Raw genomic sequence first — 57,671 nt, forward strand, 5'->3', positions numbered from 1 at the left:
AAGAACATCGTCGCCATCCTGATCTTCTTCGCGGTCGGCGTCTCGGTGGCCTCGGTCGTCGACCTGGCCGCCCGCCGCACCCACCAGGCGGCGCGGCTGCGTGCCGAGTCGGAGATCCTCTCCTTCCTGGCGGGCAGCGTGCTGCGCGGCGAGACGACGCTGGACGCGCTGCTGGAACGGGTACGGGAGACGTTCGGCATGGAATCGGTCGCGCTGCTGGAGCGGGCCGGCGACGTCGAGCCGTGGACCTGCGCGGGCCGCGTCGGCGGCGCGGCGGAGGGCGACCCGCAGGCCAGGCCGTTGATGCGGCCCGAGGACGCGGACGTGGACATGCCGGTCGGCGACCACATGGCGCTGGCCCTGACCGGCCGGGTGCTGCCCGCCGAGGACCGCCGGGTGCTCGCCGCCTTCGCCGCGCAGGCCGCCGTCGTACTGGACCGCCAGCGGCTGGTCGGCGAGGCGGAGCGGGCCCGCGAGCTGGCCGAGGGCAACCGCATCCGGACGGCGCTGCTGGCCGCCGTCAGCCACGACCTGCGGACGCCGCTGGCGAGCATCAAGGCGTCGGTGACCTCGCTGCGCTCCGACGACGTCGCCTGGTCCGAGGAGGACGAGGCGGAGCTGCTGGAGGGCATCGAGGCGGGCGCCGACCGGCTGGACCACCTGGTCGGCAACCTGCTGGACATGTCCCGCCTGCAGACCGGCACGGTCACCCCGCTGATCCGCGAGATCGATCTGGACGAGGTGGTGCCGATGGCGCTGGGCGGCGTCCCCGAAGGCAGCGTCACCCTGGACATTCCCGAGGAACTGCCGATCGTCGCCGTGGACCCGGGACTGCTGGAGCGGTCCGTCGCCAACCTGGTCGAGAACGGCGTCAAGTACAGCCCGGAGGGCGAGCGCGTCCTGGTCTCCGCGAGCGCCCTCGGCGACCGTGTCGAGCTGCGGATCGCCGACCGCGGCCCGGGCGTGCCGGACAGCGCCAAGAACCGTATCTTCGAACCCTTCCAGCGGTACGGTGACGCCCCGCGCGGCGCGGGCGTGGGCCTGGGCCTCGCCGTCGCCCGCGGCTTCGCCGAGGCGATGGGCGGCACCCTCGCCGCCGAGGACACCCCCGGCGGCGGCATGACCATGGTCCTCACGCTGCGTGCCGCCCCCGGCGGACCGCCGGTACAGCCCGACCTCCCGGCCCAGGCGACGACGTGAACGGGCGTCCCGCCGCCACCGGGGCGGCACCGCGCGTGCCGCCCCCCGGCCCACTGGAGCCGCCATCCAGCCGACACCCCGCGGGCACGGCCCGGCGGGTTTCCCCACCACGAGGAGAACGACAGTGAACCGGGTGCTTGTGGTCGATGACGAGCCGCAGATCGTACGGGCCCTCGTGATCAACCTGAAGGCGCGCAAGTACGAGGTCGACGCCGCCCCCGACGGGGCCACCGCCCTCAAGCTGGCCGCCGCCCGCCACCCCGACGTGATCGTCCTGGACCTCGGGCTGCCCGACATGGACGGCGTGGAGGTGATCAAGGGGCTGCGCGGCTGGACCCGGGTGCCGATCCTGGTGCTCTCCGCCCGGCAGACCTCCGACGAGAAGGTCGAGGCGCTGGACGCCGGGGCGGACGACTACGTCACCAAGCCGTTCGGGATGGACGAGCTGCTGGCCAGACTGCGGGCCGCGGTGCGCCGGGCCGAGCCGACCGGGCCCGCCGAGGACGAGGTGGTCGTGGAGACCGAGGGCTTCACCGTCGACCTGGCCGCGAAGAAGGTCAACCGGGACGGCCGGGACGTGCGCCTTACGCCGACCGAGTGGCATCTGCTGGAAGTCCTGGTCCGCAATACGGGCCGTCTCGTCAGCCAGAAGCAGCTCCTCCAGGAGGTCTGGGGGCCCTCGTACGGCACCGAGACCAACTACCTGCGGGTCTACATGGCACAGCTGCGCCGCAAACTGGAGAGCGACCCCTCGCACCCCCGGCACTTCGTCACCGAGCCCGGCATGGGCTACCGCTTCGAGCAGTGACCGCGAGCCCGGGAGGCCGGGCGGTGCGGCGTCGTCCGGGGCCGTGATCCAGGGCCCCGCGCACCGGTACGCTGGCCTCATGAGCGCTGGGACCCGATCCGAGAAGCCGGCAGGCCGTTTCCGCCGGATGCTCGACAGGCTGTCCTCCTCCGAGGAGGAGCTGGAGTCCGCCGAGCTGCAGCAGGACGCGCAGAACACCGGCTGTACCCGCATCTGCGACTGCGACGACCGGCAGATAGTCAAGGTCACCGGCACCCTGCGGCATGTGACGCTGCGGCCGCGCGCCGGTGTGCCCGCCCTGGAGGCGGAGCTGTTCGACGGCTCCGCCGCACTGGACGTGGTGTGGCTCGGCCGGCGTGCCATCACCGGCATAGAGCCGGGCCGCAAGCTCATCGCCTCCGGCCGGATCTCCATGAGCCACGGCCGCCGGGTGCTGTTCAATCCGAAATACGAACTCCGACCACTCGGACAGGAGTAGCCGGTGACGTCTGACGACCGACCGAACCGAACCACCGGACCGGCCGGCGAGCCGGCCCAGGAGCAGGACACCGCCGCGGACGGGAGAGCCGTCACCGAGGCCGCCCTGTTCGAGGCTTTCGGCGGCGTGCGCGGCATGGTCGAGACCGTGCTGCCCGGCCTGCTGTTCGTCACGATCTACACGGTCAACAAGGACCTGCACATCTCGGCGATCGCCGCACTGGCGGTCTCGCTGGTGCTGGCCGTCGCCCGCCTGGTGCGCAAGGACACCGTCAAGCACGCCTTCAGCGGCGTCTTCGGGGTGGCCTTCGGCGTGGTCTTCGCGATGATGACCGGCAACGCCAAGGACTTCTACCTGCCCGGCATGCTCTACACGCTGGGCCTGGGCGTCGCCTACATCGTCACCACGCTGGCCGGAGCGCCGCTGATCGGCCTGATCCTGGGGCCGGTCTTCAAGGAGAACCTCTCCTGGCGCACCCGCAACCCGGGCCGCAAGAAGGCGTACGCCAAGGCCAGCTACGCCTGGGGCGCGATCCTGCTGGCCAAGTGCGCGGTCCTCTTCCCGCTGTACTGGTGGGCGGACACCACGCACCTGGGCTGGGTGCTCATCGGGCTGAAGATCCCGCCGTTCCTGCTGGCGGTCTGGCTGACCTGGCTGTTCCTCGCGAAGGCACCGGCGCCCATCGACGTCTTCGTGGAGATGGAGGCCAAGGAGAAGGCCGAGGAGGAGGCGAAGGCGCGGCGCGGGCGCGAGGCGCGGGAGAGCGACGTCCTGGACGGGGTGGCCACGGACCTCGCCGCGGACATCACGCCGCAGGCGCTGGCCGCCGAGCAGCAGGGCCGGGCGCCGCAGCACCGCGGCTGAGGCCCGCGGTACCGACTGCCGCTGACTCAAGGCCGTACGAAGGCGCAGGGCCGTACGAAGACGCAGGGCCGGGAACCCCAGAGGTTCCCGGCCCTGCGCCGTACCGTCCTGCGGACCGCCCGCCGTCACGCCTCGCGGCGTACCGACAGCAGGTCCTCCAGCTGCTCCTCGCGCGACTGGGCCGCGACGAACAGCAGCTCGTCACCCGCCTCCAGCGCGTCCTCCTTGTTGGGGGTGAGCACCCGGTTGCCGCGGATGATCGTGACCAGCGAGGTGTCCTCCGGCCACTCGACGTCCCCGACCCGGGTGCCGGCCAGCGCCGCCTCCGGGGGCAGCGTCAGCTCGACGAGGTTGGCGTCGCCGTGGCTGAAGCGCAGCAGCCGTACGAGATCGCCGACGCTCACCGCCTCCTCGACCAGCGCCGACATCAGGCGCGGGGTGGAGACGGCGACGTCCACGCCCCAGGCCTCGTTGAACAGCCACTCGTTCTTGGGGTTGTTGACGCGGGCCACCACCCGCGGCACGCCGTACTCGGTCTTGGCGAGCAGCGAGACGACGAGGTTGACCTTGTCGTCGCCGGTCGCCGCGATGACGACGTTGCAGCGCTGCAGCGCGGCCTCGTCCAGCGAAGTGATCTCGCAGGCGTCGGCCAGCAGCCACTCCGCCAGCGGCACCCGCTCGACCGAGATCGCCGTCGGCGCCTTGTCGATGAGCAGGATCTCGTGCCCGTTCTCCAGCAGCTCGCCCGCGATGGACCGGCCCACCGCGCCCGCGCCCGCGATAGCGACCCTCATGCGTGCGCCTCCTCGGGCCCTTCGGCGAACACCGCTTCCACCTTCTCGACCTCGTCGGTGCGCATCATCACGTGCACCAGGTCGCCTTCCTGCAGCACGGTCTGCGACGTCGGCAGCATGGCCTCACCCAGCCGGGTGAGGAAGGCGACGCGGACGCCGGTCTCCTCCTGGAGCTGACTGATCTTGTGGCCCACCCAGGCCGCCGAGGTGTGCACCTCGGCGAGCTGGACGCCACCGCTCGGGTCGCGCCACAGCGGCTCTGCCCCGGAGGGCAGCAGCCGGCGCAGCATCTGGTCGGCGGTCCAGCGCACGGTGGCGACCGTCGGGATGCCCAGGCGCTGGTAGACCTCGGCGCGGCGCGGGTCGTAGATCCGGGCCGCGACGTTCTCCACGCCGAACATCTCGCGGGCCACCCGGGCCGCGATGATGTTGGAGTTGTCGCCGCTGCTGACGGCGGCGAAGGCGCCCGCCTCCTCGATCCCGGCTTCGCGCAGGGTGTCCTGGTCGAAGCCGACCCCGGTGACCCGGCGGCCGCCGAAGCCGGAGCCCAGACGGCGGAAGGCGGTCGGGTCCTGGTCGACCACCGCGATCGTATGACCCTGGCTCTCCAGGGTCTGTGCGAGCGCGGAACCCACCCGCCCGCACCCCATGATGACGATGTGCATCGGCCCCTACCTCGCACCTTTCCCTGTGCTGTGACGCCGGCTGCTTCGACCTGGCGTGTTCGGCGACCACGCTACCTGGCGTGGGGACCGCTGCATCCACGCAGTTCGCCCGCACGGCCCTCTCGGGCGTTAAGAACGCGACAAGAGAACATAAGGGGCGGGTAAGTTTCCTTGCGGTGCGGCTGGGAATCTGGTCCTCGATCAAGGGGCGGGGCGTTCGTGCCGGGCGCGCCCGGCCTGTCCTGGACCGGCCCTCTTCGCCCCGGTCCGGGCCCCGCGGCCGGTCGCGGTCACGTGCGCCGGGCCCACTCCGTGAGGCACGCTGAGCGGCGTGTCCACCGTGCCTCAGCAGCCCCAACAGGGCGCACCCGCCCCGCATATGGTCGTCTGCGGCGACGACGCCCTCGCGCGCCGCCTCGCCGCCGAACTCAAGGACGTCTACCGGGAGCGGGTGACGCTCGTCGTCCCCTCCGCCAGGGAACCGCACCGGCCCCGCATCCCGCCGCCCGCCGGAGCCCTGGGGCGGGCCCAGGCCCTGCTGGGGCGGGTCTCGGCGGCCATGGCGCGTACGCAGACCGGCTCGCCCGACGCTCCTGGAGGCGAGGCCGGGGGCGAGGGGGGTCTCGGGGGCGTCGAGGAACCGCCCGACGAGCCCGTACGGGTCCTGGAAGCGGCGGAGGCCGACGACGACACCCTGGCCGAGGCCGGGATCGGCGCGGCCGGAGCGCTCGCGCTGGTGTACGACGATGACGAGACCAACATCCATGCCGCGCTGCGCGCCCGGCGGCTCAACCCGCGACTGCGGCTGGTGATCCGCCTCTACAACCGCAAACTCGGCCAGTACCTGGAACAGTTGCTGGACCAGGCGGCGGCCGTCGGCGCCCTGGACACCGAGGGGGCCGACGCGTCCACCACGGTCCTGTCCGACGCCGACACCGTGGCCCCCGCGCTGGCGGCCACCGCCGTCGCGGGCACCAGCAAGGTCATCGAGGCCGACGGTCTGCTGCTGCGCGCCGTGGAACGCAGCCCCGCCCGGCAGAGCCCGGCCGCGGCCTCCGGACTGTGCCCGCTCGCCGTCCTGACGGCGACGGCGGACGTGGCCACCGACCCGTCGGACCCCTCGGTTCCTTCGGGCGCGCCGGGCGGGAACGATCCGTCCGCCGACGACGGCCCCGAGCTGCTGCCCGACGACCTCACCGCGGCGGCCGCCGCCGGGCGCGGCACCGTCGTCCTGGAAACCGTCACCTACCAGGGCCGCCAGTCGCGTCCTGGCAGCCGGAGCGGCCGGGGACGCCCACAGCGGCGTGACGGCGCGGCCACGCGGTGGGGACCGGGCAGCCTGCGTGGCCGGGGCGTACCGCTGGGCTCCTTCTTCTCCCGCAGGCTGCGCTGGTCGCTGGCCGGCGTCGTCGGCGCCGTCCTCGCACTGGCCGTCGCCTCCTCCTTGACCACCGGTGACTCTCCGCTGCACGCCACCTACCTCTCGCTCCTCGACCTCTTCGCCATCAACGAACCTGCCATCGGCGAGCCGGTCTCCCGCAAGGTCCTGCAACTCCTGTCCGGTCTCACCGGTTTGCTGCTGCTGCCCGTCCTGGTGGCCGCCGCGCTGGAAGGCCTCGGCACCTTCCGCAACGCCACCGCGCTGCGCCGCCCGCCGCGCGGGCTGTCCGGGCACGTGGTGCTGCTGGGTCTCGGAAAGGTCGGTACGCGGGTACTGACCCAGCTGCATGAGCTGGGCACCCCCGTGGTGTGTGTGGAGGCGGACCCCGAAGCGCGCGGCATCGCGCTGGCGCGCCGGCTGCGGGTGCCGACGGTGGTGGGGGACGTCACGCACGAAGGTGTACTGGAAGCCGCGAAGATCCAGCGCGCGCACGCTCTGCTTGCGCTGACCAGCGACGACACCACCAATCTGGAAGCAGCCCTCTACGCCCGCTCCGTCAAGCCGCAGCTGCGCGTGACGCTGCGCCTGTTCGACGACCACTTCGCCACCGCCGTCTACCGCACGCTGCGCGCCGCCCACCCCCGGGCGCGCACCCGCAGCCGCAGCGTCAGCTTCCTGGCCGCGCCCGCCTTCGCCGGCGCGATGATGGGCCGCCAGATCATCGGCGCCATCCCCGTCGAGCGGCGGGTCCTGCTCGTCGCCCGGGTCGAGGTGCGCGGCCACGCCGCCCTGGAGGGCCGCACGATCGCCGACGTGTTCCGGCCAGGACTGCTGCGCGTCCTGGCCGTGGACACCTCCGCCCCGGACGACCCGTCGGGCCTGGAGACCGGCACCGCCCAGGAGACGCCGGAGCGCGGCCGCGCCCGGCTCGTACGGGAGCTGGGGGAGGGATACGCGCTGCGGCCGCAGGACCGCGTCCTGCTCGTCGCCACCCGCCAGGGGCTGGGCGAGCTGCTCTCCCGGAATCCGCGCGTGGCGGAGGCGGTACGGCAGGAGGCGTAAGGGGCTGCCTCCGGGCCCCTGCGGCTCACCAGGCCGGACGCCCGCGCTCCGTCCGGCAGGATGGAGGGTGCTCCGAAGGCGGGGCGGTGCACGGCGCGACGGCAGGGAGTGCGGACGGTGAAGGACGGCGGAATGTCCCCGGAATACCTGGAGGGCTACACCACCCTCCTCGCCGAGGTGTCCGACACCGGGCGACTGCCCCGGCGCGCGGAGCTGGACGCGCTGCGGGAACTGGGGGAGCGGGCCGCCGAGTCGGGGCAGGGCCTGCGCGAACTGGTCGGGCTCTTCCTGGGGGAGACACGGCGGGTCTGGGGCACGCTGCCCGGGGTGGCGCGGGCGGCCGGCGCGGCGGAGCGGGCCCACACCGGCGACGCCGTGCTGGGCGCGGTGGACGCCGCCATCGCCGCGTTCGGGGAAGGCCACGAGCGTGCGCAGCGGCTGGCCGTACGCCAGGAGGAGGCCGCGCGGCGCGAGTTCGTCGACGACCTGCTGTACGGGCGCAGCGACCTGGGCCGGCTGGCCGAGCGCGCCGAACGGTTCGGGCTGCGGCTGGCCCACGAGCACGCCGTCGCCGTGGCCGAGGGCGACGAGCCCTTCGACGACATCCACCCGGTCGCCCGCCGGGTCGAACGCGAACTGCTCGGGCGGTTCGGTGACCGCGACGTCCTGATCACCACCAAGGAGGGCCGGCTGATCTGCGTCGGCGCGAGCCGCGAGCGTACGGTGCTGGACGCCTTCGCCACGTACGCGCGCTGGCCCGACGTGGGCCGGCCCGGCGCGCGGCGGGTCGCCATCGGCCGGGTGCACTCCGGCGCGGGCGGGGTGGTGCACTCGTACGAGGAGGCGCTGGGCGCGCTGGAACTGGCCGAGCAGCTGGAGCTGGACGAACCGGTGCTGCGCGCCGCCGACCTGCTGGTCTTCCCCGTCCTGCTGCGCGACCGCGCCGCCATGGCCGACCTCGTCCACACGGTCCTCGGGCCGCTGACGCAGTCGCGCGGCGGGGCCGGCCCGCTGCTGGAGACGATCGGGGCGCTCGCGGCGTCCGGGTACGTCAACGCCGAGGCCGCCCGCCGGCTGAAGGTGAGCGTGCGCACCCTGTCGTACCGCCTGGCGCGGATCAAGTTCCTGACCGGCTACGACCCGGCCGACGGCCTCCAGCGCTTCACCCTGGAGACGGCGGCGATGGGCGCGCGGCTGCTGGGCTGGCCGGACAAGCCGCTGTAGGGCGCGAACAGGGGGACAACCGGCCGGTGCCTCTACCGGCCGGCCACCCCCGGCGGCAAGACCGTGCCCCGTTAACAGGTCATCAGGAACGCATAAAGATTGCCGGGATCCGGCAATGTGCGGACCCCCGCGGCCCTGCCACGATCTAGGAACCGGCAGGAACACACGCGAACGGGGGACGGACGGCCATGGGTGACTTCGCAGCGTTCACACGAGCCGCGCTCGCCTTCCCGGCCGTGTTCTTCTCCTTCGCGCTGCTGGTCGTGGCCGCCTACTGGCTGCTGGTGCTGCTCGGCGGGGCAGGTGTCGACATCCTCGACGGGGGTGAGGGTGTCGACGGCGGCTCCGCCGGCTCCGCCGGGCTGCCCGTGACGGTCACCCTCTCGCTCGGCGTGCTGATCGCCTGGGCCGTGTCCCTGGCCGGTGCCGCGCTGACCGAGAGCCTGCCGCTGCGCGCCGCCGCACTGGTGCTCGCGCTGCTCGCGGCCTGGGCCGGCACCCGCGTCGCGGTGCGCCTGGCCCGCCGCCTGCTGCCTCCAGAACGGGTGGCCTCGCGTGAGGACTTCGTGGGCCGGGTGTGCGTCGTCCGCACCGGCCGGGTCTCGTCCGACTTCGGCCAGGCCGAGGTGCGCGCCGACGACGGATCGACGGCCGTGGTCCAGGTCCGTACGGAGGAGGCCGGCCTCACCGCCGGCAGCAGCGCGCTGATCTTCGACTACGACGCCGACGGCGAGTTCTTCCGGGTCGCGCCCTTCGACGCCGCCCTGGACCCGTACGGACCGGCCGTCTGACGACGGACCGGCCACCGGCGGAACCGATCCACCACCGACCGGCCACCGACGGGGCCGACCGACCACCGACCGGGCCTGACCGGCCGCCGACTGGTTCTGACCGACCACCGGCCGGGCCCGACCGACCACCGACCGGAGCGCACCGCGGCCCCGAAGCCGCCCTCCGCGCCCGTCGACTGCCCGACACACCGCAGGGACTGATGTACCGATGGATGCCATCACCGTAGGAATCGGCGTGACCGTCGCCGTGGCCGTACTGATCGTGCTCGTCACGGTCCTCGCCCTGACCCGCCTCTACCGCAAGGTCCACCAGGGCCAGGCCCTGATCGTCTCCAAGTACCGCAAGGTCGACGTGACCTTCACCGGCTCGGTGGTGCTGCCGGTGCTGCACAAGGCCGAGGTGATGGACATCTCGGTGAAGACCATCGAGATCGGGCGCACCGGCCACGAGGGCCTGATCTGCAAGGACAACATCCGCGCCGACATCCGCATCGCCTTCTTCGTACGGGTCAACAAGACCCGTGAGGACGTGGTCAAGGTCGCCCAGGCCATCGGCACCGAGCGCGCCAGCGACGTCGGCACGCTCCAGGAGCTGTTCAACGCCAAGTTCTCCGAGGCCCTCAAGACCGTCGGCAAGCAGCTCGACTTCCAGGACCTCTACACCATGCGCGACGAGTTCCGGGACCGCATCATCGCCGTCATCGGCACCGACCTCAACGGCTACAGCCTGGAGGACGCGGCGATCGACTACCTGGAGCAGACCCCGCTGGACCAGCTCGACTCCGCCAACATCCTCGACGCGCAGGGCATCCGCAAGATCACCGAGCTGACCGCGATCGAGCACGTCCGCACCAACGAGTACCGGCGCCACGAGGAGAAGGAGATCACCCGGCAGAACGTCGACGCCCGGGAGGCCGTCCTGGAGCTGGAGCGCCGGCAGGCCGACGCCGAGATCCGCCAGCAGCGCGAGATCGCGACCGTACGCGCCAAGGAGGAGGCCGAGACGGCCCGCGTGCAGGCCGAGGAGCGGCTGCGCTCGCACTCCGCGCACCTGAAGACCGAGGAGGCGCTCGGCATCCAGAACGAGAACCGCGAGCGCGAGGTCGCGGTGGCGCAGAAGAACCGCGAACGCGTCATCGCCATCGAGAACGAGCGCATCGAGAAGGACCGCCTCCTGGAGGTCATCGCCCGCGAGCGGGAGACCCAGCTGACCCGGATCGCCGCCGACAAGGAGGTCGAGGCCGAGAAGCGGGAGATCGCGGACGTCGTACGGGAGCGGATCGCGGTCGAGAAGACCGTCGCCGCCCAGGAGGAGGAGATCAAGAAGCTGCGTACGGTCGAGGAGGCCGAGCGCGAGCGCCAGGCGCTGGTCATCCGCGCCGAGGCCGAGGCCCAGCAGCGGCTGGTCAAGGACATCAAGGCGGCCGAGGCCGCCGAGCAGTCCGCCGCCCACCGCGCCGCCGAGGCGCTGACGCTGGCCGAGGGCCGGCGCAAGGCCGCCGACCTGGACGCCCAGGCCAAGATCCGGCTCGCCGAGGGCACCCAGGCCGAGGCGGCGGCCGCCGGACTGGCCGAGGTCAAGGTACGGGAGATGAACGCGGCCGCCGTCGAGAAGGCCGGCCGGGCCGAGGCGGAGGCGGCCGAGGCGCTGCTCAAGGCCGAGGCGGCCGGGCTCACCGAGAAGGCCGCGGCGATGGCGGCGCTGGACGCGGCGAGCCGGGAGCACGAGGAGTACCGGCTGCGGGTCGCGGCCGACAAGGAGGTCCGCCTCGCGGGCCTGGACGCCCAGCGGCAGATCGCCGAAGTGCAGGCGAAGGTGCTGGCCACCGGCCTGGAGAACGCGAAGATCGACATCGTCGGCGGGGACAGCGTCTTCTTCGACCGGCTGGCCGGCTCGATCGGCGCCGCCAAGGGCCTGGACGCGCTGGTCGAGCGCTCCGAGACGGTCCGCACGGCCGCCGGCCCCTGGCTGGACAAGAACGAGTCCACCTTCACCAAGGACCTGACCACCATGCTCGGCGGACTCGGCGCGGCCGGGCTGCGCGACCTGACCCTGGCGGGAGCCCTGACCAAGCTCATCGACCGGGGCGGCCCGCAGTCCGGACAGCTCCGGAGCCTGCTGGACGCCGCACACGCCAACGGCCTGGCGGACACCCGGATCGCCGAGGCGGTCGCGGCTCCGGCGCCGGCCAACGGTGCGGCGGTGGCGGCGAAGTAGCCGCCGCCCGGGCGGGACGGGCCGTGGGGGAGTGCTTCCGGGGGGATGCACTGCCTCGCGGTCCGGCCCGCTAAGGGCAAAACGGCTGCGTACGGGACGTACTCATCCCGTACGCAGCCACGACTCAGAAGTGACAACTGGTGGACGGCGAGCGCGCGCAGGCGGGCGCGGGGCCGGGCGGGCCGGGACTCGGTCCGCGCGCAGTGACAGGAGAGGCATCTCGTGCAGGACGACCTCGTGAAGGAAACCGGTGCCCGCCACGGCCACGGCCCCGAAGGCCCCGACGGCCCCCCACAGCAGGACACCGCGCACGGCACCGACCTCGCCGACGGCACGTACGAGCTGCTGCGCGACCGCCTCGCGGCCGCCGCCGCCGACCTCGCCGACCGGGCCCGTACCCTCAACGCCCGCCGCGTCGAGACCTTCGGCGGCACCGAACTCGCCCTCCTCGGCACCGACGGCCTGCGCACCGCCGACGCCTGTGTGATCCGGGACGTCGCGCAGGTCGGCGGCCTGCTGCTGACCGGCCGCAACGGCCGTCCCGAACCCGGCGCGCCCGCGACCACCGTCGCGGACGTCTTCGCCCTGCACCGCCTGCACACCACCGGCGACGCCGTACGCCTCGAACCGGCGGAGCCCGGCGCCGTGCCCGGTCTCCTCGACGACCCGCGCTTCCAGCGGGACTTCGAGGAGCTGTACCGCTACTACCGCCAGGCCCGGCTGCTGCGGCTGTACCGCACCGGCGCCCTGCTGCTCGCCGTCTTCCGTACCGGCGAGCGGCTCGACGACATCCGCGTGCTCCGCTGGAAGATCACCGCGTCCGGCGATGCGGCGGAGCACGGCGCGCCCGTCTATCTGGACGCCAAGGGCGAACGCGACCACATCGCCCCGCCCTCCCACGACTTCACGTGGACCCCCGCCACCCGCGAGGACCACGTGACCGGCCGCTACCCGCAACTGTCCGTCCAGGGCGAGGTCTTCCTCTCGACCGCCGGCGGCTCGCTCACCCTCAAGACCGAGCCGGACACGGAGACGGACGACGGTCTGTAATCCGAGCCGGTGGACGAGCCCCTGCAGTCCCTCGCCGACGCCGAGGTCGCGCACGCCCGGGTCGGGCCGCTGGTCCTGCTGCGCGTCCGCCCGTACAAGGAGACCGCCGACCGGTACCTGGTCTTCAACACCCGCACCCACGACGTGCGCCGGATCGACGCGATCGGGCAGGCCTGCCGCGCGCTGCCCGAGGACCAGGGCATCGTCTTCCCCGGCGGCCACTACCTCACCACCGGCACCACCAGAACCTTCGACACCGACACCACCGGCCTCGCCTTCGACCGCGAACACCGTTCCCCGAACGGCGAGGACGTCCTCTACGCGTTCCACGACCGCGCCGAAGGCCGCGCCCTGCTCCTCCCGTACAACATCGTCCGCGAGGAGGCCGCCGCCCCGCTGACCGCGTACGGCCACGCGCTCCTCGACGACGGCACCCTGGCCGTACTGCGCGGCTCCCGCGAGCCCGGCAGCGTCCACCCCGTCCAGATCTGGCGCACCCCCTTCACCTCCGACGCGCACGCCGCGGCACAGCCGCCCGGCGACGGCGGCCCGCTGGCCCGGATCGGCAACGCCGAACTGGTACGCGGCGTGTCCGACGCGCTCTCGGTCGCCCGGATGGCCACCGACATGGCCCCGGCGGGCCCGGTGTTCGAGGCCGTCGCCACCGCGGCCGCCCGGGTCGCGGACCGCCACCACTGGCTGGACGAGAACGGGCTCGGCGCGCTCGGCGAGCCCCTGGCAGCCGTACGGGCCGCCGCCCTCCAGGTCGTCGAGGAGTTCGCGCGCGTCACCGAACTGCGCCGCCAGGCCGCCGCCGCACTGGAGGACGCCGTGGAGCGCACCACCGCCCTGGTGCGGCGGATCCGCGGCGAGCAGCCCGCGACCGCCGAAGCCTGGGTCCGCAACCTCACCGCGCTCCGCCACGCCCAGGGCCGCCTGGAGACCCTGCGCGAGACCCGCCACATCGACCTCGACCGCCTCGCGGAACTCTCCGCGGGCGTCACCGACGGCCTGGCCGCCGCCGGACGCCGGGCCATCGCCTTCCTCAGCGGCGCGGACGCCTTCACCGCCACCCACCGCGCCGTCGAGGCCCTGACCGAGGAAGCCGCCGCGGTGGCCACCGCGGCCGACGCCGACCCGCTCGCCGCGCGCATCGACGAACAGGCCGAAGGGCTGCGCGTCGTCACCGAGGTCGTCGGCACCCTCGACCTCGCGGACACGACCGTACGGACCGCCGTCCTGACCCGCGCGGGCGAGGTGCTCGGCGCCGTCAACCGCGCCCGCGCCACCCTGGAGGCCCGGCGTCGCGACCTGCTCGAAGCCGAGGGACGCGAGGAGTTCGCGGCCCGGTTCGCGCTGCTCGGACAGGCCGTCTCGGGCGCACTGGCCGCGGCCGGCACCCCCGAGGAGTGCGACGACGAACTCGGCCGCCTCCTCCTGCAACTGGAGAACCTCGAAGCGCGCTTCGGCATGTCCGACGCCCACCTGGAGCGGATCGCCGCCCAGCGCGAGGAGATCCACGAAGCCTTCTCCGCACGCAAACAGGCCCAGCTCGACGCACGCGCCCGGCACACCGACCGGCTCGCCGGCTCCGCCGGACGCGTCCTCGCCACCGTCGTCCGCCGGGCCGCCGCCCTCACCACCCCCGACGAGATCAACGCCTTCTTCGCCGCCGACCCGCTCGTCACGAAGATCCACACCACCACCGGCGAACTGCGCGACCTCGGCGACGGCGTCCGCGCCGACGAACTCGACGGACGCCTGCGCGCCGCCCGCCAGGAGGTGGCCCGCGCCCTGCGCGACCGCACCGATCTCTACGACACCACCGGCACCATCCGGCTCGGCCGCCACCGCTTCGCCGTCAACACCCAGCCCGTCGACCTCACCCTGGTCCCGCACGGCGACCACCTCGCGTACGCCGTCACCGGCACCGACTACCGCGCGCCCGTCCACGACGCGGGGCTGCCGGCCCACCGCGCCTTCTGGGACCAGCCGCTGGTCTCCGAATCGCCGGAGGTCTACCGGGCGGAGCACTTGGCGGCGCTGATCCTGGCGGGGGCGGAGGAAGGCGCGGGCACACGGGATGCCGACGCGCCGCTTCCGGACCTCGCCGCGCTCCGGGAGGCGGCCGCCACCGACACTCTCCTCCCGCTCGTCCGCCAGGTGGCCGAGACCCGCTACGACGAGGGGTACGACCGGGGTGTCCACGACCACGACGCCGCCGCGATCCTCGCCGTACTCCTGCGCCTGCACACCGCCGCCGGCCCGCTCCGCTACCCGCCGCACCTGCGCGCGGCCGCCCAGCTCTTCTGGGCGTACGGCACCGACGACCGCGCCCGCGCGCTGTGGACCACCCGCGCCTGCTCCCTCGCGCGCGCCCGGTCGGTGTTCGGCACACCGCCGGGGTGGAGCGCGCTCTCCGCCGAACTGGGCGGGGCGGCGTACGGATTCCTGCGGGAGGCGGGCGTGGAACTCGTCGGAGAGAAGGCCGACCCGTCGTCGCCCCTCGGCGACTACCTGATGGCCGAGCTGGCCGAACCGTCCGGGCTGCCCGGACCAGCCGCCGCCGATGGCCCCCGCTTCACCACCAGCACCGCCGCCCGCGACCTGCTGGCCGGATTCCAGGACGCCCTCGGCGGCCCCGACGCGCCCGCCGTCAAGGAACTCGCCGAGGACCTGCGCGCCCTCGACGGTGACCTGGCCGCCCGCCACCAGCTCGTCACCGGCTGGCTCGGCGCGTACGCCGAGGCGCGCGGTACCGCCGCGGACGCGCTGCCCGAAGCCGTCGCGATCGAGGTCTGCGGCCCGGCCCTGGGCCGCCGGGAGCTGACCGCTCCCACCGGCGACGAGGTACGCGGCCTGCTCGGCAGCCACCCGCGGATCGCCGCCGGCGGCACCCTCCCCGTACGGCTGGACGAGATGCTCGCCCGGACCGAAACGTTCCGCCGCACCCGCGTACCGGCGCACCGCGCCTACACCCGGCGCCGCACCGAACTCCTCGCCGCCGAACGCGACCGGCTGCGCCTGGACGCGTACCGCCCCCAGGTCATGTCCGGTTTCGTCCGCAACCGCCTCATCGACGAGGTCTACCTGCCGCTGATCGGCGACAACTTCGCCAAGCAGCTGGGGACGAGCACCGGACCGGGCGCCGCGGGGGAGCAGCGCCGCACCGACAGCCAGGGACTGCTCCTGCTGCTGTCGCCGCCGGGGTACGGCAAGACGACGCTCATGGAGTACGTGGCGGCCCGCCTCGGCCTCCTCCTGGTGAAGGTGGACGGCCCGGCCCTCGGGCACCGCACCACCTCGCTCGACCCCGCCGCGGCCCCCGACGCCGCCGCCCGCCGCGAGGTCGAGAAGATCTCCTTCGCGCTGGAGGCGGGCAGCAATGTCCTCCTCTACCTCGACGACATCCAGCACACCTCGCCGGAACTGCTCCAGAAGTTCATCCCGCTGTGCGATGCCCAGCGCCGGATGGACGGGGTACGGGACGGCGAGGCCCGTACGTACGACCTGCGCGGCAAGCGCTTCGCGGTGTGCATGGCGGGCAACCCGTACACCGAGTCGGGACAGCGCTTCCGGCTGCCGGACATGCTCGCCAACCGTGCCGATGTCTGGAACCTCGGCGACGTCCTGAGCGGCAAGGAAGCGCTCTTCGCCCACTCGCACATCGAGAACGCGCTGCCGGCCAACCCGGTCCTCGCCCCGCTCGCCGCCCGCGACCGCGCCGACCTCGGACTGCTGGTCCGGATGGCGGAGGGGGACGACTCCGTACGCGCCGACCGGCTTGCCCACCCCTACGGCACGGCCGAACTGCGGGAGATCGTCTCCGTACTGCGCGGCCTGCTCCGGGTCCGCGAGGTGGCGCTGACCGTCAACCGCGCCTACATCGCCTCCGCCGCACAGGCGGACGCCACCCGTACCGAGCCGCCGTTCCTCCTCCAGGGGTCGTACCGCAACACCGGCAAGATAGCGGCGCGCCTCGTTCCCGTCATGAACGACGCGGAGCTGGTGTCGCTCATCGACGATCACTACCGGGGCGAGGCGCAGACCCTCACCACCGGTGCCGAGGCCAACCTCCTGAAGCTGGCCGAGCTGCGCGGCCGTCTCACCCCCGAGCAGGCGCGGCGATGGGCCGAGGTGAAAGAGATGTGGAGGTCGCGGGAGGGCCGCGAACGGTCAGGGGCCAAGTCATAGGCCCGGCCCCTGCCACTGCCCCCGCCCGTTAAGAAAGCGTAGAAATCCGAGGCGCCGGACAGCGGCCTTTACGAAGTCATGGAAAAGCCGTGGCGTTAAGAAGTCGTAGAGAAGAAGAAGGGGGCGGGGAGCGCCGGTCCGGGTTGTGCAGGCACGATGAAAGGGCTGGTGGCCGCCGCGGCCGCGGAATACGGTCCCGGCATACGGACCCATCGCGGCCGTCCGCACGGGTGGCGGGTGGGCGACCACCTTGACGAAGGCTTAGCATCCTCTGCGTGTCCAAACTGACCGACGTGCCCAAACGGATCCTTATCGGGCGCGCACTGCGCAGCGACAAGCTCGGAGAAACCCTTCTCCCCAAGCGCATCGCGCTCCCCGTGTTCGCCTCCGACCCGCTCTCGTCCGTGGCCTACGCCCCGGGCGAGGTGCTGCTCGTCCTGTCCGTCGCGGGTGTGTCGGCGTACCACTTCAGCCCCTGGATCGCGGTCGCGGTCGTGGTGCTGATGTTCACGGTCGTGGCGTCCTACCGGCAGAATGTGCACGCCTACCCGAGCGGTGGCGGCGATTACGAGGTCGCCAACACCAACCTCGGGCCCAAGGCCGGGCTCACCGTCGCCAGTGCCCTGCTGGTCGATTACGTGCTGACCGTCGCCGTCTCCATCTCCTCCGGAGTGGAAAACCTCGGCTCGGCGATCCCCTTCGTCACCGAGCACAAAACGCTCTGCGCCATCGTCATGATCGCGCTGCTGACGGTGATGAACCTGCGCGGCGTCAAGGAGTCCGGCAAACTCTTCGCGATTCCGACGTACATCTTCGTGGCCGGCGTCTTCATCATGATCATTTGGGGCGTGGTGCGCGGCGCGATCATGGGCGACACCATGAAGGCGCCCACCGCCGACTTCACCATCCACGCCGAACAGGGCGGCCTGGCCGGCTTCGCCCTCGTCTTCCTCCTGCTGCGCGCCTTCTCCTCCGGCTGCGCCGCGCTCACCGGCGTCGAGGCGATCTCCAACGGTGTCCCCGCCTTCCGCAAGCCCAAGTCGAAGAACGCCGCCACCACCCTGGCGCTCATGGGCGGCCTGGCCGTCACCATGTTCTGCGGCATCATCGGCCTGGCCATGGCCACCGACGTGAAGATGGCCGAGACCCCGGCCAAGGACCTGCTGCACAACGGCGTCCCGGTCGGCTCCGGCTACGTCCAGAACCCGGTCATCTCGCAGGTCGCCGCCGCGGTCTTCGGCGACGGCACGTTCTTCTTCGTCGTGCTCGCCGCCGCCACCGCCCTGGTCCTCTTCCTCGCCGCGAACACCGCGTACAACGGCTTCCCGCTGCTCGGCTCGATCCTCGCCCAGGACCGCTACCTGCCGCGCCAGCTGCACACCCGCGGCGACCGGCTGGCCTTCTCCAACGGCATCGTGCTGCTCGCCGGCGCGGCCATCGTCCTCGTCTACATCTACGGCGCGGACTCCACCCGCCTGATCCAGCTCTACATCGTCGGCGTCTTCGTCTCCTTCACGCTCAGCCAGGTCGGCATGGTCCGCCACTGGAACCGCCACCTGCGGACCGAGAAGGACCCGGCCAAGCGCCGCCGGATGCACCGCTCCCGGGCGATCAACGCCTTCGGCGCCACCCTCACCGGCCTGGTGCTCGTCGTCGTGCTGCTGACAAAGTTCAGCCACGGCGCCTGGGTCGCGGTCCTCGGCATGGTCATCTTCTACGTCACCATGACCGCCATCCGCCGCCACTACGACCGGGTCGCCGAGGAGATCGCCGCCGAGGACGCCCCCGGCGACGAGGCCGTACGGCCCTCCCGCGTGCACTCCGTCGTCCTCGTCTCCAAGGTCCACAAGCCCACCTTGCGCGCCCTGAGCTACGCCAAGCTGATGCGCTCGGGCACCCTGGAGGCGGTCAGCGTCGACGTCGACCCCGCCGAGACCAAGGCCCTGAAGACGGAGTGGGAACGCCGCAACATCGACGTCCCCCTGAAGGTCCTCGCCTCCCCCTACCGCGAGATCACCCGCCCGATCATCGACTACGTCAAGTCCCTGCGCCGGGAGAGCCCGCGCGACGCCGTCTCCGTCTACATCCCGGAGTACGTCGTCGGCCACTGGTACGAACACCTTCTCCACAACCAGAGCGCCCTGCGCCTCAAGGGCCGCCTGCTCTTCACGCCCGGCGTCATGGTCACCTCCGTCCCCTGGCAGCTCGACTCCTCCGAAGCCGCCAAGCGCCGCGCCCGCAAGCGCGCCGAGTGGAACGCGCCGGGGGCGGTACGGCGGGGCCCGGTCGCCCAGCCGAAGAAGGAGAAGGCGGCTACGCGCAAGTAACACCTGCCTGCCGCCCGGGCCCGGACCTGCCACCTGGCGGATCCGGGCCCTCGTGCCACCGCACCCGCCTCCTCCCTCTCCTCCTTCCCTCCCTCCCCCCTCCCTCCCCCCTCCCTCTCCCTCCCGGTTCGGACTCCGCCCGCCCGACCCGTAGACTTGCAGGTCGGCATCAGCCCCTCCGCCCTCTTCTTCCGTCCCACCTCAGGAGCCCTCCCACCATGCAGACAGAACCCAAGAAGTCGCTGGTAGGCGAGGAGTACGAGGTCGAGGTCGGCCCCGTCGCGCACGGCGGCCACTGCATCGCCCGAACGGACGAGGGCCAGGTCCTCTTCGTCCGGCACGCCCTCCCCGGCGAACGCGTCATCGCCCGCGTCACCGACGGCGAAGAAGGCGCCCGCTTCCTGCGCACCGACGCCGTGGAGATCCTCACCCCGTCCAAGGACCGCGTCGAGGCCCCCTGCCCCTTCTCCGGCCCCGGCAAGTGCGGCGGCTGCGACTGGCAGCACGCCGCCCCCGGCGCCCAGCGCCGCCTGAAGGCCGAGGTCATCACCGAGCAGCTGTCCCGCCTGGCCGGCCTCACCCCCGAGGAGGCCCGCTGGGACGGCACCGTCGAACCGGCCCCCGGCGACAAGGTCCCCAAGGGCGAGGTCCCGGCCTGGCGCACCCGCGTCCAGTACGCCATCGACCCCGAAGGCCGGGTGGGCCTCCGCAAGCACCGCTCGCACGACATCCAGCCCGTCGACCACTGCCTCATCGCGGCCCCTGGCGTCTCCGAACTCGGCATCGAAAAGCGCGACTGGCCCCAGATCGCCACCGTCGAGGCCATCGCCGCCACCGGCTCGAACGACCGCCAGGTCGTCCTGACCCCCCGCCCCGGTGGCCGCCTCCCCATCGTCGAACTCGACAAGCCCGTCTCGGTCCTCCGCGTCCACGAGAAGGACGGCGGCATCCACCGCGTCCACGGCCGCCCCTTCGTCCGCGAACGCGCCGCCGACCGCACCTGGCGCGTCGGCAACAGCGGCTTCTGGCAGGTCCACCCCAAGGCCGCCGACCTCCTGGTCGAAGCCGTCATGCAGGGCCTGATGCCGAAGAAGGGCGACATGGCCCTCGACCTCTACTGCGGCGTCGGCCTCTTCGCCGGCGCCCTCGCCGACCGCGTAGGCGACAAGGGCGCCGTCCTCGGCATCGAGTCCAGCAAGCGCGCGGTCGAAGACGCCCGCCACAACCTCCAGGACCTCGACCGCGTCCGCATCGAACACGGCAAGGTCGAAACAATCCTCCCGCGCACGGGAATCTCGGACGTGGACCTGATCGTCCTGGACCCGCCGCGCGCGGGAGCCGGACGCCAGACGGTCGCTCATCTCGCTTCGCTGGGCGCGCGACGCATCGCTTACGTGGCCTGCGACCCGGCGGCGCTGGCCCGCGATGTGAAGTACTTCGCGGGGGAGGGGTACGTGCCGCGGAGGATGCGGGCGTTCGATCTGTTTCCGGTTACGCATCATGTGGAGTGTGTTGTCATCCTTGAGAGAGCGGCAAAAGGCTTCTGACCTGCGGTTTTGTGTGTGCGCATTATGTGCAATATGGGCGTTACGCGCGATATCTTGACGCTGAAATGACGCTCGTGACGCTCATTTGACGCTCGTCCTGATGGGTCGTCAGGTTCTTTCTCGGGCAGCTCAGGCCATGTCAAGATGGCCAGCATCCACGGGGCGCCGAGTGCAGACGTATTGAGTCCTGCTGATCAGATGACCCGGAAGGGACCAGTGAATGCGGTGACCTGCCATGGCGAGTGGCTGACTGCTGCTGACCTGCGCGAATGACCTTTCAGCTGTTTCGCATTCGTGCCGGTTGATGGGGCTGGAAGTCCCAGAGGGCTCCCACCCGCTGACGGGAGCCGCCGGCCTGTCCGCCGACCGGGTGCACAACATGCTGGTGTGCGTGGACGAAGCGGCGGCCAATGCCCTACGTCGCAGCGTAGGCTCCGGCAGCTGCCGGGTGTGGACGACCTGCACCGAGGTCTTCTGCCAGGTCACCGACCCGTAGGGAACACTGAACACCGCACTGGCCGGGTACCTGCCGCCGGTCACCGTCACCCTGGACGGACGCGGGCTATGGATCATCCGGCAGCTCAGCGACGCCGCCGAAACGCGCACCACCCGGCACGGCACCACGATACGTCTGCGTATGAACCGATGGCTGAAGAAGGCAAGGAGCTGAACGTTCCACGGCGTGGATGATCGCGGCCTGCCTGGCCCGGACAGCATCACCCCCGGCCCCACCGTGGCCCTGACGGTCCGGCTGACGCACACAGCGGTGGCCAAGACCAAGGACGCCGGGGCGGTGGCCGGTGCCCGAGCTCTCGGAAGGCATCTCGGGCGTCGGCTTCGGGACGCTGCTTGCTCCCGCCTCCGTGCCCCCGCGGCCGGCGGACTGCCGTTCGCGACACCAGACTGTACGGCGGCGTCCGAAGGCATCTCAGGTCTGTCGCTTCGTGGCGCAGAGCCTGGTGTGGCCATTTCGCGAAGACGGAGGAAGGCGCTTTCGTGCGGCGGTGTGTCCGTATACCGTCACGGTCTGCCGTCGTTGCGACGATGTGTCCGCGGGCCCTGTCCTGGTGGCGTGCTGCTCGTGACGTCGGCAGTCGTCCGGGGCGCCGCGAGGGCGGGGCTCGTTGTGAGTTTTCGGAGGATGTATGGCCAGCGAGCCCGTCAAGTGGTTCAACGCGGAAAAGGGCTTCGGTTTCATCGCCCAGAAGGGCGGCGGGCCGGATGTCTTCGCCCACTACTCGGCGATCAACGCCACCGGCTACCGTGAGCTCTTCGAGGGCCAGGCCGTGACCTTGGACATCACCCAGGGCGCCAAGGGGCCGCAGGCGGAGAACAGCACCCTGTCCTGAACCGCGCCCAGGGCTGCGCGGCAGCGATGTGCTGTGCGTAGAGCGGCCTGGCTACCCGTCAGAAGACCTGGCTGTATGCCCGTTGGATGGCCGGAAAGCGGCCGGTGTGTTCTGGAGACTCGTGGCAGGCTGCGGGATGCTCCTTCGAGCAGGCGGTCGCCGCCAGGCGGCGGCGACCGAGGTGCGAGGACGGCTTCCCCCGGCCCGTCCTCGCACCCACCACTCTTCGGCCGAGGCCGGGCCATGCGGCGCCTGCGCGGCCGGGACATGTGCCGGTGTGGGGCTGGCACGCGGGCTGTCGGCGGTTCGCTGTGGAACGGCCGCCCGGAACCGGGGCCCGGGATGCCGGGGCAGCCTGACCGGCTGCGGGGATATGGCGACCGGCTCCCCGCATCATAGGCATGCGGGGGAACCGCGCGGCGTGATCAGAGCATGGTGAAGCTGCCCCAAGGCCGGGCTCAGCCGTACCGGTGGTGTTCCGCTTCCGTCCACTCGAAGAGTGAAGATGAGCCGATGCTGTTGCCGCGCTTGGTCGTGCTGCGTGAAGAATCCGGTCGCAGGGCGGCGGCTGAGTGGGGACCCGCTTGGCTGTGCCGCCGTCCGGCACGGCAGCTCCCTGCGTTCGGACCAGCAGACGGGGAGCCGCCGCCGGCACGCCGCTATCGTCCGTGCCGTCACTCTTGCCATGCGTCCAGCGGGGGGCCAGGTCCGGGTGGTACGGACCATACGGTAAAGACTCCGGCGTGACCTGAAGAACCGGTGCCGAACGGCGGGGGGCGGAGGACAGTGGAGGCAGACGGCGGCCGCCTCATCGGTCGGGCGGCCGCCGTGCCCGGGCACGGCTCCTCTCCGTGTCCCGGTCCGGGCCGCTGGGCCGGGGTGGCGGGAGGACCCCGGTGCGGCGGCGGACAGCCGGATCCGTGCGTCCGCTGCGAAGTACGGATCCGGCGGACTGAAATGCGCCGACGGAGCAATGCAGCCCGCGATCGTGTGGCCAGCCGGGGTCCAGGGCAGGGCCGCATTCCAGGTTAGGACTGCCGGTCGCCGGGTTCAACGGTGCGCCGTGCCGCGAGGCCGGCGCCATCGTCATCAGTACGGCACTACGCCGCCTGGACCAAGTGAAGACGCCCGGCGCTCGCGCCCTCTGGAGCGCCGCCTGGGATGGGGGCGACGTTGTTCTGCCACGGCTGCCGCTGCGTGCGCCGAGGCCGGGCAGCGGCAGTGATGACGAGGCCGCCGCTGGCCGAACGGCTTCGTTCGCCGGTGCAGCATCACCCGAGTGAAACACGTGCCGTGCTGCTTGTACTGGTCAGTGGGTCGTTGGGCGCAGACACGGGGTGTGGGAGTGGTGTGTGCGGGTGCCGGGCTGGCCTACAGTACGGACTTCGACGGGTCGTAGCCGGGTCTGCGGCCGGGCGGTGCGTACGCGGAGCTGGTGGGCGGACCCGCTGGGCGGCCTGCTGCTCGACATCACCGGCTGGACGCCGCAGGAGGTGGCCACCGGGGCCGCGCTGATGACGGAGCTCGGGCAGTTCGACGCTGACGGCCGGGCGCTGTGCTGGTCCCGGCCGGAAGGCGCGGGGCGGTGAGGGCGGTGCCCCTGAAGCAGGGTTGGTCACGAGCACATGGGCAGGCCGGAGGCGGGGTCCTGATGCGTGCTTACGTCCACCGCTGGAACATTGCCCCAGTAGTCCTCGTCCTCGAAGTGCGTCCAGTACCAGATGTCGTTGCCTCCGGAGTGAGGCAATCCATGCCCCCAGCACGAATACCGGCTGGAGGTGCCGGTGAGTGTGTGGATGACCTCGGACCGGTAGTCGCGTTGGCGGTACAACTTGACCCCTGCCTTGTCGCCCGGGCAGTACAGGACCTTGGAGCGGACCTCGCACTCGGCGGCCTGGGCGGCCCGGCTGGTGGCCGAGGTGTCTGGCCGGCCACCAGGCGTGCTGTGCCCGGGAGATGATGCGGCAGGAGTCGCTTTCTGCGGCGTTCCGTCGCTGACCGCACCCCCGCTGCCGCCCAGCGCGGAAGTGGCGGCGCTGATCACGCCGAACGCTCCTCCGCCGACGGTCGTGATCACAGCTGCGACTAGAGCGACTTTGCTGGTCTCGGCCAGTCCGCCGAACCACTCTTTGGCCCGGCGCAGGCGTGATCGCTGCCGGGGTGAAGGCACTGGTCCGGAGCCCGGGCTCGGGATTGGGTTCGGGTCGCTACCCGGAGACGGCGGTGCCGAGGACAACGAAACCACCTGGCCTTTCCATTGGCTGGTCGGGCTCAAGGCAGTAGGGGACTCGGCGAGGTTGGGCGTACGGGTACGTTCCGATGTGGTCATCCGGGAAACCTGGCCGGGGGGCCAGCGCTTGACGTCGTCGCGAGGGCGCTCACCCCGCCAGGACCTGGAGGAACGGGAGCGCCTGCTGTGCGAGCAGGCGGTCATCGCGGTGAGCGCGCCGGTCGTGCAGCCGCCCCGGCGGCAAACGCCATGTGATCGTCGATCGCCCACGGCACCCCGCTTGCCGTAGCACTGGCCGGCGGTATCCGGCACGACGTCACCCAGCTCATCCCGTTCGTTGATGCGGTTCCGTGCATCCGTGGCCGCCACGGCCGTCCTCGCCACAAGCCGAAGTGTCTGTCCGCCGACCGCGGCTACGGCTTCCGTCATACCGGGCCTGTCCGGCGGATCACGTAGGCGAAGGCCGTTGAGCGGGAGCTGTGGCGCCAGTAGGTTCGAAGGTCCTACATCATCTTCTCGCCGGCGTGGAGGAACAGTGTTCAAAGGCATGACGGCCGTCGTTACGGGTGGGTCCCGGGGGATCGGCCGGGCGATTGTGGAACGCCTGTGCCGTGACGGGGCTGACGTGGTCTTCAACTACGCCACCAGCGAGGAAGCCGCGGCCGATGTCGTCCGCGCCGTTGAGGCGGACGGGGGCAAGGTGCGGGCGGTGTGCCTTGACCTGAAGGAGCCGGACGCGCCTGAGCGGCTGATGGAAGCCGCACAGGCGCATCTCGGCGGCCTGGACATTCTGGTCAACAACGCGGCGGTGGCCTTCAGCCCGGCCCCGCTCGCCCAGACCGAGGTGGAGGTGTTCGACAGCGTGATAGCGGTCAACGCCAGGCCGGTCTTCCTGACGATGCGTTACGCGGCCAGGCAGATGCGCGACGGCGGGCGGATCGTGAACATCTCCACCATGAACACCGTGCGTCCCGTGCCGGGTATCGGGCCGTACGCCGCCAGCAAGGGTGCGGTCGAGCAGCTGACCGCGGTCGCCGCCCGGGAGCTCGGGCCACGGGGTATCACGGTCAACACTGTCTCTCCCGGCGCGACCGACACGGAAATGCTCCGGAGCGCCAATCCCCCGGAGGCGCTCCAGGCGGTCGCCGGCATGACGCCTCTCGGCCGCCTCGGGAAGGCGTCCGACGTGGCCGCTGTCGTCGCGTTCCTCGCGGGTCCGGAGGGCAGGTGGATCACCGGCCAGAACCTGCGGGCGACGGGCGGACTGGCCTGAGTCCGGCTCGCGGCCCGGTGCCGCGGCCGGGTCCGCCGGTAAATGTCTCGACATCAGGCACGGTGATCGGGGACGCTTCGCGCGATGAACAGAATCGACGACACACCGCCCGCGTGGGACGAGCGCACCCAGCTCACCACCTTCCTCGACTACACACGGGAGAGCGCCCGCGCCAAATGCGAGGGAGTCTCCGCGGAGAACGCTCGCAAGGCGCTCCTTCCGGGCTCACCGCTGATGACCGTGAGCGGAGTGATCAACCATCTGCGCTGGGTCGAGTACTACTGGTTCCAGGTGGTCTTCCTCGGCGAGGAAGACCGGGCCCCCATGACGGACGAGGACCCCGACCGCGAAATGCGGATCGCCATCGACTTCCCGCTCACGCAGCTGCTCGACGAATACGCCGAACAAAGCGCCCGCTACCGCGAACTGGTCACCAACAACGACCTGGACCAGCAGGCCGAGGGAACCATCCGCAACGGCCTCCACGTCGACCTGCGCTGGATCCTCCTCCACCTCACCGAGGAGACCGCCCGCCACAACGGCCACCTGGACATCCTGCGCGAGATGCTCGACGGCACGACCGGCCGATAGATCCGGCGAAGATCACGGGCGGAGCCGAAGCCGGATCGAGTCGGCTTCATGGCCGGAATGCGGCGAGAAGCCAAGGCCCTTCACCGCGTGGTTGATTCAGTGCGTCGCTCATGGCGTGAGCGTGCGAAGTGATGGGCCACGCGCAGCAGCTCACGTGTTGACGCTTCGGTGCGCTCGCCCGGATTCACCACTGCCAGCCAGCCGGCGGTGCCGTAGACGGGGTGCGCCATCACGGTGTCGGTGGCGCTGGGGTCGACCTCGGCGGAGGCTGGTTCGCGTGGCGCGTGACCGGTCCACTGGGTGAAGGCTTCCTTTCCGGCGGCGATATTCACGCGGAAGGTGTCCGGCCGGTCCAGACGCGATGCTTCGTCGCCCGGGTAGTTCTTGGTCACGACTGTCGCGAACGGTTGGGCCGCCGTCGGGGTGGCGCCGTCAGGCGCGTAGTAGAAGAACGTGTCACCCCAGCTGATGTCCGGCGTGCCGTCGCCGGGGGCGGGCCTGATGGTCAGGACGCCGTCGAGGCCGCCCATGAAGCTGATGATCTCGTCGATGGTCATGTGCTCTAGCGTTGCATTGAAGTGCTTGTGGAGACTTGGAGGCCGAGATGGAGAGGTGTGAGGATGCCAAGTCTCAAATCAGGTGAAATGCGTACCGCTGATGTCGCACGGCACGTCGGATGCTCCGTTCAACAAGTCCGCAATCTTGAGCGCGACGGCGTGCTTCCGCCCGTGACGCGCACGGCCACGGGCTACCGGATCTACACAGAGGTGCACCTGCACTCCGCACGGGCCTACCGAGCCCTCGCCGCGGGTGTGGGACCGGTCGAGGCCAAGAAGATCACTCGGGCCTTCCACCAGGTGCCCATCGCGCAGGCGCTGGCCCTTCTCGACACGGCGCACGCCCGGCTGGATGCGGAGCGCGCGGCACTGAGGCAGGCCGAGGAAGCCGCCCAGGCGATCTCCAGCGAGCCGATCGAAGACGTGCACGCATCGGACTCGATGAGCGTCTGCGAACTCGCTGCCGCCCTCGGTGTGCGCCCTTCGACGTTGCGGCACTGGCACGCGGAGGCTCTCGTCATCCCGGACCGCGACTCCGTGCGCGGAACGCGGCGCTACACACCGGCTCAGGTGCGGGACGCACGGATCGTTCACCAACTGCGCAAGGCCGGATACCGCATCACCCCCCTTCGGGCCCTCATGCCGCAGCTGCGGCGCACCCGCCGATCGCAGGATGTCGTCGCGGCGCTTGCTGCCAGGGACGCCAGCATCACGGCTCGATCCCGAGCACTCCTCGACGGTGCCACCGCACTCAGTGCGGTGCTCTCCATTCACAGTCAAACGGTCTGATCCGGAATGGGTGCGGCTCGCATCCCCTTCAGAGGAGCCGCGCCCAACTTCGCTGGCGCACCGCTGTCCGCCAGCGCCTTCACTGTCAGCGGATGTCGGATCCCCGGCAACCACATCGTCGTCGATGCGGCCAAGCTCTCCTCGATTCACTTGTCCACCCCGGGCTGATCCGGTGCCGTCGGGCCCTTCGTCCCGCGGACACCGTTGACTTCGTCTCCGAATGCGAGAGGCAGCGTGCCGGCCTCGGCCAACTGGCCACCGTCCCGTCCGGTACGCCTCACAGCCCCGGACGGGCCCAGGCCCGGCACCGTCCAGTTCTCAGGGCACGGCCAATGCAGGTCGTTACCGGCCCGCGGTCGGCAGGCCGCCTTAAGTGGCCGTTGCTGCCGGGGAATCGGCGGTGCCTCGTTCACGCGAACCGAGAGCGCCGGTGCGCAGGCCGGGCGGCAATCGAAGCTCGGCAGAGATCGAGCAGTTCATGACTCCAGGCAGCGTGGGCCCCCGCCGAAAGTTCGGCGAGGGCCCACATGAGGAGTGCTGCGGAGGGCCTGTCCTTGATGAGCGGCATCCCGGCCGGCATCCGCTACCGTCTGTTGCCGGTCTGGCAGCCCGGCGTTACTTCAGATGCCGTGTGAAGAACTGGGCCGCGGCGTCCCCCGCGTACTGCGGGACGCCGGTGTGCCCGCCCATATGGGCGTGCAGGGACTTCTCCTCGGAGCTGAAGGCGTCGAACAGGTCCAGGGCCGCCTGCCGGTCGTTGCCTTCGTCGTCCCACTGCAGCAGCACGTGCAGCGGAATGGTGACCCGGCCGGCCTCCGCGAACATGGCGCGAGGCACGAGACTCCCGGCGAACAGAACAGCTGCCGCGATACGCGGCTCGGCCACTGCCAGCCGGACGCCGATGGAGATCACGCCCCCCGAGTACCCGACCGGGCCGCCGATCCCGGGCAGCGACAGGAGGGCGTCCAGGGCGGCCTGCCATTCCGGGACCGCCTTGTCGGCCAGCGGGAGGATGAGGGCGTCGACGGTCTCGTCGCTGACCGGCTCGCCGGCCTCCATCGCCCGGCGAAGGTCAGCGCGGGCCTGCTCGGCGGCGGGCCAACGGGGCCGGTCGCCGCTTCCGGGAAGCTCGATGGTGGCCGTGGCGAAGCCGCCCGCCGCACAGTGCCGGGCCCGTCCCACCAGCCGGGGGTACATCTTGCGCAGCCCGCCGGGGTGGCCGAGCAGGATCAGCGGCACCGGTGCGGATACGGACACAGGAGTCCACAGGATGCCGGGGACCTCGCCCAGGGTGAATGCGCGTTCGAGGACGCCGCCGTCGAGACGCTGTTCCGAAGAGAAATGCATGGTCGTGCCTTTCGGGAGTGCACTGGAACGGTGCTCCCGGACGACCTAACGTCCGACCGTGACCCCGGAGGAGAGCACCCATGTCGATACTGCGTTCACGGGTACCACCTCCTCGATCTCTCGCACGGCCATTGGAAATGTAGCAGGGGCCGCCCACATCCGCCGAACGGTTTTTCGGAGCCCCATGGCCAGGTCACCCCCGGGGTCGCTATACAGAGTTACTCGGAGTCGCCGCGGTTCCCGAGCGGTGGCAATGTAGGGGCGGAGCGCGCGGATGCTGGCATTCCTCATGGACATCGGGCACGACGCACCGTCGGCGTCCCTCGCATTCGCATAGTGTGGATCAGCATCGGCTGCGACCTGTGTGCACACCAGGTCTTCAGCGGTGAAGTGGATCCGTAGAGACGACATGACACCTCCGTGATGTCACCACCCCCGCTCACCATGCTGCACAACCCGTCAGCAAGTCACTGGGCGGCCTCGAACCCAGCGGGCGCGAATGCGCCCTGAGTGTGTCTTTGCACCCCGCTGACGCCCCGTGCCCGCAGCTCCCTCGCGGCTCTGCGCCCGCAGTGCCGCGCGCAAGCGATATGACCTCCAAGGCCCGGCTTGCGATGATGAACCAGCAGCCGCAGCCGCAGCCGCAGCCGCAGCCGCCTCCGTGGGAGTGGACCGAAGTCCGTGGTGAACTCGGTGCTTCCTTGTGAACACTGTGTGCAGGAGCCGTGGCTTCGCATGGGTGCGCGCTGCGGCCGGAACCTGGTGTGGGGTGCAGCGTGGCGTTGTTCATGGCCTGGCGAGGCTCGTTCGGTGATACGCGGCTGTGGTGGTCGCAGACCCGCGACGGGAAGATCTGGTCGCCGCAGCAGCGGGTGTTCGGTGCGGCATCGACGGAGAAGCCGGCACTGGCGGCGTGGCGCGGCCTGTTGTACCTGGCCTGGCGCGACGCGGGCCCGGACCAGACGCTGTGGTGGGCAGCGTACGACGGGCGGGGCTGGAGCGGGCCGCGGCCGGTGCCAGGTGCGGCCTCCAGCCACGCTCCCGCCCTGGTGGCCAACCGTGGCGGGCTGCATCTGTACTGGAAGGGAGCGGGCGGGGACGAACGGCTGTGGCAGACCATGTTCGACGGCCGGTCCTGGTCACCGCCGCAGGCGCTGTTCGACGGCTGGCCGATGACGGCCTCCCGCCCCGCTGCGACCGCCACCCACACCACCAGCGTGTGGCTGGCGTTCACCGGCGCGGGTCAGGACCGGACCGTCCACCTGTGCCCTTCACCCGACGGCACGCTCTGGAATCACGGCGACGTCACCGTGGGGCCGGCCATGGCGGTGAGCGCCTGGCCTTCGCTCGCCGGCCGGGCCGGGCGCGCGGAGCGTCTGCTGCTGGCCTGGCCGGATCACGACGGACGCGTGTGGTGCTCGATCTGCGACGACGCCGCACGCCACTGGTCGCTCCCGGTCGCCGCGCCCGTGCGTTCGCTGCGCGGGGTCGGCTTCGCCGACTGGGGAACGGTGGATGCCTATGCGGCCTGGGCGGTGGCTCCGGAAGAGGACTACGGCATCTTCTGGGCGGACACGGCCGGTGGCACCGCCTGGCGGGACCCTGTTACCGGCAGCGTTTTGCGGCCGGGCCAGCGCCGCTTGGAGGGGCGGGTTTCGCTGCGGGAGCCAGCCATGGCAGCCTTCGGCCGCATGTGGCGATAGCCGGGCAGCCTTACGGCAGCCGGAAAGCTGCCGCAAGAGGTCTTCGAGGCGCGCCCCGACCCTCGCCCCTCGGCCACAGAACACAAGGTGACGCAATCCTGTAGGGCTCGCGTGTCAGAGGCAGGCGCCACAAGGTCACCGCTGCCGCTGGCGTGTGGCGCACGCGGGCGCGCGGCCGGGGGCGCGCACTCCTGGCCGGACGGATCGCCGCTGGGCCTTCGCGTCGGCGGCCCCCGGGCGGGGTACGCCGGAGACATGCCTTCGGCCCTTCACCCGTTGGTGAGGTGCCGCCCACCCTCCACGAGCCGGGAGACCCACGATGGTGGAACCAGCGAATCCGTCCACCAGCGTCCGCGTCCCGCGGGCCGTGGAGTACCTGCTGCCGCATGCCTGCGGGACGGTGTTCTGGGCCCGGCGGCTGACCATCGCCTTCGGCCGGCCCGCTGCGTGCTGATCCGGCGGATGCCGCGCTGGTGGTCACGGAACTGGTCGCCAACGTCACCCGCCACACCAAGAGCCGCTGCCGACTGCGCCTGAACGCCCAGCCGCACCGGCTGGCCGTGGAAGTGCACGACGACAGCCCGGACTGGCCGCGCATCGCTGCGCCGTCTAGTGCTGTGACCGGGAAGGTTTGCCGGGTTGGTGGTCAGGCCGCGGCAGGCAATGGTCTGCCGCCCCAGCGGACGCCTTTTACGCTGCGGATGCGGGCGCGTTCGCGACGTTGGGCGGCGAGGACGTCGGGGTGACGGGTGTGCTGGTTGCGCCAGCGCAGGTAGGCGTGCAGGGCTCTGGTCTGGACGGTGTGGTTGGGATGGTCGGAGTTGGCCAGGGTGAACTGCCGCAGGGGCCCGAAGTGGGCCTCGATGGGGTTGGCCCAGGACGCGTAGGTCGGGGTGAAGCACAGCGCGACGTTCTTGCGGACTGCCCACCTGCGGATGCGCCAGTTCAGGTGGGCGGAGAGGTTGTCGAGGATCACGTAGAGCGGGGCGCCGTCCGGGCGGGCCGCGCGGATGGAGCGCAGGGCGGCCCAGGTGTGGTCGATGCCTTTGCGCTTGCGGTTGACGCCCCACAGTTTGTCGTCGCCGACCGAGTAGCAGCCGTGGAAATAGGTGATGCCGTGGGTGCGGCGGAACGTGGCCGGCAGCCGCTCGGGCCTGCCGTGTCCGGCCCAGCAGGAGCCGGCAGTGGGGCGGATGCCCAGCGGCCCGAACTCGTCGAACGCGAACGTGCGGTCCGCGCGCTCATTGAGCGCGTACTCAATGTGTTCCAGCTTGGCGTCGAACGTCGGGTCCGGGGCTCCTTCCAGGTCTTGGTGCGCTGGAAGGAGATCCCCCGGCGGGCCGGCAGGCAGCGCAGTGTCTCCCGGCCGATCCGGACGGGCCTGGCAACGTCGCGGCGCAGGTGGTCGGCGAGTTTGCGGATCGACCAGCGGGTGAAGGGCTTGCCCAGCACAGTGGGGCGGGCGGCGGCCGTCCGGACGACGAAGTCCTCGTCGTCACCGCTCAGCAGGCGGGGACGGCCTCCCGTCCACTGAGGGTCCAGGCATGCGAGCCCGATCTCGTTGAAGCGGTGGATCACGTCACGGACGGTGTCCTCGTCCGCCTGGACCAGGTGCGCGATCACTGGGACCGTGCTGCCGCCGGCTGAGGCCAGGAGCATCATCGCCCGGCGAAATCGCACAGAGTTCGTGCTGCCCCGCCGAACGATGTGTTGGAGCTTCTGTCCTTCCTGCTCAGTCAGCCTGCGGACCTTGACCGGTAAAGCCATACCCGCCTCCCATGCCAGTCGGCGTGCTGACACCCGACTAGCACAACCGACAACCCGGCAAACCTTCCCGGTCACAGCACTAGCGAGCGGGAGCAGGGCCGTGGCCTGGCCATTGTGGACGCTTTCAGCGAACGCCTCGACGTCTGCGACGCCCCCGGGGAGGAAATACTGTGCGCGCCACCCCTCACCGCCGCGACCTCCCCCGATTCCCGGTGCCAACTGTGAGCGCGTGCAGCGGGTGCGCGGGCAGCAGCAGCCCGCGCACCCTGCGGCTACGGCACCGCCCTGCCAGTCTCCCGCGGCACGACCGGCGTGTCCCGCCGCTTACCGGACACGCCCGACGCCACAGTGACGCTGTCTGCCGGTGAAGGTGGGCGAGGGGGCGCTGGATGCCCACATGTAGGCGGGACGGGAGGCTGGAAGGAGCCGGTCGCGGCCTGCGGGGCTGCAGGAGATCCGGTAGCCGCATCGCGTGCACTCTTCGGTGACCACGAGGCCGTCATCGGTCTGCGAGCGGTGGTGCTGCGGCGCGCAGCCGTGCGTGGCCATGGTGGGAAGCACGGCCATCTCCTCACGCCGGGCGCACGCCGGCGCGAAGCTCATTGTCGCGCCGCCGGACGGTGAGCCCAAGGGCGGTACCGGCCGCCACGGGTCGGCGGTGCGCCGCAGCCTTCCCCGTGGCTGCGGCGCACCTGGCAAGGCGGGGCCGCTGGGAGGCGGCCCCGCGCTGTGGCTAGCGCAGGTGACGGCCCCAGTGCTTGGTGTCGACCACGTTGCGACGGTCGTTGCGCAGGGTGGCGGTGTCACGCCGGTTGTCCCAGGCGTAGTCGCGGCGGTTCTGGAAGACGTCGCGCCAGGTGTCACGGCCGTGACCGGTGTGGACCCGGACTTCCTGACGTCCGCCCAGACGCAGGTTGTGGAAGCGGTAGGTCTTGTGAGTGCGCTCGCTGGTCAGCGACCAGCCCTGGAGGCTGACCGGGCGGTGGCTGGTGTTTTTCACGGTGACCCACTCGGCGTTCAGGGACCGGTTGGAGCCGTCGTCGCGCCCGGGGGAGTCGGCCTGCACCGCGCCGATGACGACGGGGGAGCGGTGCGGGGCCGGCAGGGTGTGGGAACCGGTGGCGGCGGTGGCGGGCAGGGCGGCGGTGACCAGGGCGGCCGAGCCGAGGACGACGGCCGTGAGACGGGCGGAACGGGACATGGCGGACCTCCTGCGGCAGCCCCGCCGCGGAGCGGGGCCGGTGGGACGAGATGCCCGGACGGCTGCCGGGAGCACTCACTGTGCGCCCGCCGACCTGGCCGTGGTTGAAGGTGCGACGGGCCATCACAGAACACGGACATTTGCACAACTCTTCTACGTCCGCAGTGCACGCCCCCGCGCCCGGCCGTCAGCCGCGCGCCCCCGGCGCGCCGCACATATTTCGGCGATGAGCTGCGGCTTCGTCGAGGCATGGCTCTGTGAGGGTGGCGTTGCGTACAGGCGTGCGCGCAGAGCACCGGAGGTCAGGGAACGCATGTCCATGATGAGAACGGCCCGCGAGGAAGCCGCGGGCGGGCGAAGAACCGTTCAGGCAGCGGGGCGCCCGCAACGCCGTGCGTTTCCTCCGGGCCCGACGATCGTTTGGCCCGATACGACGCGCTCAGCACCCCGGCCCGCTTCTGTCATGGCTGACCAACCGAGGCGGGAGCGACGGGCGTTCGCCGCTCGGGCAGCGATGCCCGGCGCAGGGGCTGGGCGATATCCCGTACGGGATACGGGCGCCTGGTCAACATCAGGTGCCCGGTTCGTCATCTTCGAAAGATGAAGGACCACACGTGCACCAACTCGTGAAACACAGCGTGCTGGTCGCCGCGACGGCGACCGGGATACTGGCCGGCACGGCGGCAGGCGCGCACGCCGACTCCGGCGCCGCGGGGCGCACCGCGGCCTCCCCCGGAGTGCTCGCGGGCAACCTGCTCCAGGCCCCCGTCCATCTGCCGGTGAACCTGTGCGGCAACACCGTCAACGTCGTCGGCCTGCTCAATCCCGTCTTCGGCAACCACTGCGCCAATCCCGGCGGCCACCACCACCCACCCGGTCACAAGCCTCCGGGCCACAAGCCCCCCGGTCATAAGCCGCCTGGCCATAAGCCTCCCGGCCACAAGCCGCCTGGCCATAAGCCTCCGGGACACAAGCCGCCCGGAAATCACCAGCCTCCCGGTCATAAGCCTCCCGGCCACAAGCCGCCCGGAAATCACCAGCCTCCCGGCCACCAGCCTCCGGGCCACAAGCCTCCCGGGCATCACCAGCCTCCCGGCCACCAGCCGCCTGGGAACCGGCCTCCTGGTCACAAGCCGCCGGGGCATGAAGGCCCCGGTTCTCCGGGGCCGGGGCACCGGCCGCCGACCGATGTCGCCGGTGAGGTGGACTCCCGTATCCCGCCGGACACGTCCCCGGCCGGCGGGAAGGGCCGGGAGGTCGGGCAAGCCGTGCAGGACCAGGCACTGGCACACACCGGCAGCGATCACCTGGGTGCGGCGGCCGCCACCAGTGGTGCGCTGCTGCTCGGTGGCGCGGTGCTCGTACGCCGCAGCCGGAGCTTGCGCGCCTGAGGCGTCTCCCTTCGGCACTGCGTGACCAGCCCCGCCTGGCGGCTCCCGGCCCGGGCGCCGCCAGGCGGGCCTTCCTGCTCGGGCACAGCAGCCGCCCGGCGCCGGACAGGTCCACGGGACGCGTCTCGCCTTCGTCTCTGACGGTGCGTCCTGCATCACCGGCTGTCCCTTCGCGGCCTGGGTGGTCTTCTGGACGGAGCAACGAACCGCCTCCGCAGCCGGTCACGTACCGTTGCAGTTCCTTCACCCGATGGTCACGGACGGTGGCGTCAGTACGGTTCCTGTGCCGGCTCGCAGAAGAGGGCGCTTTGCCCCTCGGACGACTCGACGCGCGCCCAGGCACGGGCGTCGTCGCCCAGGGCACAGAGCGCAGCCGCGCTGTCGTAGAAGGCGGGCAGCAGCGGTCCGGTGCCGGTGCGTTCGATGACCTTGCGTAGGGCCGGTCCGGGGCCGGCGAGCAGCGGTTCGCCGCCGGCCGAGCGCAGGCGCATGGCTTTGCGGACCAGGACGGCCAGGGCATCGATGGTCAGCCGCTCCACCGCCGACACGTCGACGATCACGGTCGGGGTGGTGGCGCGGCACCGGATGACCGACGCCAGGCAGCTGACCGTCTCCGACGATCCGTCCGGCAGCCACAGCAGGTGGTACTGAGCAGGTCGGGACAAGAGCAACGAAACCCTTCCGCGCGTAGGGATGGACGCCTCGGTTCCGGAGCGTTTCGGCTCCACGGTTCAGCGCGTCACCGTGCCTCTGGCAAACCCTTAAGACTCAGCAGCATCCCGGATCGCCTGCTTGAGTCTTCGTACGCACGGGACGCAACGGGTGCCGTGCGGCAACTGGCGTCTCTAGAGGGGGTTTATGGCCCCGGGGCAGGGCTACCCGGCCATGACCTTGACCGGTGTGCAAGAGGGTCAGGGAATGTTCACCGCAGTCGGCCGGCAGGCCGCGGTGAGCGGTCGCTGCCGTCGGGCAAACGGCGGCGGCGATAAGCCGGCACCTTCTTGCCGGTGCGCTCGACGCAGCGGGCCCGAGGCGGTCTTCCCTCAGCCTGGCCGACCGTCTCCGTACTGCGTGCCATCGGTGCACTCTTCGTGGGCCGGGGCCGGGAGGCGGTGCGCAGCCGGCGAGGGCGAGGCGCCGTTGGCGGCTACGGGGCTGGTGGGGTGGTGCGTTGTCCGGGGATGGTGCCGGTGTGGGCAGGCGGGTCCGGCGGTTTGGGGGTGTCCGCCTTCACTGCGGTGACCGCGTCAGTCAGGTGCTTGCGTGTGGTGTCGGCAAGGGCGGTGCCGTGGTGGCTGTCGAGCAGCTGTTGGGCGAGGCGGTGCAGTTTGGTGTTGGTCTTCTGCGAGGTGGTGACCAGGGCGGTCCAGGCTGCTTCGGCGGACAGGCTGAAGGTGGCCATCAGGATGCCGCGGGCCAGGTCGATGACCGGCCGGGTCTGCATGGCCCGGCGCAGCTGGGCCACTTCCGTGCGCAAGTCCTGACCGGTGCCGTCCTGGAGGCTGGTGCGTTCGCCGGGGATGGGGGGGGACAGGGAGGGCTGGCCGTTCGCGGACGGGGCCTGGAACAGGTCCCGGGTGCCGGTCAGGTCCAGGATCCGGTCGACGGCGCGGCTGCGGGTGGCGATGACCAGGCTCTTGTCCTGGGCGAGGGCGCGCCTGCGCAGGTCCAGCAGCAGGCCCAGCCCGGCGCAGTCGCAAAAGTGCACGGCGCCCAAATGCAGGTCGAGGCCGTGGCCGCAGTGGGCGAGGGCTGCGTGCAGGCCCGGTTCGATGTGCCGGCCGGCCTCCCAGTCGAGTTCACCCTTTATCACCAGGCTGGCCCGGTCACCATCGGCGGTGACCTCGATCGCCAGCAGGTGCGGCCCGGACGTCGTCGGTCCCGGCGGAGGCGCGCCGCTGGAGGAGGGCCCGGGGTCCTGCCCGGTGAAGCGGGGAGCGCTGGGCGCGGGCTCGGGCATGGCCGTCCTCTCCGTCGTGCATGCACCTGCCTTGGTGTCCAGAGTCGTCCACCCCGGACACGCACGTCAATCAATACGTGAAGAATGGTACGTGCTTTGTGGTGCGTGAAACGCAGGTCGCTATAGTCGGGGCATGTATGAGGTGCCCGAGCCCCACGCCGGATGGACGTTTTTGACCAATCACGCCCGGGTGCTGGCGGTCATCGCCGACAACGATCACGCCCGCATCCGCGACATCGCCGCGCACTGCCGGCTGACCGAACGCGCCGTGCAGAAGATCATCGTCGACCTGGAAGGCGACGGGTACCTCTCCCGCACCCGCGAAGGGCGCTCCAACGCCTACCGGATCGAACCCGGCAAAACGTTGCGGCACCCGGCCGAAGCAGACCTCGGCCTGACCGTGGCCGCCCTGCTCTCCCTGCTCGTGCGGGACGAACAAGAGCGCACCACGCCCGCCGACGGCCGGCATACCGGCACGGCCTGACCCCTGGCGGCCCGCTGGCCGCCAGGCGCTCAAGCCCCTCCAGCGTCCCCGCAGACGCGCGACCATGCCGGTGTCTGTCAGGCGGCTCACCGGGGGCCGACCGGGCTCCAGCCCGGTCGGCGAAGTCCGGCTCCGTGGAAGCCTCCTCTCGACGGCTGCCGAGCGGGCGGCGCAGACATGCCTCACCCAGCACCGCCCACAACCGGGGCGCACCGGGTGCGCTCAGCAGACTCTGCCGCCGCAGGCGCAGGTCGACCCGGCGTGCGATCTCCTCTCCGGTCACCTGCGAGGTGCCGAGCCGGCCCACCGCCCGGGCGTAGCCGGCCATCTGCTGCCGCCCGGGCACGAACTGCCCCTTGTAGGGCGGATGGCCGAGGCGGCCTCTTCCAGGCCGGGGAGCGTCTCACGGCCCAGTTCGAGGTGGCACATCTTGACGTGCGAGCCGCGAATGACGTCTCCGGCCGCATTCGGGGTGATGCCTGCCGCCTCCCGAACACCCTCACGTCCCTCAGGTCGGACGAACGTTCCTCGTCGACCCGGCAGGCCCGGTGGGAGTGGTGAGTATCCGGCCGACATATGCGTCAGCCGGCCGTGGTGAGTTCGTCGAAGTCCCCGTCCTTGGCTCCTTGGACGAAAGCCGCGATCTCGGCGCGGGTGTAGACCAGGGCCGGACCCGCCGGGTGGCGGGAGTTGCGCATCGCCACCCGGCCATCAGCCAGAACAGCCAGCTCAACGCAGTTCCCGTAGGGATTGCTGCGGGAACTCTTGCGCCACACCGCCCCCTCGACCGCTTCGGCAGATACGCCGTTGGAATATGACTCCTCCATGTTCCCTCCTCATCCAGGACCGGATGCCGACTGTGCCGGGGCCGCAAGCGCATGGCGGGATATGGGCCCCGCGCGGCCGTTCTTGCCGATGCAATTGCAGATGTACTTGCAGCGACGGGCGGCCGACGAGGATGCTAGCGCTCCCCAACCACGCGGCCCAGCCCCCGAAATGAACCCTGGCGGAGATCGCGATGACCACACTTTCGGCACCGGCCGGGCGCGACGCCCCCCACGCGGTGCCGCCCTGCGACCGCGAGCCCTACCTGACGTTGGCCCAGGCAGTTCTGGCCTGGTCCGGACCGTACGAAGTGCTCCAGCCCCGCGACTACGAACAGATCGCGCTGCAACTGGCCGGCCACGCCCGCAGCGTCGCCGACGACGTGCGACGCTGCTGCATGGCACTGCCGAAGGCCAGTGCGATACGGGCCCTGACCGAGATCGTGCTCGGCGAAGCCGAACGACGCCTGGCACCACCACCACGGCCCACGGTCACCGGCGTGCAAAACCTTGCCCGGCTCCTGCGCGCCCTCTACGAGCGCCACGACCGCCTGCATCACGCACCACAGCTCAGTCACGCCGCCCGCTCATCTGACGGCTGACGCGGACTGCCCCCAAGGCCCGAGACCGCGCTGGCTCTCCCCGGCCAGCACGGACCTAGAGCCGCATCAGGCAACGTTCGCCCTGCCGAGGTGCGGGTGATGATCTCCGTGATACCTTCGGCGCCGCCGTGCACCACTGCACATTCGAGGAGGTGAGTCCGATTAACGCTGTGACCAGTCGGGGCTCCCTCCTTTGCATGGCCTAGGGAGCGCCTGCACAAGGCATCCCGAAAGGCTTGAAACGCTGATGCGCTTCACCTCCCAGACGTCGTCGGACGGCGTCACCGAGCAGTTCTTCACCCTCAACGAGATTCCTGGCGTGCTGTGGACGCCGGAAGACGCCTGCGGTACTCGTCCCCTGATTCTGCTGGGACATGGCGGCGGGCAGCACAAGATGGCCCCTGGCACCGTGTCCCGCGCGCGCCGCTACGCCGCCGAGGGTTTCGCGGTCGTCGCGATTGACGCGCCCAACCACGGAGACAGGGCCAGGGACGAGGAGTTCGGCCGGATCGCGGCCGAGATGCGGGCCGGCATGGCTGCCGGTGAGAATCCGGGCGCGCTGGTCGCCGGCTTGCACAGCTATCTGGCCCCTCAGGCCGTCGCGGACTGGCGAGCGGTCCTGACCGCGGTCCAGCGCCTCGACCAGGTCGGCGTCGGCCCCGTGGGCTACTGCGGCATGTCGATGGGCTGCGGGCTCGGTATCCCGCTCATCGCCGCAGAACCCCGGATCCGCGCGGCAGTGCTGGGCCTGCTCGGCCTGTGTGGGCTGGCCGAGGACGCCGGGCGGATCACCGTGCCGGTGCAGTTCCTGGTCCAGTGGGACGATCAGATGGTTCCGCGGGAGCTCAGTCTGGCGTTGTTCGACGCCCTGGCCTCGGCTGAGAAGACGCTGCACGCCAACCCCGGCAGGCACGGGGATGTGCCGTCGTTCGAAGTGGACAGCTCGCTGCGGTTCTTCGCTCGGCATCTGAGCTGACACGAGGTCCCAGTACTCGGCGCGCTGGCCTGGAACTCGTTCCCGGTCAGCGCGTTCGGTCCAGGCTGTTCGGTATGGCCGGTGCAGAGCTCCCGCACCGTGATTTCGAGCCATGCTGAAGTGATGCTTTGCCGCCTTCAGTTCGGCATGTGCCCTACCCACGCCCTTCCTCATTGCCCTGGGCGTGGCGGCGCGCATGGGCCAGCAACTCGAAGACCCGGAGCAGTCGGTGTTGGCCAGCGTCAGTATCCGGCTCTCGTGGCGTCCAGCGCGGGTGCGGGGAAGCCGATCAGGAGCAGGGTCACATCGTCAGCGGTGTCGGTCGCGGTGGCGTCGGGCAGCATGGCCTGCACGACGTGGTCGGCAGCCGTCTCCAGACCGCCGGTCTGCGAGCAGGCTTCCCGTAGCGTCGCCGTCAGGGCGGTGATGCGGGTGTCGATGTCGCTGTGCGAGGTCTCGACCAGGCCGTCGGTGTACAGGGCCAAGGTGGTGCCGGCCCGCAGCGGCAGCCGTACCTGCTGGTGCGATACCCCGCCCACTCCCAGCGGCACGCCTGTCGGCACCTCCAGGGGCTCCACCGCTCCGCCCGGTGTGACCTGCAACGCGGGCAGGTGTCCGGCCGAGCACACGGTCACCTCACCCTGGCCCGGGTCGGCCTCCGCGTACAGGCAGGTGACGAACTGCTCGGGCAGACCACGGGTGAAGGTGTCCAGCGTCGCCATCAGCTCCCGCGGCTGAGCCCCGTGCAACGCCAGGGCCCGGGCCGCCGAACGCAGCTGCCCCATGACCACGGCGGCTTCCAGACCGCGGCCCATCACATCGCCGATGATGATCCCGGTGCGCCCGGCCCCGAGGTCGATCAGGTCGTACCAGTCCCCGCCCACCCCGCGCCCTTGGGTGGAGGGCAGGTAGCGGGCGGCCGCGTCGGTGCCGGGGATGCGTTCGGCCTCGCCCATCAGGCGCAGTGCCAGGGACAGGTGCCGTAGCTCGGCGATCTCCTTCTCCGTGCTTTTGCGGCAGGTGATGTCGCGCATGGTCGCAGGCACCGGTGACGTTCCCGCTGCGGTCGCGGATCGGCCACAGCGTCACGTCGATGTCCAGCAGCCGCCCGTCGCGGGTCAGGCGGTGGGTTTCGTAGTGCTCGATCCGCTCCCCACCGGCGATGCGCATCAGAAGGCTGGCTTCCTCCTCCCGCAGCTCTGGCGGGATGATCAGCCCGACGTGCTGGCCGAGGGCCCGGGCTGCGGGGTGGCCGAACAGGCGCTCAGAGGCCGCGTTCCAGAAGGTGATCCGGCCGTCGACCGTCTTGATAAGGGTGGCGTCCTGGGAGGATTCGACGAGGACCGCCAGTTCGTCAGTGCGGGCATCAGCGCGTTTGCGGGCGGTGATGTCGCGCATGACCGAACAGGCGGTGTGGACGGTGCCGTCCGCACCGCGCAGCGGCCACAGTGACACATCGATGTCCACCAGGCGTCCGCTTCGGGTCAGGCGCTGGGTTTCGTAGTGCTCGACCAACTCGCCGCTGCTGATGCGCCGGAGGAGTTCGGCCTCCTCCTTCCGCAGGTGCGGCGGGATGATCAGTCCGATGTGCTGGCCCAGGGCCTCGCCGGGGTGGCAGCCGAACAGGCGCTCGGCGGCGGTGTTCCAGAAGGTGATCTGCCCGTCGACCGTCTTGATCAAGATGGCATCCTGCGAGCACTCCACCAGGTCCCGGAACAGTTCCGGACGGCGCACACCGTGGCGTGCGGGTGCCGCTGACGTCATTGCTGCCTCATTTCGCCCGACAGACCGGCATCCGGGCCGGCTTGAACAAGGCCCGCACGCCTCGCGCGGTCCAAGCCCGGCGAGTGCGCATATTTCACCACCACTACCCCGTCAGCGCCGCCTTAGCGCGTCCTTGTCTCCTGCGCGTACGACAATGTCTGTTCAGTTCCGCAAAATGATCGCCCCAGGACCGATGCAGAGCAGTAGGGGACACGGCAGGCGCATAGTGTGCTCCGGTCCCGGGCCAGGCGAACACCCGCCCACTGATACCAACTTCACGGTGAACCACCCTTTTCAGGCCGGCGGGCGCCGTTCGTGAACGGCACGGTGGAGCCGTGCAGACTGTGAAGATCACTCCCCGGTCGCGCTCTGCCCTGTCGGCCGCCGGCGTTCTGGCCGGAACTCCGTGGGAAGGCGGGGCCCTGCAGGGTGCCCTGGCCCGCGCAGGGCAGGTGTGCGGTGATGCCGCCGCCGAGCCCGATGACCGGACGGCGGTGGAGGCCGCCTTGTGCGGTCACATCACCGTGCTGGCGGCGCCCGTGCGAGCCCGTGCGAACACGCTGTGGCGCGGCGACGTGGAATGGGACCGGCTGACCGCGCGCCTGGACGACCTCGACCACGTCATCCGCCGTCCGCTGCGCGAGCGCCAGCCGCCCACTCGGGCCCACCTCACCGAGCTGGTCAGCGCCGCCCAATGGCTCCTGGGTCTCACATGCCACGACGCTGCTGCAACAGTCGCAGCGGTCCGCATGTGAGGGTTCGCAACGCGACGGAAAGCCCGTGTCACCGGCTCAGGCGCCGCTTGAACGCCTTCACGGACCGTCCTAACCGCCGGTCGTACCGTCGAGCATCTCGCGCAGGATGTCCAGGTGGCCGTTGTGGCGGGCGGTCTCCTCGATGAGGTGGAGCAGGATCCAGCGCAGGTCGACGTGAAGACCGTTGCGGATGGTTCCCTCGGCCTGCTTGCCCAGATCGTTCCCGGCGACCAGTTCGCGGTAACGGGCGCTCTGTTCGGCGTATTCGTCGAGCAACTGCGTAAGCGGGAAGCCGACGGCGATACGCATCTCGCGGTCGGGATCCTCATCCGTCATGGGGGCCCGGTCTTCCTCGCCGAGGAAGACCACCTGGAACCAGTAGTACTCGACCCAGCGCAGATGGTTGATCACTCCGCTCACGGTCATCAGCGGTGAGCCCGGCAGGAGCGCCTTGCGCGCGTTCTCCGCAGAGATGCCCTCGCACTTGGTGCGGGCGGTCTCCCGTGTGTAGTCGAGGAAGGTGGTGAGCTGGGTGCGCTCGTCCCACACGGGTGGTGTGTCGTCGATTCTGGTCATCGCACGAAGCGTCTCCGATCACCGCGATCGCTGTCGAGGCATTTAACGACGGGCTCAACCTGCTCCACCGGCTCCGTGGCGGGCAGGCCGCTATTGCCGTTCAGTGCCGGTGGGTCGCCCGGCGTGGATCGCCGGACGGGCGCTAGGCTCTCGGCAGCCCGCACCATGGAGCATGCGGGCCAGGCCCCGGTCCCCACTACGGGATGAGCATGGCCGGGGCCACCCCGGCCGTGGCTGACCGCTGGCGGAGGCTGATGGCCGGTATCTCGTCTCCTTGCGGCTTACCGGCCTGACGGCCGGTGGTGGCCACGGGCCCCTGCGGCGTGCCGGGCAGGCATGAAAGCTGCCGGGGGCGGCCTGGTCCAGCTGACGTACGAACTGCTGGAAGCAGAGCACGACCGTGATCGGTGCAGGGCGGTGACGACGATACCGGTCGGTGTGGCGGGAGCACACAGCACACAAAGAGTGGTGGTTACGGCCGCACAGCAGACGAGCACGCACCAGGCGAGAGCGGTACGCCGGCGGTGGACGCGGGGCCACGCAGCATCGACTGACTGGGTCGCCGCAATATGGTGCGTAGATCAGCAGAGGCCACAGCGACGCGACGCCGGGCGGGTCGGCGCCAGATGCGGCCTGGCGCAGCGGTCGGTAGCAGGCCGCCGCGCTGAACACGCTGACGGTTACGACGACCGCAGTGGTCAACTTGTCGGCGGTGCCGCGCCGGTCCCGCCTCGGGCGATGCCGGGGCGGGAGACTGCTCGGCGGTGTGCAGCAGTACAGCCAGTTCGGCATCCAGGTCATCGGAAACCACCGGGTGGCGGGCGGCGTCATCCAGGTCGCTGAGGGCTCCCGGTTCTTTCTGGCCGCGAAACAGCGATCCGCTGTTCGTGCCGCATGCGCCTCTTCGCCTGAGCCTGGCCGGCGGTCGGCGGAGGAATGCGCTGCGAAGCCGGAGACCGTCGTCGTTACATGGAAGCCTGGCGCGGTGCCGCTCAGGCCGGCGTCCGGGTGCTGCTGGCTGACCGGGTCTGTGACGGGCTCCAGCAGGTGCAGTAAGGGAGGTTCGTACACAACGATCTTTCACTCACAGGACAGGAGGCAGCGCGAGGGGCTGGCGCCTCAGGGAGAAGCCCGGGTCTGGAAGGAAGCGGTGTCATGGTGCGGCTCTGACGGCTGCAGCGGTGGGGGCTGACGAATGCGATCGAGGTCGAACAGCAGGCGCACCAGCAGGTCGGCGCAGTACGCGAGCGCGACGCGCTCAGTGCCGCACTGCAGGACGTAGACCGAGGATGCCGGCCCTACCGCCGCATGGGCCGGAGCAGGTTTGAGTACCCAGCGGCCGAGCCGGCGCACGGGCAGCACATGGGCCTGTGGAAGAACGCTCACGCTTCCCGCAACGGCACCACAGCGCAAGGAGAAACGCCTATTACCCCTTTTTGAACCTTCAGGTGTGCAAAGTCGTATTGCTCATTATTACTGCCCAGCTGCAGACCCGCCCCCCGAGCAGACCGTCAGGACGGTACAGCCGGGTCCGCTCCTCTGGGCGGGCAGACACTGCCGGCTGGGCCAGGAGGCGCGCGAGGCGGCGGGCCGGACGGCGGCCGGGAGCCGGTGGCGACGACATGCGCAGCCCGTAACTGTTCCCCGGTGTTCCGCGGTGTATCGCATCGGCTCAACCCCTCCACCGCCGGTGTAAGCCGTTCGGTCCTTGCCTTGTCCGCTTGGAGGTCGCTTTCGGCCTGTCGCCGCACAGGGGTACGAGCAAGTAGCAGTGTCGTTTTGCGGATCGGCCTGCCCGCCGGGTGTCGTTTCGTGTGCTGTCCGTCGGCAGCACGGCTGAGGACGATAGATCGTGAACAGTCAGCCACGTGGACCTGTTCACTGCCTGCACTGGCCCCGACCCCGCTGGTGCGCTCAAGGCGGCGAAGGCCGGCCCCCAGGCACGGTCGTCCTTCGCCGTTCACTACCAGATGAGCAGGAGCCTCATGTCGCGCGCAGCGTCTGCTGGGGAGTTCGGCCGTAGGCGGCGCGGTAGAGGGCGGCGAAACGGCCCTGGTGGGCGAAACCCCACCGGCCGGCTACCGCCGTGACCGTGACGCCACTGCCCGGAGTGGCGTCAACGAGGTCTTGATGAGCGTGGGCGAGGCGGACGCGCCGCAGGTAGCCGGTGGGCGTGGTGTCCATATGGCGGCGGAAAGCGTGCTGGAGGGCCCGCGGGCTGACATGTGCAGCCTCAGCCATCTCGGCCAGCCCGATGTCGGCGTCGGGGTGCGAGTCGATGAAGGCCACCGCGCGGCGCACCGTCGTCGGCGTCGCGTCGCGCAGCTTGGGAGCGGCGGGGTCATTGTGCTGGGTCAGAGTGTTGGGGAAGGCACTGAGTGCGGCTGTGGCCAGGAGGCGGGTGAGGCCGGAGAGGACCAGGGGCTGGGCGGCGACCTCCATGTGGGTTGTGATCTCCGCAGTGGCGAAGCCGACCGCGCGCTTCCAGTATCCGGCAAGGGCCGGGCTGACCGGCCTGGAGTCGGTGAAGCGCACCGGACCTTTGGGCAGGCCCGCTGTTGCCGCGGCCGCAGCCAGCGATCCCGGTGGCAGACCGACCGTGCGCAAGTGGGCGTGCGATACCCGTCCGATGCAGGGGTCGTCGGGCTGGGAGATCAACAGCACGTCGCCCGGTCCGAAACGTTCGCTGGACCGGGCCCGGGAGTGCTCCAAACGACACCCCTCTCCTTGGAGATCCGAGACGAGCAACGGCTGCTGGGGCTCGCTGCGGTAGGTGATGTCGGCCGCCAGCGTCATCCGGTCAAGGGTGAACGCCCCCATCCCGTAACGGAAGTGAGTGATGCATTCGCCTGGGGCCAGGGTGTGGACCTGAAGCCGGGCGCCGTATGCGGCATCGAGGAAGGCCCGGCAGGCTTCCGGGTCGGTACTGGAGAATTCAACCGGATTGGGCCGGTCGGAAGCACTGACGCTCATAACGCCACGTTCCTTCTGCACGCCAACTACAAGGAAGTGGGCCTGGTGCATTACGGGCCGATTCATCTGCCGAAGTGGGGCCCATAAATCCAGGGTACCGGGCCTGGCCGTGGGTGGCGCAGCACGTCTGCGTGATCCACGGGCACGGTGACAACGACCGAAACCTGTCCGCCGCATCGGCGTCTCCTTGACTGCCGTAGCGTGAGCGACATCCATCCGAGCTGCTGGCCGCTCTCGGGCCCCACCTCCGCCCGGCCCCCGGGGCGGAGGTGTTCAACGTCGGCGTGTGGTCGACTTCGCTCTGGCTCATGACGCCGGGGCGGGGCAGGCTGCCCGCATGAGCCGGAATATGCGCCAAAAGTCTCCGCGGCCGCCCATGATGCACTATTGATCAACTTGGTCGGGCGCCGACCCGACAGCTCTTTCGGTGCGGGGCGGCAGCCGAAGAAGGCTCGTTTTGCCGTCGGACTTCGTTCAGCTACGGCGAGTTCAATGTGCCCTCCAGGCAGGACAGGCCATCCGGCTCTACGTGTCTGTAGGGCGAGTGGCCTTCCACGCAGAGCAGAGACGTCCTGTGCCAGGCACGAGGTGAGGCCGGTCTCGGCGAACTGCCGGCAGGCCCTTGTTGACGGTTGAGCCGTCACATGTGCCGGGCGAGTGTGCGGACGTCGGGGGGGGGGAAAAACCGCCCGTACGCCTGGTGACCACTGTCTGTCGGCAGGGACCGCTGGTCCCAGAGGAGCCGCCTGCCGAGCGGCTGGGCACGCCGGGCCGGCGGGGGACGCTGCTTCCGGCCATCTGCGTGCCGCCCTGAGCTGCCGCGACCAGCCCACGGTGCGGTGAAGCTGCCGGGATGCCACAACTGCCGCTGGACAACTCTGTCGTCCCGGGTGCCTGCTGCCATTCTGGCGGCCCCGCGGATAGCGGCAACGGCGCCTTCGGCGGGCCCATGGGGATTCCGCCTGCGGGCACAGTCCGACCTGCGTACGGGTAGGTGCAGGCTGTACGTGTCCTGGGAGCTGACAGTGCGGATCAGGTGGTCCCATGCGACCAGGCCCGGCCCCGGCACAGGGCCCCGGCCGTCGGCCCCGCGCACACGTCTCATCTCAGCGGTCGCCACCATGTCGGTGGTCTCTTCTGCTTCTGCGTGCCCGAGCGCGCACCGGCAGCGTCGCACACGGCCAGCATCCATGCTGACTGCCGTATTCCGGTTTGGCTGAAAGGACACGTTGGCAGCCGTACGCTACGGGGACTCGGCACGAATGTGCCATCGCAGCGGGAGCAGGGGACGCCGGACGACCGGGTTCGAGGTGGTGCATCTGGTGCACGCGGCCGCCCGCAAGCGGGACCGAGCACACTTTCCTGAGCGGCTGTGTGCGGCCCTTTGCCGCGGCCTGCCGGTGGACGAGGTGTCCCTGTGCCTGTCCACCGGCCCTACCTCCCAGCAGATGCTGGGCACCTGCGGAACGGCCGTACTGCGCCTGGAGGAGGTGCAGTTCGAAACCGGCGAAGGCCCCGGCACCGACGCCGCCACCACCGGCCGGCCCGTGCTCTACCCCGACCTGCATACGCAACCGATGCCCTACCCCTTCTTCGCACCCCGCCTGCACGAAGTAGCCGCCGACATCGCCGCCGTCTACGCCTTCCCCCTCACCCTCGGCACCCACACCTTCGGCACCGCACAGTGCCTGCGCTTCGACCCGCTGCGCCTGGACGCCATGGCCCTGGCCCACACCGCCGCGGCCGTGGATGCGACAGCGGGCCTGGTCGCCGACTTCTGCCTGCCCCACCTTGCCGCCGACGAACCCCTGCCGTGGGAGCCCGCCGAAACCCTGGACGCACACTGGGGCACCACCTACCGGGCCACCGGAGTCCTGGCCGGCATCCTGGACACCTCCCTTCCCAACGCCCACGCACGCCTGCGCGCCCTGGCCTTCGCCACCGGCCGCCCCCTGCCCGCGCTGGCCCACGCCATCCTCCACCACCGCCACCCCCCAGACGGCGACGACAACGGCCGGTCCGCCTGACGCCACCAACATGTCGCGGTGGGCGAGCTATTCAGCCAACCGGTCCGACGACTGTTCGGAACTACCTGGGTGCAGTTCACGAGTGAGCTCCCGCTTGGCCGGACGGAGCCCGAATGGCCATTACCTGAAGTGATCTCGTGTTCTCCGGGCGGCAGCAACGACCGCTGCCTGCGGGGAACCGCGCCGCCGATCCGGGAGGTGAAGTGCCGGTCGCCTCGGCACCGGGCGGACGGAGGACGCATGTGTCCGTCCGGATCCGATCGTAGAGTTTTGGCCATGACCGTAGATCTGAAGCCCCGCGACGCTCTCGACTTGCTGCTGGCCGGCAACGAACGGTTCGTCGCCGGCACACCCCAGCACCCGAACCAGGACGCCGCACGCCGTACGGAGATCACACCGGGGCAGAACCCGTTTGCCGTGCTGTTCGGCTGCTCGGACTCCCGCCTGGCCGCGGAGATCATCTTCGACCGGGGGCTGGGGGACCTGTTCGTGGTGCGCACGGCGGGACACGTGACGGGTCCGGAGGTGCTGGGCAGCATCGAGTACGGGGTAAGCCTGCTGGCCAGCCCGCTGGTCGTGGTGCTGGGGCACGATGCGTGCGGTGCGGTGGCGGCGACCCGCGCTGCCGTCCAGGACGGCACGACGGCCGGGGGCTATGTGCGCGATGTGATCGAACGGGTCACGCCCAGCGTGCTGGCCGCCCGTGCCGCCGGGCACACCGAGGACGCGGAGTTCATCGCCGAGCACATCCGGCACACGGTCGATCTGCTGCTGGAGCGTTCACGGTCGCTGGCTGAGGCCGTTGATGCCGGTCGGGTGGCGGTGGTGGGCCTGTCGTACCGGCTGGCCGACGGCACCGCCCACCTGGTCACCGCCCGCGGCCTTGACCCGGCGGCCGGCTCCGCCACGTAACGCCGACCCCCACGCAATGGCCGGTTTCGCCGGGCCGTACGTTCCTCTCAGGGCCCGCCGTCGTGGCATGCTCCCGAGACGGACCGCGGCGCGTCGTCGCGTGAGGAGACAGTCGAGCGTTCCCCGGCCCCGAAGCAGCCCAGCCTGATCAACAGGCTCTGCGTATCGAGGCGTATCCGTTCGGCCGTGAGCCGTTGTTCTGCGGCTCGCTCGCACATCTGACGGGCACGTCGCACCGTGGTCTCGGCGTGCCTGCGCATGGCACGGCTGCGTGCGGATACCTGCCGGGCGGGCTGATCCCACAGGGCCGTCCGTTCTCCCGGCAGGCGGCTGGAGTCTCTCTCGTTCGTGGGCATGTCGTGTTTCTACCGCTATTTCTGCGAGCGGCGGTGCTGCGGTTCCCCGCGGCGCGGTGACCGTCAGCCGTAGGCGCTCTGCTGTGCGGTCGAGTACGGCCGCTGTCCGCGGTCCGCGTGTTGTTCGGGGAGTTGGTGACACTCCGGCGAAGGGTGCTTGAAAGAGGTGAGGGCCTTCTGGCTCGGTACGGAGTGCGACATCTGCCATCGAGTGTGATGTACCGTATCGCCCCGCTGACACCGACCGGCCGCCTGCGGCTGGCGCGGTCGGACCAGCTGTGCGTCGGCATACGCCTCGGTGGCGTCGCGCTGGCAGGCGGCCAGGCACGGTGGGATCGCCTCGTACGCGGCGCGCCGGCGTGGTTGTTCTCGCACGAGCGGCCTACGGCCCGGTCCTGGTCGGCGGTCGCGGTGTGCAGTGCGGTCAGGGCCCGGTGCTGGACATCCGTCTCGGCCTGCCCACGCCGGAGTCGACTATGTCTGCCTGGCCCTGATCTCGGGCAGGCGGACCATCCCGCGCAGTGATCGCCTACACCCTTACGCGGGGCGCCGGCCAGCTCTCCGGTCGGAGCCATGTCCGGCGACGGCGCGGTGGGCCTAGCCGGGTTCGTCGGTGGGAGCAGTCGGCCGGACGACGAAATCCTGGTAGTGGCCCGGCCGGTTGGCGAAGGGACCGGTTCCGGACGATCCGTCCGTCGGCGGTTCCCCCGTCGGCGCCTGCGATTCGGACGGCCCGACGCGCGTGCCGTCACCGGCCGGCGGCTGTTCGAACGGCTGCGTCACCTTCTCTTTCGGCGGCTGTTCCGGGGAAGACGTCTGAGGTGTGGACGGTGAGGTCCCGGCGGGGGCCGGTGCCGAAACCGAAGATCGGGCGTCTCCCGGCGGGCCGGCAGACGGGCCCGCCGGCTTCTGCGCCTTCGGGGCGGGCCCGGGAGTCGGCGCTGTGGCCGCGGAACCGCTCGGCGCCGGCCCGGGGCCTGCCTGCCCCGGGCCCGTGTGGCGGGCCGAGCCGCCACCGGGCGCCGACGAGGTGCCGTGCGGCTCCCCGGGCGGGGCCGTGTTGCTCCAGGGGAGCTGCGTCATCGGCAGATCGGCGCCACCGTTTCCGTAGGCCACGCCCAGGGCCAGCGCGAGCGCCACGAGGGTGTTGACCGTGATGCGGCGCCCGATGCCCGGTGAACCGCCCGGCCGGCCGCGGCTGCCGGCGCAGGCGGCCGGAACACGGTTCCGGCCGGCCTTTCGGCCGCTGCGGCGCGCATACCAGCCGCTTTGCGGCGCCGATGGGCTCTTGGCCTCCGTCGTGGGCCCGCCGTCGGCCGGGAAGCTGGCGGCAACCAGGTCGAACCGGTCCCGAGCCACGTCCGCCAGGAGGTCGGCGAACGCGAAGGGCACGGCGACGGGGAACCAACGGGCGACACTGCGCCTGCCGTTGCCCTTGCACGTACGGCACGTGCCGGTGTGGCGGGTCACGGAACCGCACACGAAGTGCGGCAGGGCTTCGGCACTGGCGGGGACGGCGAGGAACCGTTCCAGGGCTGCTGCCTGGCGCCGGTGCCGTTCGGCCGCCGCGTGGTCTCCCTCGGCCTCGGCGGCCAGGGCAGCGGCCTTTCGGGACGTCACGGCGCCGTTGAGGAGTTTGTTGAGCCCACCGCACGCATCCCGGTTGCGCGGGTCCTTGGCCAGCACATTGGACTTGAAGGCTTTCTGCAGCGCCTCCAGGTGGTCCTTGGTGCTCCCGCTGGCGAGTCCGAGCCCCTGCGCCAAGACGTCTCCGGTCAGCTCCTCACCGGCGTACAGCTCGTGGAACCGCTGCCGGACCGGACCCTGCGCCGCCGCGATGTTCCTGACCAGCGCCAGGGCACGGCTGCGCCGGGCCGTGAAGTCGGTGTCGTCCGCGACGACCTGCCGCAGCCGGTGGGCGGACTCCGGGCCGGCCGTCTCCTCCCAGCGCTCCAGGGGAATGCCGAGGGGCCGGGCGGCCCGGTCCTTCTTTCGCCACTGCTCGGCACAGCGCCGCCGGGCGATCTCGTAGAGCCAGGGTTCCAGGGCCTCGGGGCGCTTGAGGTCTTTGAGGTTCGCCCAGGCCGTCAGAAAGGTCTCCTGGAGGGCATCTTGCGCGGCGTCCCGGTCGGGCAGCAGCCGCTTGAGACAGAAGCCGTACAGGCGCGCGCCGTGCTCCCGGTACAGCTCGTCGAAGAGGTCGCGGTGTACCAGCCGGTCGGTGGTGGCCTGGAAGCGCCTGACCAGGGCGGCGCTGTCCTTGCCGGTCGCCGTCCGCCTGATGCTGATTGATGCGGTCACTGCTCCACCCCCGTGTGCTCCGGCCCGCGGCCGGAGCACGAGCGTCGCACGCGGGCTCGCGCGGCGGCCCGCCACGGCCGGGGCGCACGGTGGTGCAGGGGGCGCGGACGGAGCGCGACGGCGCCGATGACGGCATCGGCGCACAGCACCAGCAGGTCCCTGAGCGTGCCAGCGGGCAGCAGCAGGTCCGTCAGCGCCATCACCGAGCCCAGTAGTGCCACCCGCACCACGTCCGGCAGCAGCTTCCGATTCATGGTTCTTCTCCCTCGACTGTTCCGGCTGGAAGACGGTCGTAGGAGAAGGGTTCGCGGGCGGGCCCGTTGGGGGCACTTCCCCGGAGAAGTTTTCCGGGCCCGGGCCGTGGCGCGCCGCGGGGCGTTGTCAGCCCCGCCCGGGCTGATGTGCTGAACGGCTGTCACCGAGTCGGCCCGACCAGGGGCCGCGGTTCGGGCAGTCGCCGCGTCGAGCCGGGGAGCGCAGTGGACCAGTGCAGGCACTCCGCTACCTGTCTCTCGTCCGCCGGGTACGTTCGTGTCAACAGCCTGGAGGATGTCGCGGGCGGTCTCGGTCAGCGGGCGGCCCGAGGCGAGGGCCCGGGTCCGCAGCCGACCGGCCAGTGCGTCGGCCGCCCGCAGCCCGTCCGCCGCGTGCTGCGTCGTCAGCGATCTCGGTGTTGGGCGGAGCCGGCCAGTGTCCTGAACCGGACCGAGTCGGTGTGCGCCGGCCACACGAAGGCCGCCCCATCCCAGCGCTTGAGCGTCCACGGCGTATTGCGACCACCGCTGGCCCGCATCCCCCGCTAAATCCGGCATCTGGCCGGCACCTCACGGAATTCTGCCGCCCGCCCCGGGCCTTGGCTCAGCGCGAACTGGGCATCTTTAGGCCAGCGAGCAACTTGTGCACAGACGCCCGGCGCCTCCTCCTCAAATCTCCGCGTTACGACCGGTGGTGGCACTTGGGGATTTGTCGAGGGTCAGGGCGATGTAGCGGCTGGCGCGTTGGACGGGGCGGTGGGCGACGGCGGTGGCGGCGAAGGTGAGCCACTGGGCTGAGGTGAGGTCCTGGAGGCCAGGCCAGCGGCTGCACAGCAGGCGCCGTCCGGTGGCGGACAGGGCCAGGCGGGCTATCAGCGTGCCGAGGGCCATGAAGGGGCGGGTGACCGCGTGGGTCCAGTCGTGGACGCGGCAGGGGGCGAAGCCGATGTCGATGGCGTGACGGATGTAGCGGCCCACGGGTTCGAATTCCTCGAAGGCCCAGGCGGTGCGGACGAGCCGTCCGGGGTCCGCGGCAGCGATGTCGCCGGGCTGGTTGGTGCTCCATGCGAAGTCGACCAGGACCAGGCGGCCGCCGGGGGCGAGGATGCGGTATGCCTGTTCCAGGAAGGAGCGCCGGCCCTGGGGGCCGAAATGGAACGCCGCCTCCAGGCAGTGGATCTTGTTGTAGGTGGCGTCGCCGAAAGAGGGCCGGGTGCTGGGCCGGCTGGTCACGGCGGGGCCGAGGTCGGTGGCGTCGGCGGTGAGGAAGCAGACGCCGGGGCGGTGGCCGTGGCGCTGGACGGCGGTGGCGATGTGGGGCGGGTAGAGGTCGACGCCGGTGACGGTGGCGCCGCGATCGCGGATGCAGCGGGTGGTGTATCCGGTGCCGCAGGCGACGTCCAGGACCCGGTCGCCGTCGGCAAGGTTGAGCAAGCCGATGGACCGCTCGGCCAGCGCCCGCTGGAAGGGCGCCAGGCCGGTGAGCAGCCGGGGCCAGGTCAGTGGTGTGTAGTAGCCGAGGTTGACCAGGTCGCCCCAGCCTAGGGCGCGCAGAACCGGGAAGAGGGGGTTGCCGGTGGTCTCGTATGCGTCGGCGAGCGGTGGTTGCGCGCTCACGGGCACCTCACTGTCGGCGGTCGCGGTCGGCGGACAGACTCCGGGCCTGTCGGTCAGCGGTGAGTCGGCCGTACTGCTCGGAATCCGAGAGGGGGTTATCGAAGCGCTTCGGCTGCAGGAGCATGGCCCGGAGAGAGCGGCTGATGGGCTGCGGGGCTCGGTGTGGCGAACGCGTCGGTGAGATAGGCGGGGGTGAGTATCGAGGGGGCGGGCAGGTGGTGCAGGTGCTCCAGGTAGTGGGACCGCGCGTACTGGCGGTTCAGGTTCATGTAGAGGCAGGCCCCCTGGCTCATGTGCTGCAGGAGCTTCTCCAGGGGGGTGGGGTCCGCGATGCGCGGGGACAGCGTCAGGCGCAGGCCGGGTAGGTGGCACAGCAGGGCGTCGAGCAGGACGGGCACGGCGACTTCGTGGGGGTGTACCAAGTGGACCACTTCGGCGCTGCCGGAGCGAGTGTCCGCGCAGTCGGTCAGATGCACGAGAGCCCGGGCTGCGTACTCGACCTGCAGCAGGTTCAGTGTGGCGTGGGAGGATCCGGGCAGTCGTGCGGTGGCCGGGTGCCCGGGACCGAGCTGGCCACGCTCGGCGGCGCAGTCAGCGAGGCGCCTGATGCTGGCCGCGGCGGCCCCCAGCCTGTGCAGGGGAGACCGGGGGGCCTCCGACAGACCGGGACGGTTAGTGACCAGCAGGCTGGGGCGCGCGATGAGCGCTGAGCGGCCGGTGCCTGTCGCGTAGTGGTGCACCAAGAGTTCGGCTTCGTACTTCGACTCTTCGTAGGGGGTCAGGAAGCCGCCGGGGGGCCGGACGGTCGCCTCGGGGGCTGTACCGGTACGGCGGCGCCCGGCGACGTAGGCGGTGCTGATGTGCACGAACTTCAGGCGGGGCCCGGCGGCCCGGGCCAGGCGCAGCAGATGGTCGGTGCCGGTGACGTTGACCGTGTGCAGCACCTCGACCGAGGCGTCGAGGCCGATGTGGCCCGCGAAGTGACACAGGGTGGTGGCGCGCTCGGCGAGAGCCGCGTAGACACGGCCGTCCAGCCCCAGCAGCGGGTCTTCGATATTGATCTGCATGGGTTTGACCCGCTGGAGGTGGGTGCGATCGACCGGTTGCCCGGTGGCGGACAGCGCGGCCTGCAGCCGGGCTCGGGCCCGGTGGGGTGCGTCGCGCCCCAGGGCGATGGCGCGCTCTTGTGGGTGCCGGGCCAGGTAGGCGGCCAGGTAGTGCGAGCCGAGGAAACCCGTGGCTCCTGTCAGGACGAGCATGGTGATGGGCCTTTCCATGGGTGCGGGGCGGCCGGGCCGGCCCTGCCGTGCGGGACGGCGGGGGCGGTGCGGGCTCGGGAGTGCCAGCTCGGCCGAATGCCGGCGGCTGGCCCGTGCCGTGGCCCGGCAGCAGGACGCATGTCTTCTAGGCGCTGGTGAGGACCAGAGCGGCGTTTTGGCCGCCGAAACCGAAGGAGTTGCTGAGGGCCGCGCGGGTGCGTACCGGGCGCGGCGTGGCGGCGACGATGTCGAGCTCCAGCGAGGGGTCGGGGTTCTCGTGGTTGGCGGTGGGCGGGATCATGTGGTGCTGCAGCGTCAGGGCGGTGGTGGCCGCTTCGATGGCTCCGGCGGCGCCGATGGTGTGGCCCAGCGCGCCCTTGACGGATGTGACGGGGGGCGGTTCGGCGAAGACGGTGCGCAGGGCGTGGGCTTCGGCCGCGTCGTTCAGCGGGGTGCTGGTGCCGTGTGCGTTGATGTGGCCGATGTCGGCGGCGCTCAGGTCGGCGTCGTGCAGGGCGCTGAGGATGGCGTCGGCGGCACCTCGTCCGTCAGGGGGAGGGGCGGTGGGGTGGTGGGCGTCGCAGCTGGCTCCGTAGCCGCGCAGCAGGGCCCGGGCGCGGGCGCGGCGGGCCTCGGCGTGGGCGGGGCGTTCGAGGACCAGGACCGCGGCGCCCTCCGAGAGCACGAAGCCGTCCCGTTTGCTGTCGAAGGGCCGGGAGGCCCCGGCGGGATCCGAGGTACGCGTGGAGAGGGCCCCGAGCTGGGAGAAGCCGGCGCTGGAGATGCGGTTGCGCACGGATTCGGCGCCTCCGGCCAGGGCGATGTCGCACTGTCCGCAGCGCAGCATGAGCAAGGCGGTGCCCAGGGCGCTGGCCCCGGAGGCGCACGCGGTGCTGACGGCCAGGGCCGGGCCACGGGCTCCCAGGTCCAGGGCGATCTCTCCGGCGGCGATGTTGGGGATGCTGCGGGGGATCATCAGAGGAGAGACGCTGCGGACCCGGTCGGCCGCGAGTTTGAGCACTTCGGGCTGCAGGCGTTCGAAACTGGTGGTGCCGACGCCGATGACGACGGCGACACGGGTGGCATCCCAGCGCTCAGGGCTGAGCCCGGCGTCGGCGACGGCCTCGCGGGCGGCGATCAGCGCCATTTGGCAGAAGCGGTCCAGGCGCAAAGCCAGGCGCGGGGTGAGCCGGCCGCAGGCGTCGAGATCGCTCACCTGGCACGAGAAGTCGACGGGCAGCCCTTTGAGTTCGGGGTCGCTTGCCGCAGCCGAGCGGCCGGAGAGCAGGCCCTGCCAGGTGGGTCGGGTGCCGATGCCGAGGGGGGTGACCATGCCGATGCCGGTGACGGCCGCTGTGTGCTCGTTCATGAGGCGTGCTCCGGCGCGGAGGCGGGCGCTGCGCTCTGACCGGCGATGAGGGTGGTGGCGTCGGCGAGGGTGGACTGGGCGGTCAGACCGTCCGGTTCGAAGCCGGTGCGTTCCTGGTAGATGACGGCTAGTTCGAGCAGGGCCAGGGAGTCCAGGCCGAGGTCTTCGAAGGTCGCGTCGGGGGTGAGGGTGTCTTCGGGCACGCCGAGCCCGCTGATCAGGCACTGGGCGAGGGTTTCGTTGATGGCGGTCATGGAAGTCACTTCCCTGAGTGCGGTGGACGCGGGCCGGCGCCCGCATGGGGGCAGTCGGGATACTGTGTTGGCGGGCGGGCGGCCGGGCGTGGGAATGAGAGCAGGGCCGCCGGACGTGCACGTCCGGCGGCCGGGTGCGCCGCGGCTAGGAGGCGGCCTTGCCGGTTTCAGCGGACAGCACCTCTCGCAGCTTGCCGAGCTCGGCCCGCAGGTCGTCGAGCTGGTCCTGGAGCGCGGAGTCCCCGTTCGTGGGCCGGACGCTGGACGGGCGGCCGCCTTCGCGTCGCAGGCCACGCCGCAGCGTGCGCCGGTCGTCGTCGGTGTCTTCGAAGGCGTCGATGACGTCGTCCAGGAGGGTCTTGGTGTCGTCGACGATCTCGTGGAGGAAGCGTCCCAGGTGGACGCGGCGAAGAATCATGGCGCGAGGGTGTCCTTTCGTAAGGGATCGGGGCGTTGCGTGGACTGCGCGGTGGGCGTGGGCAGGAGGGGGGCCAGGCGGGAGTGGACGTCCGCGTGCAGCACGGGCAACTCGTCTGCCAACAGCAGGGACTTGGCACGCAGCCGGCGGATCTTTCCGCTGGTGGTACGGGGCACGGCGTTGCGCTCGACGAGCAGGACGCTCACCGGGCAGCCGGCGGCCTTCTTGGTGTGCCGCCGGATCCTGGCGGCCAGGTCGGCCTGTGGCAGGCCGTCGAGCCGGTTGGGACGCACTTCCTGGACCAAGACGATGTGTTCGCCGTCGGAGGTCACGGAGAAGGCCGCGGCAGCTCCGGCGGCCGGGTGCACGCGGTGGGCAGCTTCCTCGATGTCCTGCGGGTACAGGTTGCGCCCGTTGACGATCATGAGCTCTTTGAGGCGCCCGGTGACGAAGAGTTCGCCGTCGGCCAGGAAGCCGAGGTCGCCGGTGCGCAGGAACGGTCCGCTGCGGTCCCGCGTGCAGGCGTGGAACGTTTCCTCGGTCGCGGCGGACCGGCGCCAGTACCCTTGCGCGACACTCGGGCCGGCCACCCACACCTCCCCGATGTGCCCGTCCGCGACGGGAATGTGCGTGTGCGGGTCCACGATGAGGAGATCGGTGTCCACGGTGTGCCCGCTGGAGATCAATTCTGTGCCGCTGCTCTGGGGAGCGCGGACGGCGCGGTGCTGTTCGAGGTGGGTGGGGGCGAAGTGGGCCGTGCGGGGGCCCTGGTCGCGGGGGGTGCCGGTGACCAGCAGCGTCGCCTCGGCCAGCCCGTAGGCCGGTGCCCACATGCGCCTGCGGAAGCCGGCCGGTCCCAGCCGTTCGGTGAGCTTGTCCAGGGTGGAGGCGCGCAGCGGCTCGGCTCCGTTGAGGGCCCACTCCAGGCAGGACAGGTCCAGGCCGCGCAGGTGCTCGTCGCGCAGGGTGCGCGCCAGCCACTCGTAGGCGAAGTTGGGCGCCATAGTGGCCCGCGCCCGGTAGTGGCTGATCATCTCCAGCCACAGGGGCGGCCGGGCGACGAAGGCCACCGGGGAGGCGAGCGCCATGTTGGCGCCCGTGTAGAGGGGTTGGAGGAGCTGTCCGACCAGGCCCATGTCGTGGTAGTGCGGCAGCCAGCCGGCGCCCCAGCCGTCCCGGGGGGAGCCGA

45 protein-coding genes and 6 pseudogenes (2 of these 51 cut by a window edge) are annotated in these 57,671 nt (G+C 71.1%); 27 read left to right on the forward strand and 24 right to left on the reverse strand.

Annotated elements, in window-relative coordinates; genetic code table 11:
* From JXZ78_RS15865 to JXZ78_RS15880, 4 genes are all read left to right on the forward strand, one after another.
* On the forward strand, positions 1–1,200 hold the final stretch of the coding sequence (locus JXZ78_RS15865) for a DUF4118 domain-containing protein (RefSeq protein ID WP_030021236.1). Its footprint begins 1,368 nt before the window's first position; only the last 1,200 of its 2,568 coding nucleotides appear in the window; its start codon lies off the left edge, out of view; its stop codon occupies positions 1,198–1,200.
* Positions 1,201–1,324: 124 nt separating this feature from the next.
* The gene (locus JXZ78_RS15870) at positions 1,325–2,008 is read left to right on the forward strand and encodes a response regulator (protein ID WP_030021237.1); all 684 of its coding nucleotides are present in this window, start codon (positions 1,325–1,327) and stop codon (positions 2,006–2,008) included.
* 79 nt (positions 2,009–2,087) lie between these two features.
* On the forward strand, positions 2,088–2,486 hold the full coding sequence (locus JXZ78_RS15875) for an OB-fold nucleic acid binding domain-containing protein (protein WP_073760467.1): 399 nt from the start codon (positions 2,088–2,090) through the stop codon (positions 2,484–2,486).
* 3 nt (positions 2,487–2,489) lie between these two features.
* On the forward strand, positions 2,490–3,350 hold the full coding sequence (locus JXZ78_RS15880; protein ID WP_030021239.1) for a DUF3159 domain-containing protein: 861 nt from the start codon (positions 2,490–2,492) through the stop codon (positions 3,348–3,350).
* Between the two features lie 125 nt (positions 3,351–3,475).
* Here JXZ78_RS15880 and JXZ78_RS15885 read toward each other — a convergent pair whose 3' ends face one another.
* Both JXZ78_RS15885 and JXZ78_RS15890 read right to left on the reverse strand, forming a co-directional pair.
* Positions 3,476–4,144: a potassium channel family protein gene (locus tag JXZ78_RS15885; RefSeq protein ID WP_030021240.1), complete on the reverse strand. Its 669-nt coding sequence runs from the start codon at positions 4,142–4,144 to the stop codon at positions 3,476–3,478.
* Entirely contained in the window at positions 4,141–4,809 is a 669-nt protein-coding gene (locus tag JXZ78_RS15890; protein WP_030021241.1) for a potassium channel family protein, read from the reverse strand. Before JXZ78_RS15890 ends, JXZ78_RS15885 begins: the two co-directional genes overlap by 4 nt.
* A 379-nt stretch (positions 4,810–5,188) precedes the next feature.
* Here JXZ78_RS15890 and JXZ78_RS15895 point away from each other — a divergent pair, with 379 nt between their 5' ends.
* The 10 genes and pseudogenes from JXZ78_RS15895 to JXZ78_RS15940 all read left to right on the forward strand — a co-directional run bounded on the left by JXZ78_RS15895 (position 5,189) and on the right by JXZ78_RS15940 (position 23,541).
* Complete coding sequence (locus JXZ78_RS15895) at positions 5,189–7,252, forward strand: potassium channel protein (protein WP_030021242.1); 2,064 nt, start codon at positions 5,189–5,191, stop codon at positions 7,250–7,252.
* Between the two features lie 132 nt (positions 7,253–7,384).
* A complete protein-coding gene (locus tag JXZ78_RS15900) occupies positions 7,385–8,476 on the forward strand; it encodes a PucR family transcriptional regulator (RefSeq protein WP_030021243.1) in 1,092 nt (363 codons plus the stop codon).
* 188 nt (positions 8,477–8,664) lie between these two features.
* Positions 8,665–9,267 (forward strand): hypothetical protein, encoded by a 603-nt coding sequence (locus tag JXZ78_RS15905; protein WP_030021244.1) that lies wholly within the window; start codon positions 8,665–8,667, stop codon positions 9,265–9,267.
* A 208-nt stretch (positions 9,268–9,475) separates the two neighbouring features.
* Positions 9,476–11,485, forward strand: a complete 2,010-nt coding sequence (locus tag JXZ78_RS15910; RefSeq protein ID WP_030021245.1) for a flotillin family protein — start codon at positions 9,476–9,478, stop codon at positions 11,483–11,485.
* A 222-nt stretch (positions 11,486–11,707) separates the two neighbouring features.
* A pseudogene (locus JXZ78_RS15915) lies at positions 11,708–16,729 on the forward strand (DNA repair ATPase).
* Between the two features lie 275 nt (positions 16,730–17,004).
* On the forward strand, positions 17,005–19,056 hold the full coding sequence (locus JXZ78_RS15920; protein WP_030021246.1) for an APC family permease: 2,052 nt from the start codon (positions 17,005–17,007) through the stop codon (positions 19,054–19,056).
* Between the two features lie 218 nt (positions 19,057–19,274).
* The gene (locus JXZ78_RS15925; RefSeq protein WP_030025074.1) at positions 19,275–20,603 is read left to right on the forward strand and encodes a class I SAM-dependent RNA methyltransferase; all 1,329 of its coding nucleotides are present in this window, start codon (positions 19,275–19,277) and stop codon (positions 20,601–20,603) included.
* A 304-nt stretch (positions 20,604–20,907) separates the two neighbouring features.
* A complete protein-coding gene (locus JXZ78_RS15930) occupies positions 20,908–21,099 on the forward strand; it encodes a hypothetical protein (protein ID WP_030025076.1) in 192 nt (63 codons plus the stop codon).
* A gap of 649 nt (positions 21,100–21,748) precedes the next feature.
* Positions 21,749–21,952, forward strand: a complete 204-nt coding sequence (locus tag JXZ78_RS15935; RefSeq protein ID WP_030025078.1) for a cold-shock protein — start codon at positions 21,749–21,751, stop codon at positions 21,950–21,952.
* 1,405 nt (positions 21,953–23,357) lie between these two features.
* Positions 23,358–23,541: pseudogene (locus JXZ78_RS15940) on the forward strand (hypothetical protein).
* Positions 23,542–23,567: 26 nt separating this feature from the next.
* On the opposite strand, the gene JXZ78_RS15945 reads toward JXZ78_RS15940, so the two are convergent.
* On the reverse strand, positions 23,568–24,029 hold the full coding sequence (locus JXZ78_RS15945) for a hypothetical protein (protein WP_238783139.1): 462 nt from the start codon (positions 24,027–24,029) through the stop codon (positions 23,568–23,570).
* Between the two features lie 383 nt (positions 24,030–24,412).
* On the opposite strand from JXZ78_RS15945, the pseudogene JXZ78_RS15950 reads away from it, so the two are divergent.
* The 3 genes and pseudogenes from JXZ78_RS15950 to JXZ78_RS15960 all read left to right on the forward strand — a co-directional run.
* A pseudogene (locus JXZ78_RS15950) lies at positions 24,413–24,599 on the forward strand (transposase); the annotation flags it as partial.
* A 130-nt stretch (positions 24,600–24,729) separates the two neighbouring features.
* Positions 24,730–25,455, forward strand: a complete 726-nt coding sequence (locus tag JXZ78_RS15955) for an SDR family NAD(P)-dependent oxidoreductase (RefSeq protein ID WP_030025081.1) — start codon at positions 24,730–24,732, stop codon at positions 25,453–25,455.
* 84 nt (positions 25,456–25,539) lie between these two features.
* Positions 25,540–26,046 carry a DinB family protein gene (locus tag JXZ78_RS15960; protein ID WP_238783140.1) on the forward strand — a complete coding sequence of 169 codons (507 nt, stop codon included), beginning with the start codon at positions 25,540–25,542 and terminating at the stop codon, positions 26,044–26,046.
* A gap of 80 nt (positions 26,047–26,126) precedes the next feature.
* Here JXZ78_RS15960 and JXZ78_RS15965 read toward each other — a convergent pair whose 3' ends face one another.
* Positions 26,127–26,603 carry a DUF6194 family protein gene (locus tag JXZ78_RS15965; protein ID WP_030025086.1) on the reverse strand — a complete coding sequence of 159 codons (477 nt, stop codon included), beginning with the start codon at positions 26,601–26,603 and terminating at the stop codon, positions 26,127–26,129.
* A 63-nt stretch (positions 26,604–26,666) separates the two neighbouring features.
* Between JXZ78_RS15965 and JXZ78_RS15970 the strand changes: the two genes are divergently transcribed.
* Positions 26,667–27,392, forward strand: a complete 726-nt coding sequence (locus JXZ78_RS15970; RefSeq protein WP_078624737.1) for a MerR family transcriptional regulator — start codon at positions 26,667–26,669, stop codon at positions 27,390–27,392.
* Between the two features lie 615 nt (positions 27,393–28,007).
* Here the strand turns inward: JXZ78_RS15970 and JXZ78_RS15975 are convergent.
* Positions 28,008–28,739, reverse strand: coding sequence for a dienelactone hydrolase family protein (locus JXZ78_RS15975; protein WP_030025088.1), 732 nt, complete (start codon positions 28,737–28,739; stop codon positions 28,008–28,010).
* A 776-nt stretch (positions 28,740–29,515) separates the two neighbouring features.
* Here JXZ78_RS15975 and JXZ78_RS15980 point away from each other — a divergent pair.
* Entirely contained in the window at positions 29,516–30,442 is a 927-nt protein-coding gene (locus tag JXZ78_RS15980) for a sialidase/neuraminidase family protein (RefSeq protein WP_238783141.1), read from the forward strand.
* Positions 30,443–30,761: 319 nt separating this feature from the next.
* Entirely contained in the window at positions 30,762–30,896 is a 135-nt protein-coding gene (locus JXZ78_RS40280) for a hypothetical protein (protein WP_275127821.1), read from the forward strand.
* Between the two features lie 192 nt (positions 30,897–31,088).
* Here the strand turns inward: JXZ78_RS40280 and JXZ78_RS15985 are convergent.
* Both JXZ78_RS15985 and JXZ78_RS15990 read right to left on the reverse strand, forming a co-directional pair.
* Positions 31,089–32,209: pseudogene (locus JXZ78_RS15985) on the reverse strand (IS630 family transposase).
* Positions 32,210–32,942: 733 nt separating this feature from the next.
* Positions 32,943–33,410, reverse strand: coding sequence for a lamin tail domain-containing protein (locus tag JXZ78_RS15990; RefSeq protein ID WP_030025093.1), 468 nt, complete (start codon positions 33,408–33,410; stop codon positions 32,943–32,945).
* Positions 33,411–34,147: 737 nt separating this feature from the next.
* Here JXZ78_RS15990 and JXZ78_RS41310 point away from each other — a divergent pair.
* The gene (locus tag JXZ78_RS41310) at positions 34,148–34,801 is read left to right on the forward strand and encodes a chaplin (RefSeq protein WP_505016626.1); all 654 of its coding nucleotides are present in this window, start codon (positions 34,148–34,150) and stop codon (positions 34,799–34,801) included.
* Between the two features lie 269 nt (positions 34,802–35,070).
* On the opposite strand, the gene JXZ78_RS16000 is transcribed toward JXZ78_RS41310, so the two are convergent.
* Complete coding sequence (locus JXZ78_RS16000) at positions 35,071–35,466, reverse strand: STAS domain-containing protein (RefSeq protein ID WP_238783143.1); 396 nt, start codon at positions 35,464–35,466, stop codon at positions 35,071–35,073.
* A gap of 482 nt (positions 35,467–35,948) precedes the next feature.
* Positions 35,949–36,761 (reverse strand): ANTAR domain-containing protein, encoded by an 813-nt coding sequence (locus tag JXZ78_RS16005; protein WP_050503099.1) that lies wholly within the window; start codon positions 36,759–36,761, stop codon positions 35,949–35,951.
* A 133-nt stretch (positions 36,762–36,894) separates the two neighbouring features.
* On the opposite strand from JXZ78_RS16005, the gene JXZ78_RS16010 reads away from it, so the two are divergent.
* On the forward strand, positions 36,895–37,245 hold the full coding sequence (locus JXZ78_RS16010) for a helix-turn-helix transcriptional regulator (RefSeq protein WP_030025098.1): 351 nt from the start codon (positions 36,895–36,897) through the stop codon (positions 37,243–37,245).
* Between the two features lie 208 nt (positions 37,246–37,453).
* Here the strand turns inward: JXZ78_RS16010 and JXZ78_RS40775 are convergent.
* Positions 37,454–37,573, reverse strand: a pseudogene (locus tag JXZ78_RS40775) (Scr1 family TA system antitoxin-like transcriptional regulator); the annotation flags it as partial.
* 253 nt (positions 37,574–37,826) lie between these two features.
* On the reverse strand, positions 37,827–38,072 hold the full coding sequence (locus JXZ78_RS16020) for a DUF397 domain-containing protein (protein WP_030025099.1): 246 nt from the start codon (positions 38,070–38,072) through the stop codon (positions 37,827–37,829).
* Positions 38,073–38,263: 191 nt separating this feature from the next.
* Between JXZ78_RS16020 and JXZ78_RS16025 the strand changes: the two genes are divergently transcribed.
* Positions 38,264–38,671, forward strand: a complete 408-nt coding sequence (locus JXZ78_RS16025) for a DUF6415 family natural product biosynthesis protein (protein WP_050503100.1) — start codon at positions 38,264–38,266, stop codon at positions 38,669–38,671.
* Between the two features lie 247 nt (positions 38,672–38,918).
* Complete coding sequence (locus tag JXZ78_RS16030; RefSeq protein WP_238783144.1) at positions 38,919–39,647, forward strand: dienelactone hydrolase family protein; 729 nt, start codon at positions 38,919–38,921, stop codon at positions 39,645–39,647.
* Between the two features lie 242 nt (positions 39,648–39,889).
* Here the strand turns inward: JXZ78_RS16030 and JXZ78_RS16035 are convergent, their stop codons facing one another.
* Together JXZ78_RS16035 and JXZ78_RS16040 are read right to left on the reverse strand one after the other, a co-directional pair.
* On the reverse strand, positions 39,890–40,681 hold the full coding sequence (locus JXZ78_RS16035) for a PP2C family protein-serine/threonine phosphatase (protein ID WP_050502828.1): 792 nt from the start codon (positions 40,679–40,681) through the stop codon (positions 39,890–39,892).
* Positions 40,682–40,736: 55 nt separating this feature from the next.
* Positions 40,737–41,411 (reverse strand): annotated as a pseudogene (locus JXZ78_RS16040) (PAS domain-containing protein); the annotation flags it as partial.
* A 344-nt stretch (positions 41,412–41,755) separates the two neighbouring features.
* Here JXZ78_RS16040 and JXZ78_RS16045 point away from each other — a divergent pair.
* The gene (locus tag JXZ78_RS16045) at positions 41,756–42,166 is read left to right on the forward strand and encodes a DUF6415 family natural product biosynthesis protein (RefSeq protein ID WP_157851695.1); all 411 of its coding nucleotides are present in this window, start codon (positions 41,756–41,758) and stop codon (positions 42,164–42,166) included.
* A 69-nt stretch (positions 42,167–42,235) separates the two neighbouring features.
* Here the strand turns inward: JXZ78_RS16045 and JXZ78_RS16050 are convergent, their stop codons facing one another.
* The 3 genes from JXZ78_RS16050 to JXZ78_RS16060 form a co-directional block, all read right to left on the reverse strand.
* Entirely contained in the window at positions 42,236–42,742 is a 507-nt protein-coding gene (locus tag JXZ78_RS16050; RefSeq protein WP_238783145.1) for a DinB family protein, read from the reverse strand.
* A 1,119-nt stretch (positions 42,743–43,861) separates the two neighbouring features.
* On the reverse strand, positions 43,862–44,128 hold the full coding sequence (locus tag JXZ78_RS16055) for a hypothetical protein (protein ID WP_157851694.1): 267 nt from the start codon (positions 44,126–44,128) through the stop codon (positions 43,862–43,864).
* Between the two features lie 597 nt (positions 44,129–44,725).
* Positions 44,726–45,715 (reverse strand): helix-turn-helix transcriptional regulator, encoded by a 990-nt coding sequence (locus tag JXZ78_RS16060; RefSeq protein ID WP_030022835.1) that lies wholly within the window; start codon positions 45,713–45,715, stop codon positions 44,726–44,728.
* A gap of 1,400 nt (positions 45,716–47,115) precedes the next feature.
* On the opposite strand from JXZ78_RS16060, the gene JXZ78_RS16065 reads away from it, so the two are divergent.
* The gene (locus JXZ78_RS16065) at positions 47,116–47,742 is read left to right on the forward strand and encodes an ANTAR domain-containing protein (protein ID WP_030022834.1); all 627 of its coding nucleotides are present in this window, start codon (positions 47,116–47,118) and stop codon (positions 47,740–47,742) included.
* A 276-nt stretch (positions 47,743–48,018) separates the two neighbouring features.
* Positions 48,019–48,654 (forward strand): carbonic anhydrase, encoded by a 636-nt coding sequence (locus JXZ78_RS16070; protein WP_030022833.1) that lies wholly within the window; start codon positions 48,019–48,021, stop codon positions 48,652–48,654.
* A gap of 953 nt (positions 48,655–49,607) precedes the next feature.
* Here JXZ78_RS16070 and JXZ78_RS16075 read toward each other — a convergent pair.
* The 8 genes from JXZ78_RS16075 to JXZ78_RS16115 form a co-directional block, all read right to left on the reverse strand.
* Positions 49,608–51,311, reverse strand: coding sequence for an RNA polymerase sigma factor (locus JXZ78_RS16075; RefSeq protein WP_050502826.1), 1,704 nt, complete (start codon positions 51,309–51,311; stop codon positions 49,608–49,610).
* Complete coding sequence (locus tag JXZ78_RS16080) at positions 51,308–51,565, reverse strand: hypothetical protein (RefSeq protein WP_030022831.1); 258 nt, start codon at positions 51,563–51,565, stop codon at positions 51,308–51,310. The genes JXZ78_RS16075 and JXZ78_RS16080 overlap by 4 nt, the downstream gene beginning before the upstream one ends.
* 669 nt (positions 51,566–52,234) lie before the next feature.
* Positions 52,235–53,182: an SAM-dependent methyltransferase gene (locus JXZ78_RS16085; protein ID WP_063726148.1), complete on the reverse strand. Its 948-nt coding sequence runs from the start codon at positions 53,180–53,182 to the stop codon at positions 52,235–52,237.
* Between the two features lie 95 nt (positions 53,183–53,277).
* On the reverse strand, positions 53,278–54,459 hold the full coding sequence (locus tag JXZ78_RS40285) for an SDR family oxidoreductase (protein ID WP_078624540.1): 1,182 nt from the start codon (positions 54,457–54,459) through the stop codon (positions 53,278–53,280).
* 127 nt (positions 54,460–54,586) lie between these two features.
* Positions 54,587–55,810 (reverse strand): beta-ketoacyl-[acyl-carrier-protein] synthase family protein, encoded by a 1,224-nt coding sequence (locus JXZ78_RS16100; protein ID WP_030022827.1) that lies wholly within the window; start codon positions 55,808–55,810, stop codon positions 54,587–54,589.
* Entirely contained in the window at positions 55,807–56,064 is a 258-nt protein-coding gene (locus tag JXZ78_RS16105) for an acyl carrier protein (protein ID WP_030022825.1), read from the reverse strand. Before JXZ78_RS16105 ends, JXZ78_RS16100 begins: the two co-directional genes overlap by 4 nt.
* Positions 56,065–56,209: 145 nt before the next feature.
* A complete protein-coding gene (locus JXZ78_RS16110; protein ID WP_030022824.1) occupies positions 56,210–56,482 on the reverse strand; it encodes a hypothetical protein in 273 nt (90 codons plus the stop codon).
* Positions 56,479–57,671 carry the 3' portion of a fatty acyl-AMP ligase gene (locus JXZ78_RS16115; RefSeq protein ID WP_050502823.1) on the reverse strand. The gene runs 598 nt beyond the window's last position, so the window shows 1,193 of its 1,791 coding nt (coding positions 599–1,791); its start codon lies off the right edge, out of view; it ends in the stop codon at positions 56,479–56,481. Before JXZ78_RS16115 ends, JXZ78_RS16110 begins: the two co-directional genes overlap by 4 nt.

This window comes from Streptomyces monomycini, assembly GCF_022271435.1.
GTDB classification, from domain to species: domain Bacteria; phylum Actinomycetota; class Actinomycetes; order Streptomycetales; family Streptomycetaceae; genus Streptomyces; species Streptomyces monomycini.

What these genes read in the sequence shown, in the direction of transcription:
- JXZ78_RS15885 (WP_030021240.1), bottom strand. Translation starts at nt 4,144, where the DNA reads ATGAGGGTCGCTATCGCGGGCGCGGGCGCGGTGGGCCGGTCCATCGCG.
- JXZ78_RS15970 (WP_078624737.1), top strand. Translation starts at nt 26,667, where the DNA reads ATGCCAAGTCTCAAATCAGGTGAAATGCGTACCGCTGATGTCGCACGG.
- JXZ78_RS15910 (WP_030021245.1), top strand. Translation starts at nt 9,476, where the DNA reads ATGGATGCCATCACCGTAGGAATCGGCGTGACCGTCGCCGTGGCCGTA.
- JXZ78_RS40280 (WP_275127821.1), top strand. Translation starts at nt 30,762, where the DNA reads ATGGTGGAACCAGCGAATCCGTCCACCAGCGTCCGCGTCCCGCGGGCC.
- JXZ78_RS16005 (WP_050503099.1), bottom strand. Translation starts at nt 36,761, where the DNA reads ATGCCCGAGCCCGCGCCCAGCGCTCCCCGCTTCACCGGGCAGGACCCC.
- JXZ78_RS15965 (WP_030025086.1), bottom strand. Translation starts at nt 26,603, where the DNA reads ATGACCATCGACGAGATCATCAGCTTCATGGGCGGCCTCGACGGCGTC.
- JXZ78_RS16030 (WP_238783144.1), top strand. Translation starts at nt 38,919, where the DNA reads ATGCGCTTCACCTCCCAGACGTCGTCGGACGGCGTCACCGAGCAGTTC.
- JXZ78_RS16080 (WP_030022831.1), bottom strand. Translation starts at nt 51,565, where the DNA reads ATGAATCGGAAGCTGCTGCCGGACGTGGTGCGGGTGGCACTACTGGGC.
- JXZ78_RS15975 (WP_030025088.1), bottom strand. Translation starts at nt 28,739, where the DNA reads ATGCATTTCTCTTCGGAACAGCGTCTCGACGGCGGCGTCCTCGAACGC.
- JXZ78_RS16020 (WP_030025099.1), bottom strand. Translation starts at nt 38,072, where the DNA reads ATGGAGGAGTCATATTCCAACGGCGTATCTGCCGAAGCGGTCGAGGGG.
- JXZ78_RS15890 (WP_030021241.1), bottom strand. Translation starts at nt 4,809, where the DNA reads ATGCACATCGTCATCATGGGGTGCGGGCGGGTGGGTTCCGCGCTCGCA.
- JXZ78_RS16010 (WP_030025098.1), top strand. Translation starts at nt 36,895, where the DNA reads ATGTATGAGGTGCCCGAGCCCCACGCCGGATGGACGTTTTTGACCAAT.
- JXZ78_RS15935 (WP_030025078.1), top strand. Translation starts at nt 21,749, where the DNA reads ATGGCCAGCGAGCCCGTCAAGTGGTTCAACGCGGAAAAGGGCTTCGGT.
- JXZ78_RS16025 (WP_050503100.1), top strand. Translation starts at nt 38,264, where the DNA reads ATGACCACACTTTCGGCACCGGCCGGGCGCGACGCCCCCCACGCGGTG.
- JXZ78_RS15955 (WP_030025081.1), top strand. Translation starts at nt 24,730, where the DNA reads ATGACGGCCGTCGTTACGGGTGGGTCCCGGGGGATCGGCCGGGCGATT.
- JXZ78_RS15875 (WP_073760467.1), top strand. Translation starts at nt 2,088, where the DNA reads ATGAGCGCTGGGACCCGATCCGAGAAGCCGGCAGGCCGTTTCCGCCGG.
- JXZ78_RS16035 (WP_050502828.1), bottom strand. Translation starts at nt 40,681, where the DNA reads ATGCGCGACATCACCTGCCGCAAAAGCACGGAGAAGGAGATCGCCGAG.
- JXZ78_RS16110 (WP_030022824.1), bottom strand. Translation starts at nt 56,482, where the DNA reads ATGATTCTTCGCCGCGTCCACCTGGGACGCTTCCTCCACGAGATCGTC.
- JXZ78_RS16050 (WP_238783145.1), bottom strand. Translation starts at nt 42,742, where the DNA reads ATGACCAGAATCGACGACACACCACCCGTGTGGGACGAGCGCACCCAG.
- JXZ78_RS15905 (WP_030021244.1), top strand. Translation starts at nt 8,665, where the DNA reads ATGGGTGACTTCGCAGCGTTCACACGAGCCGCGCTCGCCTTCCCGGCC.
- JXZ78_RS16105 (WP_030022825.1), bottom strand. Translation starts at nt 56,064, where the DNA reads ATGACCGCCATCAACGAAACCCTCGCCCAGTGCCTGATCAGCGGGCTC.
- JXZ78_RS15960 (WP_238783140.1), top strand. Translation starts at nt 25,540, where the DNA reads ATGAACAGAATCGACGACACACCGCCCGCGTGGGACGAGCGCACCCAG.
- JXZ78_RS15900 (WP_030021243.1), top strand. Translation starts at nt 7,385, where the DNA reads ATGTCCCCGGAATACCTGGAGGGCTACACCACCCTCCTCGCCGAGGTG.
- JXZ78_RS40285 (WP_078624540.1), bottom strand. Translation starts at nt 54,459, where the DNA reads ATGGAAAGGCCCATCACCATGCTCGTCCTGACAGGAGCCACGGGTTTC.
- JXZ78_RS16070 (WP_030022833.1), top strand. Translation starts at nt 48,019, where the DNA reads ATGACCGTAGATCTGAAGCCCCGCGACGCTCTCGACTTGCTGCTGGCC.
- JXZ78_RS15895 (WP_030021242.1), top strand. Translation starts at nt 5,189, where the DNA reads ATGGTCGTCTGCGGCGACGACGCCCTCGCGCGCCGCCTCGCCGCCGAA.
- JXZ78_RS16100 (WP_030022827.1), bottom strand. Translation starts at nt 55,810, where the DNA reads ATGAACGAGCACACAGCGGCCGTCACCGGCATCGGCATGGTCACCCCC.
- JXZ78_RS15990 (WP_030025093.1), bottom strand. Translation starts at nt 33,410, where the DNA reads ATGTCCCGTTCCGCCCGTCTCACGGCCGTCGTCCTCGGCTCGGCCGCC.
- JXZ78_RS15925 (WP_030025074.1), top strand. Translation starts at nt 19,275, where the DNA reads ATGCAGACAGAACCCAAGAAGTCGCTGGTAGGCGAGGAGTACGAGGTC.
- JXZ78_RS15930 (WP_030025076.1), top strand. Translation starts at nt 20,908, where the DNA reads ATGGGGCTGGAAGTCCCAGAGGGCTCCCACCCGCTGACGGGAGCCGCC.
- JXZ78_RS16060 (WP_030022835.1), bottom strand. Translation starts at nt 45,715, where the DNA reads ATGAGCGTCAGTGCTTCCGACCGGCCCAATCCGGTTGAATTCTCCAGT.